Consider the following 57,671-nt stretch of genomic DNA (forward strand, 5'->3'; position numbering starts at 1 on the left):
AAGCGGCTGATCCGCAAGCGGGTCGGTGCCCCGGTCGCCGCCCAGTGCTACCTCGACAACTCCCCGCCGCCCCCGCCCCGCGAGGCCGTCGCCCCGGCCGGCATCCGCGACCGCGGCGCCGGCCGCCCGACCAAGCGCGACCGCCGCGAGATGGATCGGCTGCGCAACCTGGACGGCCTGAGCAGCGCCCGGAGAGACGCCGAGACCAGGCCCTGACCTCGCCCCGTCGGGCCATTCCCGTCGGGCCGCTCCCGTCGGGCCGCTCCCGTGGGGCCGCTCCCGTGGGGCTGCCCCGGGCCTCGCCACCGGACTGCTACCTCCCTCGCACGGGAACCGCCCCCACCCACGTCCCGTCGTCGGTGAGATACCGGTCCACCGCGAGTCCCGCCTCCCCCAGCGCCTCCTCGAACTGTTCCCTGGTCAGTGGCCGGGCGCGGAAGGTCTGCGTCCAGACCGCGTCCGGGAACTCGTACTCCGCGCGGACCGCGTTGACGCCGTCGCCCACCGGCTCCGCCGACACGATCCGGACGGTGAAGCCGCTGGGGTCCACCCGCTCACGCGGCAGGTTCGTGTGGTAGCCCGCCCCCTCCCGCTGGATCAGTACCAAGCCGTCCTCCGCGACATGCCGGGCGCAGGTGCGCAGCAGCCCCCGTCTCACCTCGTCGTCCCCGGCGTGCACGAGGAACGACGCCAGCATCACGACGTCGAAGCTCTCGCCGAGGTCGAGGTCCTCGATCGGGCCGCATATGGTCCGTGCCCCGCGCACGTGCTCCAGCATCTCGGCGGACTCGTCCACCGCGGTGACGGTGAACCCCCGCTCCAGCAGTGGGTGGGTCATGCGCCCCACCCCACAGCCCAGCTCCAGGATCCGCGCGCCCCCGGGCGCGGCGGCGGCGACGATGTCCGGCTCGGCTCCGGCGGGCAGCCGCGAATACAGCTCGACCGCACAGCCGTCCGGGGTGATGGCTCCGGGCCCCGTCCCCTGGTGGCCCTCTCGCATTTTCAGCTCCATGCCAGTCCAACGGCCCGCCCCCGCACACCCGTTCCCACTCGATAGGGGTTCACCCGACCGAGTGAACGCGCCCGGTCGCGAGGTTCCTGGTTTTCCGGCACGGGCTGCCGGAGTACGTTCGTAGGAGGAGTGGTGAAGCGATGCGTACGGGCAGTGAACCGGCAACCGCGCGCAGTGCGCTGCGAGCGCGGTTCTGGCTGAGCCTGTGGGGGCTGGTCTGGGCGGTCTTCGGCACGGCCGCCTTCGCGCTCACCGGGCGGTTCGGGTGGGCGCTCGCCTGCGGAGTGCTGTGGCTCGTCGTCACGGTCGACCTGACCGTGATCCTCCGGCACCTCCGTCAGGGCCCGCACTACCAGCCCGGCCGGGACATCCCGCCGTACCTGCCCCCGAGGGGCCCAACGCGCCCGGGGCACCCGGGGCACCGACAGCTCTGAAGCGCCGGCCGTCAGGAGTCGAACCGCGCCTGCTGCAGATACTCCGGTTTCGGGTCCAGAGCCGCCGCCAGCCGGAAGTGGCGCCGCGCCTGGTCGGGACAGCCCCGGCGCTCGTAGGTGCGGGCGAGCGCGAAGTGGGCGAAGGCGTTGTCCGGCTCACGCTCCAGGACGATGGTGAACTCCAGCTCGGCCGGTCGCAGTTGCGCCGCCGCGAAGAAGGCACGCGCGCGCAGGAGCCGCGCGGCGGTGCTCTCCGGATGCGCGCCGATGACCGCGTCGAGCAGCTTCACCGCGCCCCGCGGGTCCCGCGCCGCGAGCAGATGCTCGGCGGCACGGAAGTCGATGACATCCGTCTCCGGAGTACGTCCGGTCGATCCGCTGGTCTCGGGCACGGCAGAGTCCTTCCCTCACTGGAAGGGATCAACGCCCGCGCGGGGGCCGCTATTCCGTGTGCGCTCTGCGCACCAGTTCGACCCAGACCTCTTCCACCCGGCGCCGCAGTTCCGCCAGCGGCACGTCGTTGTCGACGATCACGTCCGCGATCTCCCGGCGCTGCTCTCGCGTCGCCTGGGCGGCCATGCGGGCGCGCGCGTCCTGCTCGGTCATGCCGCGCAGCCGGACCAGCCGGTCGAGCTGGGTGGCGGGGTCGGCGTCCACGACGACCACGAGGTCGTACAGCGGCGCCAGGCCGTTCTCCGTGAGCAGGGGAACGTCGTGGACGACGACGGCGTCCTCGGCGGCGGCCTCCTCGAGGGCTCGGGAGCGCTCGCCGACCAGGGGGTGCACGATCGAGTTCAGGACGGCCAGCTTCTCCGGGTCTGCGAACACGATCGAGCCCAGTTTCGGCCGGTCCAGGCCGCCGTCCTCGGCGAGGACCTCCTCGCCGAAGGACTCGACGACCGCGGCGAGCCCGGACGTGCCCGGCGCGACGACCTCGCGTGCGATCCGGTCCGCGTCGATCAGTACGGCGCCGTGCTCGACGAGCAGCCGCGACACCTCGCTCTTGCCGACGCCGATCCCGCCGGTCAGGCCCACGGACAGCATGACCGCGCCTCCACCTCAACACTCCCGCTACGGCGGGGACGACTTGCCGACTCCGACACCGCCGGTCAGGCCCACCGGATCACCCCCGCACGGCGGGGACGGGTGGGGTCACGGCCGTCCGCCAGGCTACCGGATCAGCCCTCGCCCTCCCGCTCGGCCAGGAACCGTTCGAACTCGCGGCCGATCTCGTCCGCCGAGGGGATCTCGACGGGCTCGGCGAGCATGTTGCCCCGGGTCTCGGCGCCCGCGGCCGCGTCGTACTGGTGCTCAAGGCCCTGGATGAGGGCGGTGAGTTCCTCGTCGCCCTCCTGGATCTGCCGGTCGATCTCCGTCTGGGTGCGGTGGGCGTCCGTGCGCAGGGAGTGCGCGATGCCCGGCAGCACCAGACCGGTCGCCGCGGTGATCGCCTCCAGGACGGTCAGCGCCGCGTCCGGGTACGGGGAGCGGGCGATGTAGTGCGGGACGTGCGCGGCGACGCCGAGCGCGTCGTGGCCGGCCTGCATCAGCCGGTACTCGACCAGCGCCTCCGCGCTGCCGGGGACCTGCGCCTCCTCGAAGGGGCTGCCTCGGCCCGGTACGAGGTCGGTGCGGCTGCCGTGCGGAGTGATGCCGACGGGGCGGGTGTGCGGAACACCCATGGGGATGCCGTGGAAGCTCACCGCCAGGCGGACGCCCAGCCGCTCCACGATCTGCTCGACGGCGGCGGCGAAACGCTCCCACTCGACGTCCGGCTCGGGGCCCGACAGCAGCAGGAACGGTGCCCCGGTGGCGTCCTGGACGAGCCGCACCTCAATGGTGGGCTCCTCGTAGTCCGTCCAGGTGTCCCGCTTGAAGGTCAGCAGCGGCCGACGCGCCCGGTAGTCGACGAGCCGGTCGTGGTCGAAGCGGGCGACGACCTGGTGGGGCAGCGAGTCGAGCACCTGGTCGACGATCTGGTCGCCGGTATCGCCGGCGTCGATGTATCCGTCGAAGTGGTACAGCATGACCAGTCCGGCCGACTCCTGGGCGAGTGCCATGTCGACGACGGCCAGGCCCTTCGGCTCCCATGCGTACAAATCCTGTGGATCAAGCACAGTGACCGCTCCCCTCCTCGTGTTCGTACGTCATAACGCCCTTACGGGGTGGGGCATTCCCCGGAGAACGCCGACCGGAAAACACCGACCGGAAAACGCTGAGGGGCCGCACCTCGAAAGGTACGGCCCCTCAGTCACGGTCAACCGCTATGCCTCAGCGGCCGGGGTTCAGCTCTGGCCGCCGGCCAGCTTCTCGCGCAGCGCGGCCAGCGCCTCGTCCGACGCCAGGGCGCCGGAGTTGTCGCCGCCCTCGGAGGAGTACGAGCCTCCGCCGCCGCCACTGCCGCCACCGCTGCTGGACGCGGCCGGAGCCGCACCCGCGGTGTCGACACCCTCGGCAGCGGCCTTCTCGTCCGCCTCGCGGGACTTGATGACCTGAGCCTGGTGCTGCTCGAAGCGGGTCTGCGCCTCGGCGTACTGGGTCTCCCACACCTCGCGCTGGGTCTCGTAGCCCTCGAGCCAGTCGTTGGTCTCGGGGTCGAAGCCCTCGGGGTAGATGTAGTTGCCCTGGTCGTCGTAGGACGCGGCCATGCCGTACAGGGTCGGGTCGAACTCGACCACAGACGGGTCGGCACCGAAGGCCTCGTTGGCCTGCTTCAGCGAGAGGCTGATGCGGCGGCGCTCGAGGTCGATGTCGATGACCTTGACGAAGATCTCGTCGTTGACCTGGACGACCTGCTCCGGGATCTCCACGTGGCGCTCGGCCAGCTCGGAGATGTGGACCAGACCCTCGATGCCCTCGTCCACGCGGACGAACGCACCGAACGGCACCAGCTTCGTGACCTTGCCGGGCACGACCTGGCCGATCTGGTGGGTCCGGGCGAACTGCTGCCACGGGTCTTCCTGGGTCGCCTTCAGCGACAGGGAGACACGCTCGCGGTCCATGTCCACGTCGAGAACCTCGACGGTGACCTCCTGGCCGACCTCGACAACCTCGGAGGGGTGGTCGATGTGCTTCCAGGACAGCTCGGAGACGTGGACCAGACCGTCGACGCCACCCAGGTCCACGAAGGCACCGAAGTTGACGATCGAGGAGACGACGCCGGAACGGACCTGACCCTTCTGGAGGGTGGTGAGGAACGTCTGGCGGACCTCGGACTGGGTCTGCTCCAGCCAGGCACGGCGGGACAGGACCACGTTGTTGCGGTTCTTGTCCAGCTCGATGATCTTCGCCTCGAGCTCCTTGCCCACGTAGGGCTGGAGGTCGCGAACGCGGCGCATCTCGACCAGGGAGGCCGGGAGGAAGCCACGGAGGCCGATGTCGAGGATGAGACCACCCTTGACGACCTCGATGACGGTACCGGTGACGATGCCGTCCTCTTCCTTGATCTTCTCGATGGTGCCCCAGGCTCGCTCGTACTGGGCGCGCTTCTTCGAGAGGATCAGGCGGCCTTCCTTGTCCTCCTTCTGGAGAACAAGGGCCTCGATCTCGTCACCGACGGCGACGACCTCATTGGGGTCGACGTCGTGCTTGATCGAGAGTTCGCGGCTCGGGATGACACCTTCGGTCTTGTAACCGATGTCGAGCAGGACCTCGTCCCGGTCGACCTTCACGATGACGCCGTCGACGATGTCGCCGTCGTTGAAGTACTTGATCGTCTCGTCGATCGCGGCGAGGAAGGCTTCCTCGTTACCGATGTCGTTGACCGCAACCTGCGGGGTGGTGGCGGTGGTCTCGGTGCTGCTCGTCATGTGGGAAAGGGCTCCGGTACGGACATTGAAGTCGTAGGTACTGCTTACGCCGGGAGCCCGTTTCGCTCTGAAGAAGCCGGACAGCTTAGGAAGCGTCACCGAAACCAGGGGTGACACCTCGAGAACCGAGGGGACATACAACAGATGCGAGCGCGACCTGCTACGTCTGAGGTGCGCAGGCCCGCAGCGCAACTTGTAGCATACGGGGGCAGCCGGGCAGGGTCAATGCGCGAAGCCGCACACCCGGGGCAGATCGTCGCATACCCGGCACAAATGCCGTCTCCCGAGGCCACGTGGCCCACCGGACACCCCGTACGTGACACGGGGCAGGCGGCACGGAAGAGCCCGCAGACTAGTACGAGGGAGCCGGTCATCCAAGAGCCCGTAACGTCCGAGGCCGCATCCGGGGCCGCATCCGGGGCCGAAGGGGCCGAACCCGAGGCCACCCGGCGTGCCGCCGGTGTCACGGAGAGTTCCCGCGCCAACCGCGGCTGGTGGGACCGGAACGCGGACGAGTACCAGACCGATCACGGCACCTTCCTCGGCGACGACCGCTTCGTGTGGTGTCCCGAGGGCCTGGACGAGGTGGAGGCCGAGCTGCTCGGTCCGCCGGAGGACCTGAAGGGCAGGGACGTCCTGGAGATCGGGGCCGGCGCGGCCCAGTGCTCGCGCTGGCTGACCGCCCAGGGTGCCCGGCCGGTCGCCCTGGACCTCTCCCACCGCCAGCTCCAGCACGCCCTGCGCATCGGCGGCTCGTTCCCGCTGGTCTGCGCCGACGCGACGGTGCTGCCCTTCGCGGACGGTTCGTTCGACCTGGCGTGCTCGGCGTACGGGGCGCTGCCCTTCGTGGCCGACCCGCGGCTGGTGCTGCGGGAGGTGCGCCGGGTGCTGCGGCCCGGCGGCCGCTTCGTCTTCTCGGTCACGCACCCGCTGCGCTGGGCCTTCCCGGACGAGCCGGGCCCCGAGGGACTGTCGGCGACCGCTTCCTACTTCGACCGCACGCCCTACGTCGAGCAGGACGACGACGGCCACGCGGTCTACGTCGAGCACCACAGGACGCTCGGTGACCGGGTGCGGGACGTGGCGACGTCGGGGTTCCGGCTGGTGGACCTCGTCGAGCCGGAGTGGCCGGACTGGAACACCTCCGAGTGGGGCGGCTGGTCGCCGCTGCGCGGGCGGCTGATCCCGGGAACGGCGATCTTCGTGTGCGAGCGCGACTGAAGCCATCCCCAGCCATCCCCGCACCCGCGGTACGGGTGCACGCGCGCGTGCGAGGCCGTTTCCCCGGCGTACGACACTGGGGGCGTGATCCGTTACGACGCCCTGGACGCGCTGCCCGTACGCGGTGCCCTGCCCGCGCTGCACGACGCCCTGGAGGGGCACGGCACTGCGGTGCTGGTCGCGCCGCCCGGCACCGGCAAGACGACGCTGGTGCCGCTCGCGCTGGCCGGGCTGCTGGGTGAGGGTCCCGCGCGGCGCGTGGTGGTGGCCGAGCCGCGGCGGATCGCGGCGCGGGCGGCGGCCCGGCGCATGGCGTGGCTGCTGGGCGAGAAGCCCGGCGCGAGTGTCGGGTACACCGTGCGCGGCGAGCGGGTCGTCGGGCGCCACGCGCGCGTGGAGGTCGTCACGACGGGTGTGCTGTTGCAGCGGCTCCAGCGGGACCAGGAGCTGACGGGCGTCGACGTGGTGGTGCTCGACGAGTGCCACGAGCGTCATCTGGACGCGGACACGACGGCGGCGTTCCTCTGGGACGTGCGGCAGGCCCTGCGGCCGGAGCTGCGGCTGGTGGCCGCGTCGGCCACGACCGACGCGGAGGGCTGGGCCCGGCTGCTGGGCGGGGCGCCGGTCGTCGAGGCGCGGGGCGTGTCGTACCCCGTGGAGGTCGTGTGGGCGCCACCGGGGCGTCCGGTGCGGCCGCCGCACGGGATGCGGGTGGATCCGGCGCTGCTCTCGCACGTGGCGTCGGTGGTGCGGCGGGCACTGACCGAGCGGGACGGGGACGTGCTGTGTTTCCTGCCCGGGGTCGGGGAGATCTCCCGCGTCGCCGGGCAGTTGGGCGCTCGCGCGGACGTGGACGTGCTCCAGGTGCACGGGCGGGCGCCGGCGGCCGTGCAGGACGCGGTGCTGGCGCCGGGGACTCGGCGCCGGGTGATGCTGGCGACCTCGGTGGCCGAGTCGTCGCTGACCGTTCCGGGCGTGCGGGTGGTCGTGGACGCGGGGCTGGCGCGGGAGCCGCGGGTGGACCACGCGCGCGGGCTGAGCGCGCTGACGACCGTACGGGCCTCGCGGGCCTCGGCGGGGCAGCGGGCGGGCCGCGCCGGGCGTGAGGCGCCGGGGGTGGTGTACCGCTGCTGGGCGGAAGCGGAGGACGCCCGTCTGCCGCGCTTCCCGGCACCGGAGATCAAGGTGGCCGACCTGACGGCGTTCGCGCTGCAGGCGGCCTGCTGGGGCGATCCGGACGCGTCCGGTCTCGCGCTGCTCGATCCGCCGCCGGGAGGGGCGATGGCGGCCGCCCGGTCGGTGCTGACGGCGGTCGGCGCGGTGGACTCCGCCGGCCGGGCCACCGAGCGCGGGGTACGCATGGCCCGCCTCGGCCTGCACCCCCGCTTGGGCCGGGCACTCCTGGACGCGGAGGAACTGGGCGCCGGCGTGTCACCGACGACCGGCGACTCCGGGGGCGGCCGTGGCTCGGACGTGGTGGCGGAGGTGGTGGCGGAGGTGGTGGGGCTGCTGAGTGAGGAGGCGCCGCGGGAGTACGGGGACGATCTGGTGTCCGTGCTGCGGGCCGCCCGGCGGGGCCGGGACGCCTACGGGACGCGGTGGCGGACCGAGGTGCGGCGGCTGCGGGCCGCCGTGGAGCGCGGGAGCGGCGGGCGGGCGGGGGTGGCCACCGAGGACACGCTTGCCGGGCTGGTGGCCGCTCTGGCGTTTCCCGAGCGCGTGGCCAGGAAGGACGGCGGTTCGTATCTGATGGTCTCCGGCACCCGCGCCGAACTGCCGGAGGCGTCGGCGATGCGCGGAGCACCGTGGATCGCCGTCGCCGTGGCCGACCGCCCCGTGGGCAAGGGGCACGCGCGTGTGCAGCTCGGCGCGGTCGTCGACGAGGGGACGGCCCGGCTCGCGGCGGGGGCGCTGCTGACGGAGCGGGACGAGGTGCACTGGGCCGACGGTGACGTGGTCGCCCGGCGTGTCGAACGGCTCGGAGCCGTGGAACTGGCGGTGCGGCCCCTGACGAAAGCCGACCCCGCTCTCGTACGGAGCGCACTGCTGGAAGGGCTGCGGCGGGAGGGGCTCGGGTTGCTGCGCCGGCCGGCCGAGGCGGACGTACTGCGCGGGCGGCTGGCGTTCTTGCGCCGGCATCTCGGTGAGCCTTGGCCGGACGTTTGCGACGACGCGCTGCTCGCGCGCGTGGACGAATGGCTGGAGCCCGAGCTGAGCCGGGCCCGGCGGCGGGCCGACCTGGGCCGGATCGACGCCGGGGAGGCGTTGAAGCGGCTGCTGCCCTGGGCCTCCGGGGAGGCGGCACGGCTCGACGAGCTGGCCCCCGAGCGGATCGCGGTCCCCAGTGGGTCCAGGATCCGGATCGACTACGCCGACCCGGAACAGCCGGTTCTCGCGGTGAAGTTGCAGGAGATGTTCGGGCTCCAGCGGTCCCCGGAGATCGCCGGGGTGCCGCTCCTCGTCCATCTGCTCTCCCCCGCCGGCCGTCCCGCCGCGGTCACCGCCGACCTGGCCTCGTTCTGGAAGGACGGCTACAACGGCGTACGGGCGGAGCTGCGCGGCCGGTATCCGAAGCATCCGTGGCCCGAGGACCCGGCCACGGCGGAGCCGACGCGGTACACGAAGGCGCGGCTCGGGAAGTGACGGCCGCCCGGCGGGGCATGGGGCGCCCCGCCGGGCGGGACGGCGCCTACGCCTCCGGTTCGGTCGACGGCCCGGTGGACGGCTCGGAGGAAGGGCTCTCGGACGGCTCGGTGGACGGGTCGGTGGACGGGTCCGGTGTCGGTTCGGTCTTGGCCGCCACCGTCAGGGTGACGTCGAGCGCGGCGCCGCCCGCCGTGGTGAGACGGAGGATGTACGTGCCCTCGGTGTCGTCGGCGTACAGCTCCGGCAGCTTCAGCCGGCCGTTGGCGTCGGTCTTCAGGCCGGTCAGCGTACGCACGGCCTTTTTGTCGGCGTCCTTGAAGTAGGGGCCCTTGTCGTTCTCGGTCGGGTCGAGATCCGACTTGATGAGCGTGGCGGTGACGGCGACCTTGTCCGCGGCGGCGCCCTTGTGGGTGGCCTTCACCTCGACCCGGTCGGCGAACGTGCCACCGGGCGTGCACGTCAGGTCGGTCTCGCCGGTGCGGGTGAGGGCGTCGGCGACGCGCTCGGTGACGGTGGCCTTGTAGTCGAGGCCCGCGACGGTACGGCCGATCACGGTGGCCCGGACGGTGAACTCACCGGTCTTCTCGCCCGCCACCAGCGCGGGCGCGACGGCCACTCCGGAGGCGTTGGTGGTCGCCACGGCGACCTTGTCGCCGCCGGGGAAGGTGGCGTCCGTGTCGCCCAGGACGGTGAAGCGGACGCGCACCTTGCCGACGGCCTCTCCGGTCTTGGTCTCGGCGCGGGTGCTGATCTTCTTTGCGAACGTGTCGCCCGCGATCGCGGTGAACCCGGTGGTGCCGGCGTTCTCCAGGTGGTGGACCGTGTCGGTGGGAGTGGGCGTCTCCGTCGGAGGCTCCGGATCCGGTTCCGGCTCCGGGTCCGTCGGAGGCTTGGTGCTCGGGGAGCCGGGGCTGGTGGAGCTGCCCGGGTCCGACGGCTTGCCCGGACTCGGGCTGGGCGACGCCGTGCCGGGGGTCTGGGTCGTGCCGCCGGCGCCCGTCCGGCCCGGTGAGGGGTCGGCGCCGGAGCCGAACGTGTCGTCGCTGCGGCCGACCGGGAGGCTGCCGGTGCCGTCCGGGATCTCGTGGGTGCCCTTGCGGTAGTGCTCCAGCCACGACAGGACCGTGTACAGGTAGTCCTGCGAGTTGTTGTAGCTGAGGATCGCGCTCTCGAGGTCGTCCTGGTCGGACAGGTCCCAGCCGTAGCGGCACAGGTAGTGGCCGGCGGCGAGCGCGGCGTCGTAGACGTTGTTCGGGTCTTCCTTGCCGTCGCCGTTGCCGTCGCGGCCCGCCCACGCCCAGGTGGAGGGGATGAACTGCATGGGACCGACGGCGTTGTCGTAGCTGCTGTTGCCGTCGTAGACGCCGTTGTCGGTGTCCTTGATGAGCGCGAAGCCGTTGCCGTCGAGCTGCGGGCCGATGATGCGGCCGATGGTCGTGCCGCCGGCGTCGACGCGGCCGCCGCGGGCCTGACCCGACTCCACCTTGCCGATGGCGGCGAGCAGTTGCCACGGCAGATTGCAGCCGGGCTTGGACTGGCGCAGCTCCGACTCGGCCTTCTTGTAGGCGTCGAGGACGGTCGCGGGCACGCCCGACTCGGACGAGCTCGGGGAGGAGGGGGTGCCGGTGGTCGGGGCGGGGCTCGGGCTGTCGAGCGGCGGCAGGTCGGTGTAGTACGGCGAGTTGCCGGTGGCGCTGTCCGCGGAGGGCGTGTCGGACGTCGGCGCGTTGTCGGCGGTGGTCTGTCTGCCGTTGCCGTCGGCCGTCACGTCGGGGGCCTGGGACGCGGACAGGGCCGCGACCGCGACCGCCGCCACGGTGGTGGTGACCGCCGCCTTGCGGAGCCTCCTGTCGAAATGCGCCGCCATAGAGTGAACCCCTCCCGTGGACGCTCGCGCGTCCTTCTCCGTACGTCTTCGGCTGCCGTACTCGCCCGTCGTGCCCGTCGCGCCCGCTGTGCGCGCTGTGCTCGACCTGTTGTGACGATCGGTTCGCGCCGACGGTTGCACCACAACTTTCCGAGCACGGTGTTCGTCTGTTCGACCAGTACGGTGCCGCAGGCGACCCTACGACAACTTGCTTTGCACGGGCACCCGTTCGTGCCCGATATTCACCAGTTGGCCATATGCGGAGTTCTGTTGCCGTTCACCCCGGTACGCCGTGGGGGTCAGGGTGTGGCGCCCGGCCCCGGTCCCCACCAGCCCGTGCGGCGCCGGTACGGAACCGGGCCGCCGGGTCGCGCGCCGAGGGTGTCGGCGGTCGCGACGAACACGGTGAAGGTGTGGGCGGGCCGTGCCCGCGGCAGCAGGGTGAGGGCCAGCGCGAGGTAGCCGCGGGCCAGGTCGGCCCACAGGCGCCACGCGGGTGTCTCGCGCGGGGCGGCGGTCGCCGGGGCCCGATGGGCGAGTCTGCGGCGGAGGTCCGTCGCGGTGCGGCGGAGGACCGTCGCGACGGTGGTGGGGATGCGGCCGGTACTTGCGCCCGGCGCGAAGACCGGGACCGGGAGGAGTGGCACGCGGGCGGGTCCGTCTGTGCTTGCCCGTGCCGGTGTCGTCCGGTGGTGGAGCATGCGTATACCCATGCCCGCATCCTCGGGGGAGACGGGGACGCGGGCGTTTCCGCGGGGGCCACCGGAGTGACGGGGACACTCGCCGCCCGTTCCACGCCCGTCCCCGCACAGCCGACCACCGGCGACCGGCCGAGGCTAGTGCGCTGCCGACTCCCAGTCCCGGCCGGCGCCCACCGAGACGCCCAGGGGGACGCTGAGCCGCACCGCGTTCGCCATTTCGCGGCGGACGAGCTCCTCCGCGGCCGCGCGCTCGCCGGGGGCGATCTCCAGGACGATTTCGTCGTGGACCTGAAGCAGCATGCGGGACTTGAGGTCCGCCTCGCGCAGCGCCTTGTCGACGTTGAGCATGGCGATCTTGACGATGTCGGCCGCCGTGCCCTGGATCGGCGCGTTCAGGGCCATGCGCTCGGCCGCCTCGCGTCGCTGGCGGTTGTCGCTGTTGAGGTCGGGCAGGTAGCGGCGGCGGCCGAAGAGCGTCGCCGTGTAACCCGTGGCCCGTGCCTCCTCGACGACCCGGCGCAGGTAGTCCCGTACGCCGCCGAAGCGCTCGAAGTAGGCGTCCATCAGTCCGCGGGCCTCGGCCGCCTCGATGTTGAGCTGCTGGGACAGGCCGAAGGCCGACAGGCCGTACGCCAGGCCGTAGGACATGGCCTTGATCTTGCGGCGCATCTCCGCGTCGACCGCGGACTGCTCGACGGAGAAGACCTGTGCGGCGGCGGTGGTGTGCAGGTCCTCGCCGGAGGTGAACGCCTCGGTCAGGCCCGCGTCCTCGGAGAGGTGGGCCATCACGCGCAGCTCGATCTGGCTGTAGTCGGCCGTCATCAGGGACTCGAAGCCCTCGCCGACGACGAAGCCGCGGCGGATCGCGCGGCCCTCGTCGGTGCGGACCGGGATGTTCTGCAGATTCGGGTCCGTGGAGGAGAGGCGGCCGGTCGCGGCGACCGTCTGGTTGAACGTGGTGTGGATGCGGCCGTCCGCGGCGATCGTCTTGATCAGGCCCTCCACCGTGACGCGGAGCTTGGCCTGCTCGCGGTGGCGGAGCATGATCACCGGCAGTTCGTTGTCCGTCTGGGCCGCGAGCCAGGCCAGGGCGTCGGCGTCGGTGGTGAAGCCGGTCTTGGTCTTCTTGGTCTTGGGGAGGTTCAGCTCGCCGAAGAGGACTTCCTGGAGCTGCTTGGGCGAGCCCAGGTTGAACTCGCGTCCGGCCGCCGCGTGCGCCTCCTTCACCGCCTGCTGGACGGCGCCCGCGAACATCTGCTCCATGGCCTCCAGATGGGCCCGGTCGGCCGCGATGCCGTGCCGCTCCATGCGGGCGAGCAGCGCGGACGTGGGCAGTTCCATGTCGCGCAGCAGGTCCGCGGCGCCGACGTCCGTCAGACGGCCCTCGAAGACCTCGCCCAGGTCGAGGATCGCGCGGGCCTGCACCATCAGCACCTCGGCCTCGGCACCCTCGTCCGCGCCGAACGCGAGCTGCCCGTCGGCCGCGGCGGCGGGGGCCAGCTCGCGGTGCAGGTACTCCAGGGACAGCGCGTCCAGGTCGAAGGAGCGACGGCCCGGCTTGACCAGGTAGGCGGCGAGCGCGGTGTCCATGCCGACGCCTGCGACACTCCAGCCGTGCTCCGCGAAGACGCGCATCGCGCCCTTGGCGTTGTGGAAGACCTTCGGCCGGTCCGGGTCCAAGAGCCAGGTCCGCAGCGCCGTCTCGTCGGCCTCGTCGGTCTCCGTCGGGTCGAACCAGGCGGCCGTCCCGTCGGACGCGGCGAGCGCGACCTCGGCGACCGAGCCGGTGCCCAGCGCCCAGGTGTCGACCGTGGCCACACCGAGCGGCTGCGCCCCGTGCTCGGTGAGCCAGCCGGCCAGCTCACCCGTGCCGAGCACGGTGCCGTCCAGCTCCACGCCATCCGACACCACCGGGGTGACCTCGGCCTCCTCGGCGCCCGGGTCGACGGCGTAGAGCCGCTCGCGCAGGGAGGGGTTGCGGATTTCCAGGGTGTCCAGGATCACCGCGACGCCCTTGCGGTCGTACGCCGTCCGCTCCAGGTCGGTGACCGCCCTCGGCAGCTCGACGCGCCGCTCCAGCTCGGTGAGCCGGCGGTTGAGCTGGACGGACTCCAGGTGGTCGCGCAGATTCTGCCCGGCCTTGCCCTTGACCTCGTCGACACGCTCGACCAGGTCGGCGAACGACCCGAACTGGTTGATCCACTTCGCGGCCGTCTTCTCGCCGACGCCCGGGATGCCCGGCAGGTTGTCGGACGGGTCGCCGCGCAACGCCGCGAAGTCGGGGTACTGGGCGGGCGTCAGCCCGTACTTCTCGAAGACCTTCTCCGGTGTGAAACGGGTCAGCTCCGAGACACCCTTGGTCGGATACAGGACCGTGGTGTGCTCGCTGACCAACTGGAAGGAGTCCCGGTCACCGGTGACGATCAGCACGTCGAAGCCCTCGGCCTCGGCCTCGGTGGCGAGCGTGGCGATGACATCGTCCGCCTCGAAACCCTCGACGGCGAAACGGGGGACGTGCATGGAGTCGAGCAGCTCGCCGATCAGCTCCACCTGCCCCTTGAACTCGTCCGGAGTCTTGGAGCGGTTCGCCTTGTACTCGGTGAACTCCTGGGACCGCCAGGTCTTGCGGGAGACGTCGAACGCCACCGCGAAGTGCGTGGGCGCCTCGTCACGCAGGGTGTTGGCCAGCATCGACGCGAAGCCGTAGATCGCGTTGGTCGGCTGGCCGGTCGCGGTCGTGAAGTTCTCCGCGGGCAGCGCGAAGAACGCGCGGTACGCCAGCGAATGCCCGTCCATGAGCATCAGCCGCGGTCGGGCGCCGGAGGTGCTGTCGGTCTTCTTCGATGCTGTCTTCGCCACAACCCCGATCCTGCCACGTGCCACTGACAGTCGGCCCCCCTCGCCCTCCCGGGCCGGGCGCGCGGCGGCATCGCCGCAGGTTCCGCAAGCTTTGCTCACCATCTCCGCCCCGCCCGGCCCGCCTCGGTGTCGGCGGGGCGTGCGAGGATCGGAGACATACCTCACACGTGTAGGCGAAGGAGCGCGCGATGGCCACCAAGCCGCCCAAGGGTGATCCGGTTCAGGACGCGCCGCAGGTCTCGGAGCCCCAGCACGCGGCGGCGGGCATCCCGGCGATCGGCCACACCCTGCGCATGGCGCAGCGGCAGATGGGCGTGAAGCGGACCGCGCTGACGCTGCTGAGCGTCAACCAGAAGGACGGCTTCGACTGCCCGGGCTGCGCCTGGCCGGAGGGGGACCACCGGCACAAGGCGGAGTTCTGCGAGAACGGCGCGAAGGCCGTGGCCGAGGAGGCCACCCTGCGCCGCGTCACCCCGGAGTTCTTCGCCGCGCACTCCGTGGCCGACCTCGCGACCCGCAGCGGCTACTGGCTGGGCCAGCAGGGCCGGCTGACGCACCCGGTGTACCTCCCGGAGGGCGGCGAGCACTACGAGCCGGTCACCTGGGAGCGCGCCTTCGACATCGTCGCTCAGGAGATCGCCGCACTGGACTCGCCGGACGAGTCGGTCTTCTACACCTCGGGGCGCACCAGCAACGAGGCGGCGTTCCTCTACCAGCTCTTCGCACGCGAGCTGGGCACGAACAACCTGCCGGACTGCTCCAACATGTGCCACGAGTCGTCCGGTTCGGCCCTGTCCGAGACCATCGGCGTCGGCAAGGGCAGCGTCCTGCTGGAGGACCTGTACAAGTCCGATCTGATCATCGTGGCCGGCCAGAACCCGGGCACCAACCACCCGCGGATGCTCTCCGCCCTGGAGAAGGCCAAGGCGAACGGCGCGAAGATCATCAGCGTCAATCCGCTGCCCGAGGCCGGCCTGGAGCGCTTCAAGAACCCGCAGACCCCCAAGGGGCTCACCGCGGGCGCCGCGCTCACCGACCTGTTCCTGCAGATCCGCCTCGGCGGCGACCAGGCCCTGTTCCGGCTCCTGAACAAGCTGATCCTCGACACCGAGGGCGCCGTCGACGAAACCTTCGTCGCGGAACACACCCACGGCTACGAGAAGTTCACCGAGGCCGCCCGAGCCGCCGACTGGGACGAGACCCTCGCGGCGACCGGCCTCACGCGCGCGGAGATCGGGGAAGCGCTGCGCATGGTGCTGGCCTCGAAGCGCACCATCGTGTGCTGGGCGATGGGCCTCACGCAGCACAAGCACTCGGTGCCCACCATCCGCGAGGTGGTGAACTTCCTGCTGCTGCGCGGCAACATCGGCCGCCCGGGCGCGGGCGTCTGCCCGGTGCGCGGCCACTCCAACGTGCAGGGCGACCGCACGATGGGCATCTTCGAGCGGCCCGCGCCCGCGTTCCTGGACGCCCTGGAGAAGGAGTTCGGCTTCGCCCCGCCGCGCGAGCACGGCTACGACGTCGTACGCGCCATCCGCGCGCTGCGCGACGGCGAGGCGAAGGTCTTCTTCGCCATGGGCGGCAACTTCGTCTCCGCGTCCCCCGACACGGAGGTCACGGAGGCCGCCATGCGCCGCGCACGGCTCACCGTGCACGTGTCGACGAAGCTGAACCGCTCGCACGCGGTCACCGGCGCGCGGGCACTGATCCTGCCGACACTGGGCCGCACCGAACGGGACGTACAGGGTGGCGGCGAGCAGTTCGTCACCGTCGAGGACTCCATGGGCATGGTGCACGCCTCCCGGGGCCGGCTGGAGCCCGCCAGCGGGCAACTGCTGTCCGAGCCGGCGATCGTGTGCCGGCTGGCGCGCCGGGTGCTCGGCGAGGACAGCCGCACGCCGTGGGAGGGGTTCGAGAAGGACTACGCGACGATCCGCGACCGCATCGGGCGGGTCGTCCCCGGCTTCGAGGACTTCAACGCGCGCGTGGCGCACCCCGGAGGCTTCGCCCTCCCCCACGCCCCGCGCGACGAGCGCCGCTTCCCGACCGCCACCGGCAAGGCCAACTTCACCGCCGCGCCGGTCGAGTACCCCGAGCTGCCCGAGGGGCGGCTGCTGCTCCAGACGCTGCGCTCGCACGACCAGTACAACACCACGATCTACGGCCTGGACGACCGCTACCGGGGGATCAGGAACGGCCGCCGCGTCGTCCTGGTCAACCCGGAGGACGCCCGCAGGCTGGACGTCGCGGACGGCGCGTACGTCGACCTCGTCGGCGAGTGGAAGGACGGGGTGGAGCGGCGGGCGCCCGGTTTCCGCGTCGTGCACTACCCGACGGCCCGTGGCTGCGCGGCGGCGTACTACCCGGAGACCAACGTCCTGGTGCCGCTGGACGCCACCGCGGACACCAGCAACACCCCGGCCAGCAAGTCCGTGGTCGTCCGTCTGGAACAATCGGCGACCGACTGAGCGTTTGCTCAGCGGAGCCGCCGGCCGGTCGCAGCGACCGGCCGGCGGACCGGACAGACGTCGGAAGAAGAAACGGAGCCGGCCCATGGGCGAGCAGCAGCAGGTGCAGTTCCCGCAGGAGGTCGTCGACGAGTACGCCGCGCTCGGCGTCGACCTCGTGGCGATGTTCTCGGCCGGGCACCTGGGGACGCGCATGGGCGTCCAGATCGTCGAGGCGTCGGCCGACCGGGTCGTCGGCACCATGCCGGTGGAGGGCAACACCCAGCCCTACGGTCTGCTGCACGGCGGTGCGTCGGCCGTACTGGCCGAGACGCTCGGGTCGGTCGGCTCGATGCTGCACGGCGGCAGTTCCAAGATCGCCGTCGGTGTCGACCTGAACTGCACCCACCACCGCGGGGCCCGCTCCGGCCTGGTCACTGGGGTGGCCACGCCGGTGCACCGGGGCCGGTCGACGGCGACGTACGAGATCGTGATCAGCGACGAGCAGGACCGCCGGGTGTGCACCGCCCGCCTGACCTGCCTGCTGCGGGACGTGAACCCCGGCGACGGAGCGCGGGCGGGCACGGCGGGCTGAGCGCACCACCCCGGGGTCGACCACGGAGTCCCCCACCCCGTCCGGGCGGTGCTCGGCCCCGCCCCACGGCACCCGGCCAGGCCATTGCTCCCGGCCCTCCGGCGCCATAGCTTCAAGGCATGGGACGGGGAGGGGCCCTCCGGCCGGGGGCCGTGGTGCCGGCGCTGCTGATCGCCGTCGCGGCCGTCGGCTGCGCGAACCCGGGTGACGGGCCGGGCGACGGGCCGGGCGGCTCCGGTGCCGCGCCCACCGCGGCCGCTTCGTCCGCGACCGCTTCGTCCGCTGCGCCGCGGCCCATGTCCCGCGCGGAGTCGTGCGAGAGCGCCGTCGGGTACTGGGCGCGCGAGATGCTGGACGGCCACGAGCCCTACGGCGACTATCAGTCGATGGGGCTGTCCAACCGGCAGTACGACGTCCTGCGGGAGGTTCTGGCCACGGCGCGGGCCACGAGGCGGGACCAGGGCGTCCGGCCCGCCAGAGAGCTGATGACACGCCGGATACGGCAGGCGTGTGCCGAGGCGTACCGCGACGGCGGTCCGAGCGACGGCCCGTGGCAGTGATGAGCGGCGTCGGACCCGTCGAGCCGGGCGAGGACACCCGCGCCCGGGACACCCCGCGGCCCCGGCCGCGTCGGCCTCTGGCCCGGCGCTACGACCGTCACCGCCGGACCGTCCTCGCGTCCACCGCGGCCCTCGTCGTGCTGGCGGGCGGCGGCTACCTGTACGCGAGCCGGCCGAAACCGCCGCCCGCTCCCCCGCCGCCCTATCCGTCCCAGGCGGTCGACCTCGCCTACGTGTCCCCCGTGGCCGGTTCGCCCGGGGCCCCGGCCGGCGGCTTCCGCTTCGCGGTGCTGCTGAGCGTGCGGTCCGGCCCGCCCGTCACCCTGACGCGGCTGGCCCAGCCCTACGACGGCCTGTCGGTGACGTCGTCCCCCGCGGCACCTTTCCAGACAAAATCGCATTCCTCCCGCAAGATCGTCGTCACGCTCCGGGTGACGGAATGTGAAAAAGCGCCCCGGAATCCCGGACTCCCTTTCTTGGATGTAACGCTGCGTAATGCGCGCGCAATACAAGCGCACAGTTTCATCCTGGGGACGCGCTATGCGCAGGACCTCTCCCAGGCCCTTGAGGTCGCCTGCAGCAACGATTCAGGGTAATCACCAAAACGCCCCAGACGCCTGAACACCGGGCATCGGTCCTGCAGGTTCTCAACATGTGGACAGGGCGAATCGGCCTGAATTCTGCCCTTCTTCCCACCCAGTACCGCTCTGTATTACCCGGTGTCATAACAAGAGAGTCACAGCATCACTCAGACTCTCCTCCACCTTCCCCACACCCGCTTAGAGTCACGGCCAGTCACCGCGCCGTCGGATTGTCATTTCGGCCCAGCGCTCGACTCGACCGCCTCCACGGGGAAGCGGCCGTGCCAGGGAAAGGACTGATCGTGCGTCAACGTTCGCTCATCGCCATCACCGCCGCTCTGGCGGCGGGAGCGCTCACCCTCACCGCCTGCGGCTCGCGCGACGACGACGGCGGGTCGGACTCCGGCAACGGCGGCGGTGGCACCACCGTCGTCATCGGTGTCGACGCCCCGCTGACCGGCGACCTGTCCGCAATGGGCCTCGGCATCAAGAACTCGGCGGAGCTCGCGACAAAGATCGCCAACGAAGAGAAGTACGTCGACGGCATCAACTTCAAGATCGAGGCCCTGGACGACCAGATCCAGCCCTCCGTCGGCCAGCAGAACGCCACCCAGTTCGTCGCCGACGACAAGGTCCTCGGCGTCGTGGGCCCGCTGAACTCCTCGGTCGGCGAGGCCATGCAGAAGGTGCTCGACACCGCCAAACTGGTGCAGGTCTCCCCGGCGAACACCGGCCCCGGGCTCACCCAGGGACCGGACTGGCGCACCAAGAAGGTCCGCCAGTTCGACTCGTACTTCCGTACCGCGACCACCGACGCCGTCCAGGGCCCGTTCGCCGCGCAGTACGTCTACAACGACTTCAAGAAGCGCAAGGTCTTCGTCATCGACGACAAGAAGACCTACGGCGCCGGCCTCGCCGCGACCTTCACCACCGAGTTCAAGAAGCTCGGCGGCAAGGTGGTCGGCACCGAGCACATCAACCCGGACACCAAGGACTACTCCGCGGTCGCCACCAAGGTGAAGAACTCCGGTGCCGACGTCGTCTACTACGGCGGCGAATACCCGCAGGCCGGCCCGCTCAGCAAGCAGATCAAGGCCACCGGCGCCAAGATCCCCCTGGTCGGCGGCGACGGCATCAAGAGCGCCGACTTCATCAAGCTCGCCGGCTCCTCGGCCGTCGGCGACCTCGCCACCTCCGTCGGTGCGCCCGTGGACACCCTGCCGTCCGCCAAGGAGTTCGTCGCGAACTACAAGGAGGCGGGCTACAAGGAGCCCTTCGAGGCCTACGGCGGCTACTCCTACGACTCCGCCTGGGCGATCATCGAGGCCGTCAAGACCGTCGTCGAGAAGAACGACGGAAAGCTCCCCGACGACGCCCGCGCCAAGATCACCGCGGCCATGCAGAACGTCTCGTTCGACGGCGTGACCGGCAAGGTCTCCTTCGACGAATTCGGTGACACCACCAACAAGCAGCTCACCGTCTACTCCGTCAAGGACGGCGCCTGGAGCCCCGTCAAGTCCGGCACCTACACCGGCTGACCCACCGGCACGACACCCGCACCACCGAAGAGCCGCGCGGGGCGCTGTTCCACAGGCGCCCCGCGCGGACTCGCATCCGGCCACATCCGGCCCACATCCGTCGAACGTCCGAAAGTCTCGGAGGACATGCGGTGAACGAACTGCCGCAGCAGCTGGTCAACGGCCTGCTACTGGGATCCATGTACGGGCTGATCGCCATCGGCTACACAATGGTCTACGGCATTGTCCAGCTCATCAACTTCGCCCACGGCGAGATCTTCATGACCGGCGCCTTCGGCGCACTCACGGTCTATGTCTACATCCTGCCCGACGGCACCTCCATGCTGCTCGCGCTGCCCCTGATGATCATCGGCGCAATGGCCGTCTCCATGGCGGTCGCGGTAGGGGCGGAACGGTTCGCCTACCGCCCGCTGCGCGGCGCCCCACGCCTCGCCCCCCTGATCACAGCCATCGGCCTCTCCCTCGCCCTCCAGCAGGCGGTCTGGGCCCTGTACCCCGACGCCAGGTCGGCCCGCACCTTCCCGCAGATCGACGGCGGCCCCTTCCACATCGGCGACGTGACCATCCAGACCGGCGACATCTTCCTGTTCAGCGCCGCCCCCATCAGCATGGCGATCCTCGCCTACTTCGTGATGCGCACCCGCACCGGCCGCGGCATGCAGGCCACCGCCCAGGACCCGGACACCGCCAAACTCATGGGTGTCAACACCGACCGCATCATCGTCATCGCATTCGCCCTCGGCGCCGCCTTCGCCGCCATCGGCGGTGTCGCCTACGGCCTCAAGTACGGCCAGATCAACTTCAAGATGGGCTTCATCCTCGGACTCAAAGCATTCACCGCGGCCGTCCTCGGCGGGATCGGCAACATCTACGGCGCCATGATCGGCGGCATCACCCTCGGAGTCGCCGAGACCCTGGCCACCGCCTACATCGCCGACGTACCCGGCCTGGACAAGTTCGGCAGCCAGTCCTGGGCCGACGTCTGGGCCTTCATCCTCCTCATCCTCGTGCTGCTGTTCAGGCCACAGGGCCTGCTCGGCGAACGCGTTGCGGACAGGGCGTGACACCGATGACCACACAGACCACCGCGCCGAAGAACACCGGCACCCCCGCCACAGGCGACACCTCCGGCCTCATCGGCATACCCCCGCACCTCGGCCGCGCCCTCGCCACCGGCGGCGGCGTCCTCACCGTCCTCTCCACGTTCCTCGCCTGGACCTGGACCGCCGAGTTCCCCGGCGACCTCACCGTCTACGGCTACCCGGGCGGCCTGCAAGTCCTCGTCCTCATCGGCGGAGCCCTCACCACCCTGTTCGGCCTCGCCTCGTACGGCGTACGCGGACTGCGGTGGCTCACCCCCGCAGGCGCCGACGGCGCGCTCAAATTCGCCGCCCTCGCCGCGTTCGCCACCACCTGGTACACGGCCCTCGCGATCACCACCCAACTCGGCGGCCTCGTCAATCTCGAACCAGGCGGTTTCATCGCGGCGGCCGTCAGCCTCCTGGCACTCCTGGGCTCACTCGCCCTGCCGTTCGAACGCCCCGAGCCCGACCCCATCGACCCGGAAGACACCCGCTGGGAACACACCAAACACCGCTGGGCCCACCGTCGACAGACACTGAAGGCGGCCTACGCCTCCGGCAGCCCCCGCCCCGTGCCCGCCCTGCCCGCGTACGCCGAGATCCTCATCATCGTCGCGATCCTCGCCCTGGGCCTGACCGTCTTCACCTACGGCATCGGCACCGAGTACGACGAACTCTTCGTCGGCTTCCTGATCACCGCCGGCCTCGGCTTCGCCACACTCAACAAGGCCGGCCTGATCAGCCAGGCCACCCAGATCACCGCACGCCACCAGAACATCACCACCTGCGGCGCGTTCATCGCCGCGGCCCTGTTCCCGTTCACCCAGTCCAACGACCAGTACGCCACCCTCGGCGTCTACATCCTCATCTTCGCCACCGTCGCCCTCGGCCTGAACATCGTCGTCGGCCTCGCCGGCCTGCTCGACCTCGGCTACGTCGCCTTCCTCGGCGTCGGCGCCTACGCCGCCGCCCTGGTCTCCGGATCGCAGAGCTCCCCGTTCGGCGTGCACTTCCCCTTCTGGGCCGCCGTCCTCGTCGGCGCCGCCGCCTCCCTGGTGTTCGGCATCCTCATCGGCGCCCCAACCCTGCGACTGCGCGGCGACTACCTGGCCATCGTCACCCTCGGCTTCGGTGAGATCTTCCGGATAGCCGCGCAGAACCTCGACGGCACCTCGGGCCCGGACGTCACCAACGGCTCCAACGGCATCTCGTCCATCCCCGACCTCAACGTCCTCGGCTTCGACCTCGGAGTCGCGCACGACATCGGCGGCTTCACCCTCGGCCGGTTCGCCAACTACTTCCTGCTGATGCTCGTCATCACGGCCGTCGTCGTCCTCGTCTTCCAACGCAGCGGCGACTCCCGCATCGGCCGCGCCTGGGTCGCCATCCGCGAGGACGAGACCGCCGCGCTCGCCATGGGCATCAACGGCTTCCGCGTCAAGCTCATCGCGTTCGCCGTCGGCGCCTCGCTCGCCGGACTCGCCGGCACCGTCCAGGCACACGTCACCTACACCGTGACCCCCGAGCAGTACCTCTTCGCCGGCACCACCCCGCCCAACTCCGCCTTCCTGCTCGCCGCGGTCGTCCTCGGCGGCATGGGCACCATCGCCGGACCGCTCATCGGCGCCTCGCTGCTGTTCCTGATTCCCAACAAACTCCAGTTCCTCGACGACTACCAGCTCCTCGCCTTCGGACTCGCGCTCGTCCTGCTGATGCGCTTCCGCCCGGAGGGCCTCATCGCCAACCGGCGCCGCAAGCTGGAATTCCACGAAGAGGCCGACGCGCCCACAGTCCTGAGCAAGACAGGGGCCTGACCACCATGACCACCGACACCACCACCAAGGACACCGCACCGGGCGCCCCCACCCCCGGCACCACCATGCTCGACGCACGCGGTGTCACCATGCGCTTCGGCGGACTCACCGCCGTCAACGGCGTCGACCTCACCGTCAACAGCGGCGAGATCGTCGGCCTCATCGGCCCCAACGGCGCCGGCAAGACCACCTTCTTCAACTGCCTCACCGGTCTCTACATACCGACCGAGGGCGAAGTCCGCTTCAAGGGCCAGATCCTGCCGGCCAAATCCTTCAAAGTGACCGCCGCCGGCATCGCCCGCACCTTCCAGAACATCCGACTGTTCGCCAACATGACGGTCCTCGAGAACGTCCTCGTCGGCCGCCACACCCGAACCAAGGAAGGCTTCTGGTCGGCCGTCCTACGCGGTCCCGGCTTCCACCGCGCGGAGAAGGCCTCCCGGGAACGCGCCATGGAACTCCTGGAGTTCGTCGGCCTGGCCGCCAAAGCCGAACACCTCGCACGCAACCTGCCCTACGGCGAGCAGCGCAAGCTCGAAATCGCCCGCGCGCTGGCCAGCGAACCGGGACTGCTCCTCCTGGACGAACCGACCGCCGGCATGAACCCGCAAGAGACCCGGGCCACCGAAGAACTGGTCTTCGCCATCCGCGACAAGGGCATCGCCGTCCTCGTCATCGAGCACGACATGCGCTTCATCTTCAACCTCTGCGACCGCGTCGCCGTCCTCGTCCAGGGCGAGAAACTCGTCGAGGGCGACAGCGCCACAGTGCAGGGCGACGAACGCGTCGTCGCCGCCTACCTCGGCGAACCCCTCGCCAACGACCCCGGCGCAGCGGAAGCCGCCGAGGTGGAGGCCGCCGAAGCCGCCCAGGCCGACACCACCAAGGACACCGCGGCCGGCAAGGAGAACGACCGATGACCGCACTGCTCGAGGTCGAGGACCTCCGCGTCGCCTACGGCAAGATCGAGGCCGTCAAAGGCATCACCTTCAAGGTGGACGCCGGTGAAGTCGTCACCCTCATCGGCACCAACGGCGCCGGCAAGACCACGACCCTGCGCACCCTGTCGGGCCTGCTGAAACCGGTCGGCGGCCAGATCAAGTTCGGCGGCAAATCCCTCAAGAAGGTCCCCGCCCACCAGATCGTCTCCCTGGGACTCGCCCACTCACCCGAGGGACGGCACATCTTCCCCCGCATGACCATCGGCGACAACCTCCGCCTCGGCGCCTTCCTGCGCAACGACAGACAGGGCATCGAAAAGGACATCCAGCGCGCCTACGAGCTCTTCCCGATCCTCGGCGAACGCAGCAAGCAGGCCGCGGGCACCCTGTCCGGCGGTGAACAGCAGATGCTCGCCATGGGCCGTGCCCTGATGTCCCGGCCCAAGCTCCTCATGCTCGACGAGCCCTCCATGGGCCTCTCCCCGATCATGATGCAGAAGATCATGTCGACGATCGCCGAGCTGAAGTCCGAGGGCACCACCATCCTGCTCGTCGAACAGAACGCCCAGGCCGCCCTCTCCCTGGCCGACCACGGCCACGTCATGGAGGTCGGCAACATCGTCCTGTCCGGCAGCGGCCAGGACCTCCTCCACGACGAGTCGGTCCGCAAGGCCTACCTCGGCGAGGACTGACACCCGCCCCGGGCAGACCGTACGACGAAGGCCCGCGCCCCCACACCGGGGACGCGGGCCTTCGTCGCATCATGTTTCAGCCCTTCGACGCCTTCTTCTCCTCGGCGTCCTGGATGACCGCCTCCGCCACCTGCTGCATCGACATCCGCCGGTCCATCGAGGTCTTCTGGATCCACCGGAACGCGGCCGGCTCGGACAGACCGTACTCCGTCTGCAGCACCGACTTGGCGCGGTCCACCAGCTTGCGAGTCTCCAGGCGGAGGCTGAGGTCGGCGACCTCCTGCTCCAGCGCCTTCAACTCCGTGAACCGCGAGACGGCCATCTCGATCGCCGGAACGACGTCGCTCTTGCTGAACGGCTTCACGAGGTACGCCATGGCACCGGCGTCCCGGGCCCGCTCCACCAGGTCGCGCTGCGAGAACGCCGTCAGCATCAGCACCGGCGCGATGCTCTCCTCGGCGATCTTCTCGGCCGCCGAGATGCCGTCCATCTTGGGCATCTTCACATCGAGGATCACCAGGTCGGGCTTGTGCTCCCGGGCCAGCTCCACGGCCTGCTCCCCGTCAGCGGCCTCGCCGACGACGGAGTACCCCTCCTCCTCCAGCATCTCTTTGAGATCCAGCCGAATGAGCGCCTCGTCCTCCGCGATGACGACACGGGTCGTCAGCGGAGGAACGTGCGACTGGTCGTCGTCGGTCACGTCGGCGGGCTGGGGCGACTCGGGGGCGGTCACGTGAGCTCCTCGTTCGGGGCAGGGATACTGCTGACAAGAGCCTACCTAGCTGCGGTATGGTGGACGGGCAGCGGGTCGGGCGAAATCTTCGATTCGCAGGAGCTCCGGTAGTCCAATCGGTAGAGACGATACCCTCAAAAGGTATTCAGTGTGGGTTCGAATCCCACCCGGGGCACTTTTCCTCAGAATCGAAGGTTACAACTGGAAGCGGATGTACACGTTCTCGTGAACATCCGCTTTTCGTCGTGTGTCGTCACAGCCATTGCCACAGAGTGGCCGCATGTACGACACCAGCACACGCAAGCGGGCACTGGCACTGGTGGCACAAGGACGGAGCCTGAACTCCGTCAGCAAAGAGACCGGCATATCTCGCGCCGCCATCCGCTCGTGGCAGACGCGTATCGAGCCTCTGCCACGCATGCGGCAAACCTTCTGCCCGCTGTGCGGTCCGACGGCCGATCCGCCTGCAGACCGGGGGGCATACGCCTACCTGCTTGGCCTCTATCTCGGTGACGGCTGCATCAGCCCTGGCATGCGGTCGGGCTACTTCCTCCGGATCGCGTGCGCCGATGCATGGCCCGGCCTCATCGATGCGTGCGTTGCCGCTATCAAGGCCGTAAATCCCAGCGGGAAGGCGAGCCGAGTGCATGCCGTCGGCTACACCTCCGCGGTCGGCTACAGCGGACACTGGCCCTGCTTCTTTCCTCAGCATGGCCCCGGCAAGAAGCACGATCGCCGGATCGCTCTCGAGCCCTGGCAACAGGCCATCGTCGACGTTCACCCCTGGGAGTTCATCCGGGGCCTGATCCACTCGGATGGCTGCCGTATCACCAACTGGACCACGAAGACCGTCGGCGGGGTGCGTAAGCGATACGAGTACCCGCGGTACTTCTTCACCAACGTCTCGGCCGATATCCGCCGCCTGTTCACGGACACCCTCGACAACCTCGGCATCGAGTGGACGCACTGCACACGGCACGGCAACGCGTACAACATCTCCGTAGCCCGCAAAGCCTCCGTAGCCCTCATGGACGTCCACGTCGGCCCCAAGTACTGACGGCCGGTCTACTTGGGACTGTCGTCCTCCCCGATGTGGTGCACCCGGACCAGGTTCGTCGTGCCCGACACGCCGGGCGGTGAGCCGGCCGTGATGACCACGACGTCGCCCTTCTCGCAGCGTCCGTACCGGGTGAGCAGCTCGTCCACCTGGTCGACCATCGCGTCGGTGGAGTCCACGTGCGGGCCGAGGAAGGTCTCCACGCCCCACGTCAGGCTCAACTGGGAACGCGTCGCGGGCTCGGGGGTGAAGGCCAGCAGCGGAATGGGTGAGCGGTAGCGGGAGAGGCGGCGGACGGTGTCGCCGGACTGGGTGAAGGCCACCAGGAACTTCGCGCCGAGGAAGTCACCCATCTCGGCCGCCGCGCGGGCGACCGCGCCGCCCTGGGTGCGGGGCTTGTTGCGCTCGGTCAGCGGGGGCAGCCCCTTGGCGAGGATGTCCTCCTCCGCGGCTTCGACGATGCGGGCCATCGTGCGCACGGTGTCGGTCGCGTGCTTGCCGACGCTGGTCTCGCCGGAGAGCATGACGGCGTCCGTGCCGTCGATGACGGCGTTGGCGACGTCGGAGGCCTCCGCGCGGGTCGGCCGGGCGTTGTCGATCATCGAGTCGAGCATCTGGGTGGCGACGATGACCGGTTTCGCGTTGCGCTTCGCCAGCTTGACCGCGCGTTTTTGGACGATCGGTACCTGTTCGAGGGGCATCTCGACGCCGAGGTCGCCCCGGGCGACCATGATGCCGTCGAAGGCGGCGACGATGTCCTCGATGTTCTCCACCGCCTGCGGCTTCTCGACCTTGGCGATGACGGGGAGGCGACGGCCCTCCTCGTCCATGATGCGGTGGACGTCGAGGATGTCGCGTCCGCTGCGCACGAAGGACAGCGCGATGACGTCGAAGCCGTTGCGCAGGGCCCAGCGCAGGTCGTCCTCGTCCTTCTTGGACAGGGCGGGTACGGACACGGCGACGCCGGGCAGGTTGAGGCCCTTGTGGTCGGAGACCATGCCGCCCTCGATGACCGTGGTGCGGACGTGGGGGCCGTCGACGCCGGTCACCTCGAGGCAGACCTTGCCGTCGTCGACGAGGACGCGTTCGCCGGGGGTGACGTCGGCGGCGAGGCCGGCGTAGGTGGTGCCGCAGGTGTGGCGGTCGCCTGCTACGCCTTCCTCGACGGTGATGGTGAAGGTGTCGTCGCGTTCAAGGAGTACGGGGCCTTCGGTGAAGTGGCCGAGGCGGATCTTCGGACCCTGAAGGTCGGCGAGGGTGCCGACACTGCGGCCGGTCTCGTCGGACGCCTTCCGGACACGGTGGTAGCGCTCTTCGTGTTCGGCGTGGGTGCCGTGGCTGAAATTGAAGCGGGCGATGTCCATTCCGGCGTCGACCAGGTCTTTGATCTGGTCGTACGAGTCGGTGGCGGGCCCAAGGGTACAGACGATCTTTGCTCGGCGCATGAGTCGAGCCTATGACTTACCGGCCGGTAGCGAATTGGCCACGTATGACCACTCAACAACCTTTGAGTAAAGGGCTATTGACAAGTGTTGAATTGTGCGGCCGGTCGCTCTGATGAGCGTTCGATTTAGCCGCCACCTCTTGACAGGCGCCATGTTCAGGACAGAATCTACGCGCGTTGCCCCTGTCTGCACGGCCCACCGAGGAGAGTCAGCCATGCCGTTGAACCGCCGGAAGTTCCTGAGCAGGTCCGCCGTGACGGGGGCGGGGGTCGCACTGGCCGGCGCGGCGGCGGCTCCGGCGGCCGAGGCGGCGGCCCCCACGCGCAAGGCGCCCAGGGGGCACAGGGGGCACAGGAAGCCCAAGCGGTACTCGCTGACCGTGCTCGGCACCACCGACCTGCACGGGCACGTCTTCAACTGGGACTACTACAAGGACGCCGAGTACACGGACGCCGCGGGCAACGCCCAGGGTCTCGCGCGGATCTCCACGCTGGTGAACCAGGTCCGCGAGGAGAAGGGCTGCCACAACACGCTGCTTCTTGACGCGGGCGACACCATCCAGGGGACCCCGTTGACGTACTACTACGCGAAGGTGGATCCGATCACCGCCGAGGGCGGTCCGGTGCATCCGATGGCGCAGGCCATGAATACCATCGGCTATGACGCGGTGGCGCTCGGAAACCACGAGTTCAATTACGGCATCGAGACGCTGCGCAGGTTCGAGGAGCAGTGCGATTTCCCGTTGCTCGGCGCGAACGCGGTCGACGCGAAGACCCTGAGGCCCGCGTTCCCGCCGTACTTCATGAAGACGTTCCGGGTGAAGGGCGCGCCGCCGGTGAAGGTGGCGGTGCTGGGGCTGACCAACCCGGGCATCGCGATCTGGGACAAGGCGTACGTGCAGGGGAAGCTGGCCTTTCCGGGGCTGGAGGAGCAGGCGGCGAAGTGGGTGCCGAAGCTGCGTTCGATGGGTGCGGACGTGGTGGTCGTGTCGGCGCACTCGGGTTCGTCGGGCACTTCGTCCTACGGTGACCAGGTTCCGTATGTGGAGAACGCGGCGGCCAATGTGGCGAGGCTGGTGCCGGGTGTCGACGCGATCCTTGTCGGGCACGCGCACGAGGAGATCGCGGAGCTGAAGGTCGTCAACGAGGAGACGGGGAGGACGGTCGTGCTCTCGGAGCCGCTGTGCTTCGCCGAGCGGCTCACCCTGTTCGACTTCGAGCTGGTCTTCGAGCGGGGCCGCTGGCGCGTGGAGTCGGTGAAGGCGTCGTTGCGCGACTCCGGGTCGGTCGCCGACGACCCGCGGATTACCCGGCTGCTGACGGACGAGCACGAGAAGGTGGTGGCGTACGTCAATCAGGTTGTCGGGAGCGCGACCGAGACGCTGACGACGGTCGAGGCGCGGTACAAGGACGCGCCGATCATCGATCTGATCACCAAGGTGCAGGAGGACGTGGTCAGGGAGGCGCTGGCGGGCACGGCGTACGCGTCGCTGCCGGTCCTGGCGCAGGCGTCGCCGTTCTCGCGGACTTCGGAGATTCCGGCCGGTGACGTGACGATCCGGGACCTGTCGAGCCTGTACGTGTACGACAACACGCTGGTCGCCAAGTTGATGACGGGCGCGCAGGTCCGGGCGTATCTGGAGTATTCGGCGGAGTACTACGTGCGGACGGCCGCCGGTGCGCCGGTGGATGTGGACAGGCTGACGAACGCGAACGGCCGTCCGGACTACAACTATGACTATGTGTCGGGTCTGAAGTACGAGATCGATGTCGCGCGGGCGGCCGGCTCGCGGATCAGGAACCTGACCCGTGACGGTGCTCCGCTGGACGATGCCGCAAAGTTCGTGCTGGCTGTGAACAACTATCGGGCCAACGGTGGTGGTGCCTTCCCGCATGTGGCGTCGGCCAGGGAGCTGTGGTCGGAGTCGACGGAGATCCGTACGCGGATCGCGGAGTGGGCGACCGAGAAGGGTGTGCTGGATCCGAAGGACTTCGCGTCGGTGGACTGGTCGCTGACGCGTGACGGTACGCCGGTGTTCTGAGCGGCCGTCCGGGGCGCGGTCCGCTCGTCCCCTCGTCGTTGGGCAGCCTCAGATTCCGTCCACCAGGGGGGTGAGCGTCCGGTGGTGGCGCGCGGACGGGATCTGGGGCTGCCCGTTTTGCAGGCCGAAGGTGGTGAAGGCGGTGCGGCCCGGCAGGGGGTACGGCTGCTGCGCCGTCAGGTCGTTGAGGATGGTGGCGCTGCGCCAGGCGGCGAGGCCCAGGTCGGGCGCGCCGACCCCGTGGGTGTGTGTCTCGGCGTTCTGGACGTAGACGGAGCCGGTGACGGAGGGGTCGAGGACGAGGCGGAAGCGGTCGTCGATGCGGGGGCGTTCACGGCTGTCGCGTCGCATGTAGGGGTCGAGGCCGGCCAGGACGCGGCCGAGGGGGCGTTCGCGGTAGCCGGTGGCGAGGACGACGGCGTCGGTGGTGAGGCGGGTGCGGGTCTTCTGCTGGGCGTGTTCCAGGTGGAGTTCGACTCTGGTGGTCGCGATGCGTCCGGCGGTGCGGACGTGGACGCCGGGGGTGAGGGTGGTGTCGGGCCAGCCGCCGTCGAGGGTGCGGCGGTACAGCTCGTCGTGGATGGCGGTGGTGGTGTCGGTGTCGATGCCCTTGTGGAGCTGCCACTGGGCGGCGACGAGGCGGTCGCGGACCGGTTCGGCCAAGCCGTGGAAGTAGCGGGTGTAGTCGGGGGTGAAGTGTTCGAGGCCGAGCCTGGAGTACTCCATGGGTGCGAAGGCTTCGGTGCGGCCGAGCCAGTGCAGTTTCTCGCGGCCGGCGGGCCGGTGGCGGAGGAGGTCGAGGAAGGTCTCCGCGCCGGACTGGCCGGTGCCGATGACGGTGACGTGTCCGGCGGTGAGGAGGGTGTCGCGGTGGGCGAGGTAGTCGGCGGCGTGGATGACGGGGACGGTGGGGTCGTCGACGAGGGGGCGCAGCGGGTCGGGGATGTGGGGTTCGGTGCCGACGCCGAGGACGACGTTCCTGGTGTGGGTGCGGCCGAGGGCCTCGGCTTCTCCGTCGGCGTCGAGTTGGGTGTAGTCGACTTCGAAGAGGGCGCGTTCGGGGTTCCAGCGGACGGCGTCGACCTGGTGGTGGAAGCGGAGGGAGGGCAGGTTGTCGGCGACCCAGCGGCAGTAGGCGTCGTATTCGGTGCGTTCGATGTGGAAGCGTTCGGCGAAGTAGAAGGGGAAGAGTCGTTCTCTGGCCCTGAGGTGGTTGAGGAAGGTCCAGGGGCTGGCCGGGTCGGCGAGGGTGACGAGGTCGGCGAGGAAGGGCACTTGGACGCGTGCGCCGTCGATGAGCAGGCCGGGGTGCCAGTGGAAGGCGGGGCGCTGGTCGTAGAAGACGGCGTCGAGGCCGGTGAGGGGGTCGGCGAGGGCTGCGAGGGAGAGGTTGAAGGGGCCGATGCCGATGCCGACGAGGTCGCGGGGGGCGTCGGGTGTGGGGTGTTGGGCGGTGTTCATCGGGGGGTGTGTCCTTCCAGGGAGCTTTGTACGAGGGTGAGGAGTTCGGCGAGGTCGTCGGGGTGGGTGTGGGGGTTGAGGAGCGTTGTCTTGAGCCAGAGCCGGCCGTCGGCGCGGGCCCGGCCGAGGACGGCGTGTCCGGTGGTGAGGAGGGTGCGGCGTACGGCGGCGACGGTGGCGTCGGTGGCGTGGGTGGGCCGGAACAGGACGGTGCTGGTGGTGGGCGGGGTGTGCAGGTCGAAGTCCGGGTGGGCCTCGACCAGGCCGGCGAAATCCTGGGCGAGGGTGCAGACGGCGTCGACGAGGGCGCCGAGTCCCGCGCGGCCCAGGGTTTTGAGGGTGACGGCGGTCTTGAGGATGTCGGGGCGGCGGCTGGTGCGCGGGGAGCGTGCGAGGAGGTCGGGGAGGCCGGCGTCGGTGTCGTCGTCGGGGTTGAGGTAGTCGGCGCGGTGGTGGAGTGCGGCGAGGTCGTCGGTGTCGGTGACGGTGAGGAGGCCGGCGGGGATCGGTTGCCAGCCGAGTTTGTGCAGGTCGAGGGCGACGGTGTGGGCGGCTTGCAGTCCTGCCAGTTTGGGGCGGTGCCGGTCGCTGAACAGGAGGCCGGCTCCGTAGGCGGCGTCGATGTGGAGGCGGGCGTCGTGTGCGGTGCAGCGGTCGGCGATCTCGGGCAGGGGGTCGATGAGCCCGGCGTCGGTGGTGCCGGCGGTGGCGGCGACGAGGTGTGGTCCGGGGACTTGGGTGAGGGCCTCGTCGAGGGCGGCGGGGTCGAGGGTGCCGGCGGGGGCGGGGACGACGACGGGTTCGGGCAGTCCGAGCAGCCAGGCGGCGCGGGGCAGCGAGTGGTGGGCGTTGGCTCCGTGGACCAGTCGCAGGCCGGCGCCGTGTGTTTCGCGGGCGAGCAGGACGGCGAGTTGGTTGGACTCGGTGCCGCCGGTGGTGACGAGGGCGTCGGTGGCGCCGGTCTCGTGGGCGAGGGCGCGGGTGACGAGGGCTTCGAGGGCGGAGGCGGCGGGGGCCTGGTCCCAGGAGTCGAGGGAGGGGTTGAGGATGCTCGCGGCGAGGTCGGCGGCGGCTGCGACGGCGAGGGGCGGGGCGTGGAGGTGGGCGGCGCACAGGGGGAGGGCGGGGTCGGCGGCGCCCTCGGCGAGGGCGGTGACCAGGGTGCGGAGCGCCTCGGGGTCGCCGCGGTGGGGGAGGATCTCCCCGGCGGCGTCCGCTATCCGGGCGGCGACGGCGTCGGGGCCGCCGGCGGGCAGCGGGCCGCCGCGTGCGGCCGTGCCGGTGCGCAGGGCGTCGAGCACGGTGTCGAGGAGGGGCCGCAGGGCGTCGGGGCCGTGCGGGCCCGAGGCGAGGGGCGGCATGCCCATGGGCTGTCCTCCGGGCGCGGGGACTGGGGTTCCAGCTTGTACGCGGATGTGCGCGTACGCCCGGACAGCTCAGTGATCACAACCCGAAAGAGGTATCCGCGCGGCCGGTTCCCTGCTTCCCGGTGGCCCCGTTTCCCCCGGAAACGCGGAACCGGCCGCGAACGGTCAGCCGGAACCGGCCGCGTACGGGTTCAGTCCGTGTTCGCCTCCCGTACCCGCAGGGCGCGGGCCAGGTCGTCGAGCTGGTCGGCGAGTTTGCGGCGCAGGGCGGGGATCGGGGCGGCGTCGTTCAGGCACTCCTGGCCCAGGCGCAGGTTGTCGGCGTCGATGGCGTGGCCGGGGAAGGCCCAGCGGCCGGCGGCGTCGGCGATGGCGGGGCCGCGGCGGGCGGCGAGGGCGACGGCCGCGGTGTAGTAGCGCGGTACGTAGTCGCGTACGAGGTCGGTCTGTTCGGGCTGCCAGAAGCCCTGGGCGGTGGCGGTGAACAGGTAGTTGGAGAGGTCGTCGGAGACGAACATGGCCTCCCAGGCGCGGCTTTTGGCCTCGGCGTCGGGCAGCGCGGCGCGGCAGCGGGCGGCGCCTTCCTGGCCGGTGGCGCTCGGGTCGCGTTGGAGTTCGGCGGCGATGGCGGTCTCGTCGGTGGCGCCGAGGACGGCGAGCCGGGTGAGGATGCGCCAGCGCAGTTCCGGGTCGAGTTCGGGGCCGCCGGGCACGGTGCCGTCGGTGAGCCAGGCGGCGATGGTGTCGGGGTGGGCGGCGGTGGCGATGCGGTGGCGTACGGCGATCAGGCGCAGCCCGGGGTGGTCGCCGTCCTCGGTGCGGCGGATGAGGTCGCGGCACAGCTCGGCCAGGGTGGTCAGGGCGGCGGGCCGCTCCTGGGGGGTGACGTAGCGGTCGGCGACCTGGCCTGCGGCGAAGGCGAGGACGCCGTCGACGAGCGCGAGGTCGGTCTCGTACGGGAGGTGGGCGCGGGCGATGTCCAGGTAGGTGCCGGCGGGGAGTTCACCGTCGCGGACGGCGTCCCTGAGGGCGTTCCAGACGACGGCCCGGGTGAGCGGGTCGGGCAGGCCGGACAGGCCGGCGCGGATCGTCCGGAAGGACTCGGCGTCGAAGCGGATCTTGGCGTAGCTCAGGTCGCCGTCGTTGAGGACGACGAGGGCGGGGAGCTTGCCGATGGGCCGGGGTTCGGCCTGGGGCACGTCGATGTCGAGGCGTTCGCGCGGGGTGAGGCTGCCCTCGCCGGCGGGGTCCTGGTCGTAGAGGCCCACGGCGATGCGGTGGGGTCGTTCGCCGGTGCGGGTGACGGTGAGTGCGCGGCTGCCGTTGTCGCCGGTGACGCGCGGGGTGAGGGTGTCTACGCCGGTGGTGCGCAGCCAGGCGTCGGCCCAGGCGTGGACGTCGCGGTCGGTGGCGGCGGCGAGGGAGTCGATGAAGTCGGCGAGGGAGGCGTTGGCGAACTTGTGCCGGTCGAAGTGGATGTTGATGCCGGCCAGGAAGTCCTTCTCGCCGAGCCAGGCGACGAGTTGGCGCAGGGCGGAGGCGCCCTTGGCGTAGGAGATGCCGTCGAAGTTGAGGAGGGCGGAGGCGGTGTCCTGGACGTTCTCGGGGGCGACGGGGTGGGTGGAGGGGCGTTGGTCGGCGTCGTATCCCCAGGCTTTGCGGGTGACGCCGAAGTCGGTCCAGGTGTCGGTGAAGCGGGTGGCCTCGGCGGTGGTCTGGTAGCCCATGTACTCGGCGAAGGACTCGTTCAGCCAGATGTCGTCCCACCAGCGCAGGGTGACGAGGTCGCCGAACCACATGTGGGCCATCTCGTGGGCGATGACCATGGCGCGGGTCTGCCGCTGGGTCTCGGTGACGGCGGAGCGGAAGACGAAGTCGTCGCGGAAGGTGACCAGGCCGGGGTTCTCCATGGCGCCGGCGTTGAACTCGGGGACGAACGCCTGGTCGTAGGAGTCGAAGGGGTAGGGCTCGGTGAACTTCTCGTGGTAGCGGTCGAAGCAGCCGCGGGTGACCTCGATGAGTTCGTCGGCGTCGGCGTCCAGGTGGGGGGCGAGCGAGCGGCGGCAGTGGATGCCGAAGGGCAGGCCGCGGTGTTCGGTGCGTACGGAGTGCCAGGGTCCGGCGGCGACGGCGACGAGGTAGGTGGAGATCAGCGGGGTGGTGGCGGCCTTCCAGTGGCCGTCGCCGGTGTGTTCGGTGATTCCGTTGGCGAGGACGGTCCAGCCTTCGGGTGCGGTGACGGTGAGGTCGAAGACGGCCTTGAGGTCGGGCTGGTCGAAGGCGGCGTACACGCGCTGCACGTCGTCGAGGAAGAGCTGGGTGTAGGCGTAGGTCTCGCCGTCGGCGGGGTCGGTGAAGCGGTGCATGCCCTCGCCGGTGCTGGAGTAGCGCATGGCGGCGTCGACGTGCAGTTCGTGCTCGCCGGGGGTGAGTCCCTTCAGCGCCAGCCGGTTCTCGTCGAGGGCGGCCGGGTCCAGGGGGTGTCCGTCCAGGGTGACGGTGCGCAGTTCGGCGGGCTTGACCTCGACGAAGGTGTCCGTGGAGTCCGCGTTGTCCGTGGTGACCGTGTCGCCGCGGACGGTGAACCGGATGACGGTACGGGAGTCGAAGGTCTCGTCCCCACGGGTGAGATCGAGGTCGATCGCGTAGTGGTGGACGTCGAGGAGCCGGGAACGGGTCTGCGCTTCGTCGCGCGTCAGTACGGACATGCACGACATGCTGCCTGATGCGGTGGGCAGCGCACAGAGGCGGTTCGGTACGCGGAGTATGTCCGGTCCGCCGCGCCGCCCGCCGTGCGCCCCCGGGTGTGCGCCCCGTGGGCGGGGGCGCACCCCGCGTCAGTCGGCGGCCGGGGCCGGACCGCTGCCGCTGCCCTTGCCGCTGCTGCCGTTGCCGTTGCCGTTGCCGTTGCCGTTGCTCTCCGCGATGCGCTCGTGGTGGTGGATCACCTCGGCGATGATGAAGTTGAGGAACTTCTCGGCGAACGCCGGGTCGAGCTTGGCGCTCTCGGCGAGGGCGCGCAGCCGGTCGATCTGCTGGGCCTCGCGGGCCGGATCGGCGGGCGGCAACCGGTGGCGGGCCTTGAGGTGGCCGACCTGCTGGGTGCACTTGAAGCGTTCGGCGAGCATGTGGAGGACGGCCGCGTCGATGTTGTCGATGCTGTTCCGCAGTTGGGCCAGCTCCTCGCGGACGGCGGGGTCGACGGCACCGGTACCGGTGTTGCTGGTGGTCATGGGCGCACACCCTACGGGCGGGGCCCCGGCTGTCGCAGACCGTCTCAGGCGCTGAACGCCCTACAGTCCTCGTAGAGTGGGACACAGGGTTCAGGCGTCTTGGGGGTCGGGCGTGGCGAACGGCGGACCGGTCGAGCACGGGTTCCCGCACCTGGAGACGGTGCGGGAGGCCGTCACGGCGCTGTACCGGCGCCTGTCGTACGACACCGTGCAGACGTTCTCGGCCAGTGTGGCTCCGGTCGACGTGGCGTTCTGCGACACCGACGACCTGTATCTGGGCGCGCAGCGGGTGGCCCACGAGCTGGTGCGGCACTACCGGCTGCCCGATGCCCGCATGATCGTCTCCTTCCGCGAGATGACCCACGCGGCGAGCGTGGAGCTCACGGCGGGCCCGGAGTACTTCATCGAGCTGAACGACCGTTTCCGCACCCATCGGCGGGACATCGGCGCGGCCCTGGCGCACGAGGTGATGCACGTCTACCTGCACCGCCTCGACCTGTCGTTCCCCGGCACCCGGGACAACGAGATCCTCACCGACACGGCGACGACGTACCTGGGCGCCGGCTGGCTGCTGCTCGACGCCTTCCGGGAGGACTCGGCGTCCTCGCAGAAGCTGGGATATCTGACGCCGGAGGAGTTCGGTTACGTCCTGGCCAAGCGGGCGCTGGTGTTCGGCGAGGACCCGTCGGTGTGGTTCACGAGTCCGCAGGCGTACACGGCGTACGGCAAGGGCATGGCCCGGGCCCGCCGGGACGAGCAGCAGCCGCCGCTCACCGCGGCCGGCTGGGCGGGCCGCCGCCGCTACGCCCGGGACCGCCGGCACGCCCAGGACCCGCTCGCCGCGGGCGCGGCGGCGGACGGCCCTTACTCCTTCACCGCGCAGGCGTCCGGGCAGCTCCGGGTGGCGTTCCCCTGCCCGACCTGCCACCAGCGGATCAGGGTGCCGGTGCGGGGACGGGTCCGGGCGCGGTGCGGGCTGTGCCGCACGGTCCTGGAGTGCGACACGTGATGCGGCGCGCGGGGCGCGGGGGCACTGCTTCAATGCGCCTATGACACAGGCCATCGAAGAACCCTGGGGCATCAGCGTGTTCGGCTCGGCCACGGTGCGGTCCGAACCGGGACTCGCGCGGGTGCAGCCGGCGGTGGACGTGCTGGAATCGTCGCCGGAACTGGCTTTCCGGAAGGCCGGTGAGGCCGTGGCCCGGCTGCGGGCGGTCCTGCGCCGACGCGGCGTGCCGGACGTCGCGGTCTCGGGCTCCCGACTCAGTCTCAGCTCGGAGTACGACGGTCACGGCGGTGGCCGGACGCTGCTCGGGTACCGGTGCCAGGCCTCGTACGCGGTGGAGACGGAGGCGCTGGACGACCTCGAGCGGCTGATCGTGGACGTGGTCGACGCGGGGGCACACCGGATCGACAGCGTCGAGTTCGACGTGCGCGACCGGCCGGCGCTGCTCGACGAGGCGCGGCGCAGGGCCGTGGCCGCGGCCCGCCGCAAGGCCCAGGTGTACGCGGAGGCGGCGGACGCGCGGCTGGGACCGGTGCTGCACATCCAGGACGTGGAGTCCCAGCCCTTCGCCGCGTTCCGCGCCACGGGCGGCGGCGGCCCGTCCGGCGCCCTGGCTCCGGACGCGGTGGAGGTGACCGCCGGGGTCCTGCTGGGCTTCTCGCTGCGGCATTGAGGGACTGCGGCACTGACCGGCGCGGCCCGGTCGGCTACGGCCGCACGATGCCCTGCGCGCGTGCGGCCACCAGCCACTTGGGGAACTCGCCGACCAACTGGTCGTACAGCTCGGCGTCGGTCACCTTGCGCGGGTCGCGGCCCGCGTGGAAGAACCCGGCGTTGTCGACGACCCGCTTGTCGGGCACCGCGAGTTCGTCGAGCTTGCGCAGGTACTCGAACTGGCGACTGCCGGGGTCGCCGAAGCCGACGAACTGCCAGAACAGCGGCAGCGGCGCCGCCTTGCACAGGTACCGCTCCGCGGCGAGCCGGTTGATCGGGCCGCCGTCGGTCTGGAAGACGACCAGGGCGGGGTGGCGGGAGCCGCTGTCCAGGTAGTGGTCGATGACGGCGTCCATGGCCAGGTGGTAGCTGGTCTTGCCCATGTGGCCGAGGCCGGCCACGATCCGCTCGATGCGCCCCTGGTGGTCGGCGAGCGCGATCTCGGTGACGGCGTCGACGTCCGTGGAGAAGAACACCACCGGCACGGTGCCGTCGTCGTCGAGGTGCGCGGACAGTCCGAGCACCCGGTCGGCGAGCGCCTGCACGCTGCCGTCCTTGTAGTACGGCTTCATCGAGCCGGAGTAGTCGACGACGAGGTAGACCGCCGCCCGGGTCCCCTCCATCCCGTGCTTCGTCAGGGACACTCCGGCGCTCTTGTACAGATCGACCAGCGCGGGCGCCGTTTCCTGCACCTTGGTGAGACTGATCGCGGCCATGCGGACTCCCCCGTCACCCCGTACGTACGGCATCTGGGTGCCGAGGTTACGGCACGGTGCACCCCGCCTCTCGGTACACCCTTCGGCATTCGCTATTTTGTTCGCCGCCGTCCCCACCGGCTCACCGTCCCCCCTCCCCCGTCCCGAGGAGCCGGCCGTGGATTCCGAGTCCACCGTCACCACGTGCTACCGCCATCCCGCGGTGGAGTGCCACGTGCGCTGCACCCGCTGCGAGCGGTACATCTGTCCGGACTGCATGCGCGAGGCGCCGGTCGGCCACCAGTGCCCCGAGTGCGTGAAGGAGGGTGCGCGGTCGGTCCGGCAGGCCCGGACCATCGTCGGCGGCCGGGTCTCGACGACGCCCGTGGTGACGTACGTACTGATCGGGCTCAACGTCCTCGCGTACCTGGCGGAGGTGGTGCGGCCGGAGATCGTGGACCGGTTCTCCATGGTCGGTGCGCGGCTGGTCGGCCCGGACGGCGGCCACTACGTCTACGAGGGCGCGTACTTCGGCGGCTTCCACGCGGAAGGGGTCGTGGCCGGCGAGTGGGAACGGATGATCACCGGTGCCTTCCTCCATCTGGAGCCCACCGAGGGCACGTTCGGGATCCTCCACATCGTGATGAACATGGTCGCACTGTGGCAGCTCGGGCGCGTGGTGGAACCGATGCTGGGCCGTGTCCGCCACGCCGTGCTCTACTTGCTGTCGGCGCTCGGTGGTTCGGTCCTCGAACTGCTGCTCGCCGACCCCGCTCAGCCCTCGGTCGGCGCGTCCGGCGCGATCTTCGGGCTGGGGGCCGCGTACTACGTCCTGGCCCGCCGGATCGGCGCCGACATGGCCTCCGTGAACCGCTTCATGGCGTTCCTGCTGCTGTGGCTGCTGCTCTCCGCCGGGCTCACGTCCTGGCAGGGCCACCTCGGCGGGCTGCTGACGGGCGGCGCGCTGGCCCTCGCGTACGCGCCCCGGGACGGGCGCCGGGTGGCGGTGCAGGTGGCCGCCTGCGTGGGGCTGGTGCTGCTGCTCGCGGTGACGGCGGTGGCCAGGGTGACGGAACTGACAGGCGGAGGTGTCCCCCAGTGAAGCGTGCCGGTGTGCTGTTCCTCGCGGCCGTTCCCGTGATCGCCACGGGCCTGTACTTCGTCGTGCCGGGCGACTCGGCGGACCCGGCCGACACCCCGGCCGCCGCGTCCTCGTCGTCCGCGGCCACCACCCGGGCGACGCGTGAGGACGCCAAGGACCGGGCGGAGGAGGAGCGGGAGGCGGACGACGCGCTGATCGCCGACCTGCCGCCGGGGCTCGCCGCACCCGCGAAGAAGGAGCTGGCCCAGCAGCTCGTGTCCAGCGCCGAGAACTCGACCACCGAGTGGCGCACCGCCTACGGCGCCGTCGAGGACGTCGGGGACGGCGACGGGTACACCGCGGGCATCATCGGTTTCTGCACCGGCACCCACGACCTGCTCGCCCTGGTCGAGCGCTACACCGAGGCCCACCCCGACAACGGCCTGGCCGAGTACCTGCCCGCCCTGCGCGAGGTCGACGGCACCGACTCGCACGAGGGCCTGGACCCGGGCTTCACGGCGGCCTGGCGGGCGGAGGCGAAGGTCCCGGCGTTCCGCGAGGCCCAGGAGGAGGAGCGCGACCGGGTCTACTTCGAGCCGGCGGTCCGCCTCGCCAAGCTGGACGGCCTTGGCACGCTCGGCCAGTTCGTCTACTACGACGCGATGGTCTTCCACGGCCCCGACACGGACGCCGGGGGCTTCTACGGGCTGCGCGAACAGGCCCTGAGCGAGGCGAAGACACCGGGCCAGGGCGGCTCGGAGAAGGCCTACCTGGACACGTTCCTGGACATCCGCGAGCGGGCCATGCAGGCCAAGCGCCCGGGCATCGACACCTCCCGCGTCGACACCGCCCAGCGCCGGTTCCTGAAGGCCGGGAACATGGAGCTGGCGACGCCGCTGGTGTGGGAGGTGTACGGGGACACCTACAAGGTGCCCTGAGCGTGCGACGGCGCCTGCCCCTTTGTCCGGTCGGGGACAGGGCAGGCGCCATCAGTGTTCCGCACGCCATTGTGCGGGACGATCTTCGGTTGTTCCGTCCGTCAGACCGCGAGGGCGCGGTCGGTCGGGCGGATCGGGGCCGGCAGTTCGCTGGCTCCGGTCAGGAAGCGGTCGGCGCCGCTCGCGGCCGAGCGGCCCTCGGCGATCGCCCAGACGATGAGCGACTGGCCGCGGCCGGCGTCACCGGCGACGAACACACCCGGCACGTTGGTCTGGAAGTCGGCGTCCCGGGCGATGTTACCGCGTGCGTCGAGCTCCAGCGCGAACTGGTCGACCAGACCGTTCTCCCGGTCCGTGCCGGTGAAGCCCATGGCGAGGGTGACAAGCTGGGCCGGGATCTTGCGCTCGGTGCCCGGCTTCGGGGTGAGCTTCCCGTCGGTGAACTCGACCTCGCTCATGTGCAGCCACTGGACGTTGCCGTCCTCGTCGCCCTCGAAGTGGGTGGTGGAGACGGCGTAGACCCGCTCGCCGCCCTCCTCGTGGGCGCTCGTGACCTTGTAGAGCATCGGGAAGGTCGGCCACGGCTGCGCGAGAGGGTTCCGCTCCTCGCCCGGCCGGGGCATGATCTCCAACTGGGTGACGGAGGCCGCGCCCTGGCGGTGGGCGGTGCCCACGCAGTCGGCGCCGGTGTCGCCGCCGCCGATGACGACGACGTGCTTGCCCTCGGCCGAGATGGGGGGCGCCACGTAGTCGCCCTCCTGGACCTTGTTGGCCAGCGGCAGGTACTCCATGGCCTGGTGGATGCCGTTCAGCTCACGGCCGGGGACCGGCAGGTCGCGGGAGGTGGTGGACCCGGCGGCGATGACGACGGCGTCGTACCGCTTCTTCAGGTCGGTGGCCTTGAGGTCGCGGCCGATCTCGACACCGGTGCGGAAGCGGGTGCCCTCCGCGCGCATCTGCTCTATGCGGCGGTTGATGTGCCGCTTCTCCATCTTGAACTCGGGGATGCCGTAGCGCAGGAGGCCTCCGACGCGGTCCGCGCGCTCGTAGACGGCGACGGTGTGGCCGGCCCGGGTGAGCTGCTGGGCGGCGGCGAGACCCGCCGGGCCCGAGCCGATGACGGCGACGGTCTTGCCGGACAGGCGCTCCGGGATCTGCGGGGCGACGTCCCCGGTCTCCCACGCCTTGTCGATGATGGAGACCTCGACGTTCTTGATGGTGACCGGCGGCTGGTTGATGCCGAGCACGCACGCCGACTCGCACGGGGCCGGGCACAGGCGGCCGGTGAACTCCGGGAAGTTGTTGGTGGCGTGCAGGCGCTCCTGCGCGGCCGACCAGTCCTCGCGGTAGGCGTAGTCGTTCCACTCGGGGATCAGGTTCCCGAGCGGGCAGCCGTTGTGGCAGAACGGGATGCCGCAGTCCATGCAGCGGCTGGCCTGCTTGCTGATGATCGGCAGCAGGGAGCCGGGGACGTAGACCTCGTTCCAGTCCTTGACGCGCTCGCCGACGGGGCGGGTCCTGGCGACCTCGCGTCCGTGGTTCAGAAAGCCCTTGGGATCAGCCATTGGTCGCCGCCTCCATCATCTTCTCGGTGGTCTCGGTCTCGGAGAGACCGGCCCGCTCGGCGGCGTCCTTGGCGGCGAGCACTGCCTTGTACGTACTGGGGATGATCTTGCTGAAGCGCTCCACGGCGACGGTCCAGTCGGCGAGCAGCTTGCCGGCGACCGTGGACCCGGTCTCCTCGGCGTGGCGGCGCACGACGTCGTGCAGCCAGTCCTTGTCGGAGTCGTCCAGTGCCTGGACGGCGTCCACGTTGCCGGCGTTGACGTTGGCGCGGTCGAGGTCGACGACGTAGGCGATGCCGCCGGACATGCCGGCCGCGAAGTTGCGCCCGGTCTCGCCGAGGACGACCGCGTGGCCGCCGGTCATGTACTCGCAGCCGTGGTCGCCGACGCCCTCGGAGACGACGAGCGCGCCGGAGTTGCGGACGCAGAAGCGCTCGCCGACCTTGCCGCGCAGGAACATCTCGCCGCCGGTGGCGCCGTAGCCGATGGTGTTGCCGGCGATGGTGGAGTACTCGGCGAGGTGGTCGGCGCCCCGGTCGGGGCGGACGATCACCCGGCCGCCGGAGAGGCCCTTGCCGACGTAGTCGTTGGCGTCGCCCTCCAGGCGCAGCGTGATGCCGCGCGGGACGAAGGCGCCGAAGGACTGGCCGGCCGAGCCGGTGAAGGTGATGTCGACGGTGTCGTCGGGCAGACCGCCGCCGCCGAACTTCTTGGTGATCTCGTGGCCGAGCATGGTGCCGACGGTGCGGTTGATGTTGCGGATCGCGACCTGGGCGCGCACCGGCGCGGCCTCGGTGGCGTCCGAGGCGGCCAGGGCGTCGGAGGCGAGCTTGATCAACTGGTTGTCGAGCGCCTTCTCCAGGCCGTGGTCCTGGCCGACGGCCTGGTGGCGCACCGCGCCCTCGGCCAGCGCGGGCACGTGGAACAGTGGCGCCAGGTCGAGGCCCTGGGCCTTCCAGTGGTCGACGGCGCGGGTCACGTCGAGGGTCTCGGCGTGGCCGACGGCCTCCTCGATGGAGCGGTAGCCCAGCTCGGCGAGGATCTCGCGGACCTCTTCGGCGATGAAGCGGAAGAAGTTCACGATGTACTCGGCCTTGCCGGCGAACCGGTCACGCAGGACCGGGTTCTGGGTGGCGATGCCGACGGGGCAGGTGTCGAGGTGGCAGACGCGCATCATGACGCAGCCGGAGACGACGAGCGGCGCGGTGGCGAAGCCGAACTCCTCGGCGCCGAGCAGTGCGGCGACGACGACGTCGCGGCCGGTCTTGAGCTGGCCGTCGGTCTGGACGACGATCCGGTCGCGCAGGCCGTTGAGCAGCAGGGTCTGCTGGGTCTCGGCGAGGCCCAGTTCCCAGGGGCCGCCCGCGTGCTTCAGGCTCGTCAGAGGAGAAGCACCCGTGCCGCCGTCGTGCCCGGAGATGAGGACCACGTCCGCGTGCGCCTTGGACACGCCCGCGGCGACCGTGCCGACGCCGACCTCGGAGACCAGCTTGACGTGAATCCGCGCCTGCGGGTTCGCGTTCTTCAGGTCGTGGATGAGCTGGGCCAGGTCCTCGATGGAGTAGATGTCGTGGTGCGGCGGCGGGGAGATCAGGCCGACGCCGGGGGTGGAGTGCCGGGTCTTGGCGACCCAGGGGTACACCTTGTGGCCGGGCAGTTGGCCGCCCTCGCCGGGCTTGGCGCCCTGGGCCATCTTGATCTGGATGTCGTCCGCGTTGACCAGGTACTCGGAGGTGACGCCGAAGCGGCCGGAGGCGACCTGCTTGATCGAGGAGCGGCGCGCCGGGTCGTACAGGCGCTCGGGGTCCTCGCCGCCCTCACCGGTGTTGGACTTGCCGCCAAGCTGGTTCATGGCGATGGCGAGGGTCTCGTGCGCCTCCTGGGAGATGGAGCCGTACGACATGGCGCCGGTGGAGAAGCGCTTGACGATCTCGGAGACGGGTTCGACCTCGTCTACGGGGATCGGCCGGCGGCCCTCGGTACCGGTCTTGAAGCCGAAGAGGCCGCGCAGCGTCATCAGCCGCTCGGACTGCTCGTTCACGCGCTCGGTGTACTTCTTGAAGGTCTCGTACGTGCCGGAGCGCGTGGAGTGCTGGAGGCGGAAGACCGTCTCCGGGTCGAACAGGTGCGGCTCGCCCTCGCGGCGCCACTGGTACTCGCCGCCGATCTCCAGGGCGCGGTGGGCGGGCGCGATGCCGCTGGCCGGGTACGCCTTGGCGTGGCGGGCGGCGACCTCCTTGGCGACGACGTCGATGCCGACGCCGCCGATCTTGGTGGCTGTGCCGTTGAAGTACTTGGCGACGAAGGCCTCGTCGAGTCCGACGGCCTCGAAGACCTGGGCGCCGCGGTAGGAGGCGACGGTGGAGATGCCCATCTTGGACATGACCTTGAGGACGCCCTTGCCGAGGGCGTAGATCAGGTTGCGGATGGCCTGCTCGGGCTCGTCGTCGACGGCCTGGAGGAAGGTGCCGGCGCGGACCAGGTCCTCGACGGACTCCATCGCCAGGTACGGGTTGACGGCGGCGGCGCCGAAGCCGATGAGCAGGGCGACGTGGTGGACCTCGCGGACGTCGCCGGCCTCGACCAGCAGGCCCACCTCGGTGCGCTGCTTGGTGCGGATCAGGTGGTGGTGGACGGCCGCGGTGAGCAGCAGTGACGGGATCGGCGCGTGTTCGGCGTCCGAGTGGCGGTCGGACAGGACGATGAGCCGGGCGCCGTTCTCGATGGCGGCGTCGGCCTCGGCGCAGATCTCCTCTATGCGCGCGGCCAGCGCGTCGCCGCCGCCGTGCACCCGGTAGAGACCGGAGAGGGTCGCGGCCTTGAAGCCGGGCATGTCGCCGTCGGCGTTGATGTGGATGAGCTTGGCCAGCTCGTCGTTGTCGATCACCGGGAAGGGCAGCAGGACGCTGCGGCAGGAGGCGGCCGTGGGGTCCAGCAGGTTGCCCTGGGGGCCAAGGGAGCTGCGCAGGGAGGTGACCAGTTCCTCGCGGATGGCGTCCAGCGGCGGGTTGGTGACCTGCGCGAAGAGCTGGGTGAAGTAGTCGAAGAGCAGCCGGGGGCGCTCGGAGAGCGCGGCGATCGGCGAGTCGGTGCCCATGGAGCCGATCGGCTCGGCACCGGCCTTGGCCATCGGCGCGAGCAGGACGCGCAGCTCCTCCTCGGTGTACCCGAAGGTCTGCTGGCGGCGGGTGACCGAGGCGTGGGTGTGGACGATGTGCTCGCGCTCGGGCAGGTCGGACAGCTCGATCTCGCCGGCCTCGATCCACTCGGCGTAGGGCTGCTCGGCGGCGAGCTGGGCCTTGATCTCGTCGTCCTCGATGATGCGGTGCTCGGCGGTGTCCACGAGGAACATGCGGCCGGGCTGGAGGCGGCCCTTGCGGACGACCTTGGCGGGGTCGATGTCGAGGACGCCGACCTCGGAGCCGAGGACGACGAGGCCGTCGTCGGTGACCCAGTAGCGGCCGGGGCGCAGACCGTTGCGGTCGAGGACCGCGCCGACCTGGGTGCCGTCGGTGAAGGTGACGCAGGCGGGGCCGTCCCAGGGTTCCATCATCGTGGAGTGGAACTGGTAGAAGGCGCGCCGGTCCGGCTCCATGGAGGCGTGGTTCTCCCACGCCTCCGGGATCATCATCAGCACGGAGTGCGGCAGCGAACGCCCGCCGAGGTGGAGCAGCTCGAGCACCTCGTCGAAGGAGGCGGAGTCCGAGGCGTCCGGCGTACAGACCGGGAAGATCCGCTCCAGGTCCGCGGAGGACCCGCTGTGCCCATGGTCGGCAGAGCCGAACAGGCCTGAGGCGAGCTGGGACTCGCGGGCGCGCATCCAGTTGCGGTTGCCCTTGACCGTGTTGATCTCGCCGTTGTGCGCGACGAAGCGGTACGGGTGGGCGAGCGGCCAGCTCGGGAAGGTGTTGGTGGAGAAGCGGGAGTGCACGAGCGCGATCGCGGAGGCGAAGCGGCGGTCGGACAGGTCCGGGAAGAACGGCTCTAGCTGGCCGGTGGTCAGCATGCCCTTGTAGACGATGGTCCGCGCGGACAGCGACGGGAAGTAGACGCCGGCCTCGCGCTCGGCGCGCTTGCGCAGTGCGAAGGCGTGGCGGTCGAGGGCGATGCCCCGGGAGGCGCCGTCGCTCACGAAGATCTGGCGGAAGACCGGCATGGTCGAGCGTGCGGTGGCGCCCAGCAGTTGCGGGGCGACCGGGACCTCGCGCCAGCCGAGGACGGTGAGGCCCTCCTCGGTCGCGATGGTCTCGATCCGCGAGACGGCGTCCTCGGTGCCGTTGGTGCCGTCGGTGCCGTCGGGCGGCAGGAAGGCGATGCCGACGGCGTACGCCCCGGCCTCGGGCAGTTCGAATCCGGCCACCTCGCGGAAGAAGGCGTCCGGCACCTGGGAGAGGATGCCCGCGCCGTCGCCCGAGTCGGGCTCGGAGCCGGTGGCGCCACGGTGCTCGAGGTTGCGCAGCACGGTGAGTGCCTGGTCGACCAGGGTGTGGGACGCCTCGCCGGTAAGAGTGGCGACGAAACCGACGCCGCAGGCGTCGTGCTCGTTGCGGGGGTCGTACATACCCTGAGCAGCAGGGCGAGCATCCATGAAGGACCAGTTCTGGCCATTCGCGGAGTGCTGGGACGGCTGGCGCGGCGTACGCATCGGCTCTCCCGTCGTCGTCATCTGGCATGTGCAAAGTGCCGAGGGACGACGTTGGCCCTCTGCGTGGGTGCAAAATTTGGTGCAGGTTACATGATGGATTGGTTCTCGGTAAACGGGACAATCCATTCCAACATGCGGACACCGAGGGTTGCGGCGGGGGTACCGCGCCCGGCGGTGGAAGCTATGGAGACCGAAGCGAACAGATCGATGTCCGTCGGCCCGAGGGCGCGGAGGGAGCGTCGTCGCCCACTCCGCGGATGCGCGTCAGGCCTCATTGCCCACAGCGCTTACGGCTCATGCCCGGAGATTGCGTACTCGAAACCAGCGAGTAACGGCTACCTATGCGACCCCTCGCATAAGTTCGAGCCGGGTTATCCTACGGCCGTTCCGAACAGGCTGCCCAGGACGTACGTCACACCGGCCGCCGCGCCACCGAGGGCGAGCTGCCGCAGGCCGCTGTACCACCAGCTACGGGCCGTCACCTTGGCGACGATCGCGCCGCACAGGAACAGTCCGGCCAGCGCGAGCAGCACCGCGGGCCACAGCGCACCGGCGCCGAGCAGGAACGGCAGGACGGGGAGCAGGGCGCCCAGCGCGAAGGACCCGAACGAGGAGACGGCCGCGACCATCGGCGACGGCAGGTCGGAGGGGTCGATGCCCAGTTCCTCCCGGGCGTGTATCTCCAGCGCCTGCTCGGGGTCACTGGAGAGCTGGCGGGCCACCTCGCGCGCGAGCTTCGGCTCGACGCCCCGCGCCTCGTAGAGCGCGGCCAGCTCGGCCTCCTCGTCCGCCGGGTGCTTTCTCAGCTCGCGGCGCTCCACGTCCAGCTCGGCCTCGACCAGCTCGCGCTGCGAGGCGACGGAGGTGTACTCGCCTGCGGCCATGGAGAAGGCGCCGGCGGTCAGACCGGCCAGGCCGCTCAGCACGACGGTCTGCTGGCTGGCCGCGCCGGCGACACCGGTCATCAGGGCGAGGTTGGAGACAAGGCCGTCCATCGCGCCGAAGACGGCGGGGCGCAGCCAGCCGCCGTTCACGTCGCGGTGCGTGTGGTTGTCGCGGTGCGCCTCGTGCAGCGGCGCCTCGGTTTCGATGATGGCCACGCGGGTCCCCCTGGAAGCTAGTTTAGACTCGTTCTATCTCTCGACAACAACCAATCTACGCCGATCATTTCCGTCCCGCCAGCAAGGAAAGGCTGGGCTTACCTGCGGTTTTGCCGTCGAGCGCTCATCCGTGATCATGGCTGCACATATGTCGACCGGGTGACGCTGAGCCCGGTGAGGCTGCGGTGCGCACCACACCGGGGACAGATGGGCAAAGGGAGAGGAGCGGCCGCATGGCATCCACCGCCTGCATTCCCCCGGTTCCCGCGCCCCAAGGCGCCGTCGGGCTCCGCGACCGGGCCCGGGGCGCGTTGCTCGGACTGGCCGTCGGGGACGCCCTCGGGGCACCGGCCGAGAACATGAAGCCCTCCGAGATCCGCGCCCGCTGGGGCCGCATCACGGGATACGTGGCCGAGAACCCGGCCGGTACGGACGACACGGAGTACGCGATCTTCTCGGGCCTGCTGCTGGCGCGGTACGGCTCCGCGCTCACCCCGGTCGACGTGGAGACGGCCTGGCACGAGTGGATCGCGGACCGGGAGGAGGGCCCGTTCCGGGGAGCGGGCTTCAGCGAACGCGGCACCCTGGAGAACCTGCGCCGGGGACTGGCCGCCCCCATCTCCGCCCAGCACCGCCACGCCTGGAGCGACGGGCTGGCCATGCGGGCCGCGCCCCACGGCGTGTTCGCGGCGGGCCGGCCCGCAGAGGCGGCCCGGCTGGTGGCGATCGACGGCTCGGTCAGCCACGAGGGCGAGGGCATCTACGGCGGCCAGGCGGTGGCGGCGGGTGTCGCAGCGGCGATGACCGGGGCGCCGGCGGTCGTGGTCGTGGCCTCCGCCCTGGCCGTCGTACCGGACGACTCCTGGACCGCCCGCTGTCTGCGCCGCGCGATGACGGCGGCCCACCGCGGCGAACGCGCGGTGCGCTCCGCGGTGGTCATCGGCGGCTACCCGTGGACCGACCTGGCCCCCGAGGCGGTCGCCCTCGCCTTCGGCGCGTACGCGGCGGCCGACGGCGACTTCACGGACGCCGTGCTCACGGCCGTCAACATGGGCCGCGACGCCGACACCACGGCCGCGGTGGCCGGCGCCCTGGCCGGGGCGACCCGGGGTGTCGACGCCATCCCCGCCGAGTGGGCCGCCGCCATCGGCCCCGCCCGCGGCACCTGCCTCCCGACGATGGCCGGCCACCACGTGCGGGAGGTGGCGGACCTGCTGACCCACGCGGCGAGGGGAGTGCCGCACGGTCCGGAGGGCGAGCCTCGGGGGCCGGAGAGCGCGCCGCGAGGGCCGGAGGGGGCGCTGCCCCGGAGCCCGTACCCACCCGTCCCGGACATCGGCACGGCGGCGGAGGTGTCGTCGTGAGCAGGGTCCGTCCCGTCGCCGGGCCAACGGCCGCCACCATGGCGTACGTCGAGACGCCCGATGCGCCGGAGGGGGCCGACCCGACCGGGAGCGGACACCGACCAGAGCCCGAGCCGGAGACGGCCGAGCCGGGAACCGGGCCGGGGACGGCCGAGCCGGGGTCCGGGCCGGGGACGGCCGAGCCGGGGTCCGGGCCGGGGGCCGCCGGGCCAGGGAGCGAGCCACAGACCGCCGGACCAGGGACGGAACCGGGGACCACCGGACCAGGAACCAAGCCACAGACCGCCAGGCCAGGGACGGAGCCGGGGACCACCGGGCCAGGGACGGAGCCGGGGACCGCCAGGCCGGGAGCCGAGCCGCGGACCGCCATGCCGGGAACCAAGCCGGGGACCACCGGGCCGGCGACCAGGCCACAGACCACCGAGCCCGGAACCAACCCACAGACGACCATGCCGGGAACCAAGCCGCGGACCGCCGGGCCCGGAACCAACCCACAGACCGCCGGGCCCGGAACCGAGCCGGGGGCGGTCATGGCGGGAACCGAGCCGCGGGCCGCCGGGCCGGGGACCGAGTCGGGGGCGGTCGGGCCGGGGACCGAGTCGGGGGCGGTCGGGTCGGATGGTGGGGTGCCGTTGCCCGAGCGGATCGAGGGGCTTCTCCTCGGTCTCGCCGCGGGGGACGCCGCCGGCTGGCCCGCCGCCCGGCACCGGGCCGCCCGGATGCCGCAGTGGACCCGTCGGCTCACCCGCGAGCTGGACACCTTCGCCGAGCAGAACGCGACCACCACCCTCCCCGTCCCCATCGCCCTGAACCAGCCCCCGGAACCGCTGCGCCTCGGTCCCTCGGACGACGCCGAGTGGGCGGCGTTCGCGGCGGAGGCGGTGCTGCGGGCCGGGGACGACAGCGCGCTCGGGGACCTGAGCCGGGACCGCCGGATGCGGGCGGCGATCGACCTGACTTGGAACGCCGTCGCCAGCGAGGTCGCCGCGGCGTCCGAACGTGCCCCCGAGGTCGAGTCGGCGGTCCTGCCGCTGCGCGCCCGTATCTCGGTACGGGCCGGACTCGGCAACCTCGCCGCCGGCCTGCGCCCGCCCGCCACCGGGCACGACAACCCGCACTACTTCGACGACGCCGCCTGCGTCCGGGCCTGCGTCCTCGCCGTCGTCCATCCCGGCGCCCCGCGGCTCGCCGCCGACCTCGCCGAGTTCGACGCCCGCTACACCCAGGACGGCGACGGAGTGCACGGCGCCCGGGCGATGGCGGCGGCACTGGCGTGCGCCCTGGACGGCGCCGACGTCCACGCCTGCGTGTCGGCCGCGCTCGCCGAGCTCCCCGAGGCGACCGAGATCGGCCGCAACGCCCGCCAGGCACTGGCCCTCGCGGCGGACGCCGAGAGCACCTTCGCCCTCGTCCCGCTCCTCGAGCACCGGATCGTCGACCACGTGTACAGCTACGGCATCGCCGCCGCCGAGACCGTCCCGGTCGCCCTCGCCCTGGCAACCGCCGCCCGGGGCCGCATCGCGGAGGCGGTACCGGCGGCGGCCTGTCTGTCCAGGGTCGCGGACTCCGCCCCCGCGCTCGCGGGCGCCCTCACCGGCGCGCTGGGCGGCGGCGCGGCGGTCCCCGCGTCCTGGCGGGACGCCTGCCGCGTCCTGCCCGGCTGCGTACTGCCCCGGCTCACCGGCACCGACCTGGTCGAACTCGCCGGTCTCCTGCACGCCCGGCATCCGTCCCGACCGGAAGACCGACCGGATGCCCCACCAGCAGCCCGACCAGAAGCCCGACCCGAGGGACGACCAGAAGGACGAGACACCCCATGACACCCATCACCGCGGAAGCCGGCACGGCGAGCCTGGACGAGCGCGTCACCGGCGCCCTCGTCGGCGCTGCCGTCGGCGACGCGCTCGGCGGACCGGTCGAGGGCTACTCCCCCGAGCAGATCCTCGAACGCCACGGCGGCCGGATCCACGGCATCGTCGGCCCCTGGAACGGCGACGCCTGGCGCACCGCCCGCCCCGTCGCGCCGTACCACAAGGGCGACGGCCACGTCACCGACGACACCCTGATGACCCACGCACTGGTCCGGGTCTACGCCACGGTCCGCGACCACCTCGACGCGTACGCGGTCGCCGAGCACCTGGTCCCGGACCTGATCACGCACCCGCGCTGGATCCCCGAGCTGGAGGCCGAGGCACTCCCGCTCCAGCGGATCTTCCTGGCGGAGAAATGGCTGGTGGCGCGGATCCACTACGGCCACGTCGACCCGCGCGAGGCCGGCACCGGCAACATCGTCAACTGCGGTGCCGCGATGTACATGGCCCCGGTCGGCCTGGTCAACGCGGCCCACCCCTCGGCCGCCTACGCCGAGGCCCTGGACGTCGCGGGCGCGCACCAGTCGTCGTACGGGCGTGAGGCGGCCGGTGTCTTCGCGGCGGCGGTCGCCGCGGCGTGCGCCCCTGGGGCGACACCGGAGTCGGTGGTGGCGGCCGCGCTGTCCCTGGCCAAGGACGGCACCCGCGCGGCGATCGAGGCGGTCTGCGACGTGGCCGCGCGCCACTCGGACTTCGAGTCGGCGCTCGCACCGCTGAGGGAAGCGGTCACCCCGTACGACACGGTGGGACCCGACTACCGGGCGCCCTCCCTTGCCGCCCGCCGCCCGTCCCGGCTGCACGCGATCGAGGAGCTGCCCGTCGCGCTCGGCATGCTGCTCGTCTCCGGCGGCGACTTCCGGCACGCGGTCCTCGGCGCGGTCAACTACGGCCGGGACTGCGACTCCATCGCCACGATGGCGGGCGCGCTGGCCGGGGCGCTGGGCTCGCCGGTGCCGGAAGACTGGGCCAAGACGGTCGCGGAGGCGAGCCGCCTGGACCTGTGGCAGCCGGCGACGACGCTCACCGAGGTCGCGCGGGAGGTCTTCGAGCGGGACGTCAGGCGGCGCCGCGCCCACGAGCGGGCGTTCGCCGCGATCGGAGGCCCGGGATGCTCCGACTGACCTGGGCGCAGCCCGAGGACCTGATCGGGCACGAGCTGCGCCAGGCGGCCCAGGACGGCCGCGACGCGTCGGCGGTCGCGGCCCGCTGGCGGGCGGCGGGCGGCCGCGAGGCCCCCGCCCGGGCCGGCGCCTCCCCGCAGCCGGCCTCCCCTCATCTGCGCCTGCTGGCGGAGGACCTGCTGGACGAACTGGCCGCGCTGCCGAGCCCCTTGGCGGACGCGGAGCCGACGGACCTGGCGGACATCAGGAGGCTGTGCCCCGACTGGCCGGTGGCGGCGCCGCCACCGGCAGCGGGCCCGGCAGCGGGTCCGGCGGCGCTCCAGGACCCGGCCCTCCCGCTGCGCCTGGAGGCCGCCTGGCTGGGCCGGGCCGTCGGCTGCCTCCTCGGCAAACCCGTCGAGAAGCTCCCCCTCACCGGCATCCGACGCCTCGCCCGGGCCGCCGGCAACTGGCCGCCGACCACGTACTTCACCGCCCGGGGCCTGCCCCGCGACCTGCTCGCCGCCCACCCCTGGAACCGCCGCTCCGCTCCGACCTCCCTCGCCGAGAACATCGACGGCATGCCGGAGGACGACGACCTCAACTACCCCCTCCTGGGCCTTCTGCTGCTCCAGCGTCACGGCAGGGACTTCACCACCGCCGACGTGGCGCGCGTCTGGCTCGACGAACTCCCGGCCGGCCGCACCTTCACCGCCGAACGCCTCGCCTACCGCAACCTCCTCAGCGGCCTCGAACCCCCGTACACCGCCCGCCACCGCAACCCCTTCCGCGAGTGGATCGGCGCCCTGATCCGCGCCGACGTGCACGGCTGGACCAACCCCGGCGACCCGGCCGCCGCCGCCGGGCAGGCGCACCGCGACGCGACCCTCACGCACACCGCGGGCGGCGTCCAGGCGGCGATGTTCGCGGCGGCCGTCATCGCCACCGCCGCCGGCGGCGGACACGACGTCCACGCCTGTCTGCGGGCCGGCCTCGCGGTCGTACCGCCCGGCTCGCGCCTCGCCCGGGCCGTCCGCCACGCCGTACGGCTGGCCGGCGCGCACCCCGACTTCGACACGGTCGTGGACGAACTCCACGCCGTCCACTCCCCCGCCCACCACTGGGTGCACGCCGTCCCCAACACCGCCCTGATCGCCGCCGCGCTCACCCACGCGGACGGCGACTTCACCGGCTCGGTCTCCCGTGCCGTGTCGGGCGGCTGGGACACCGACTCCAACGGCGCCACCGCCGGCTGCGTCGCCGGCCTGCTCGCCGGTTCCCCCGCCGCCCTGCCCGAGCACTGGACGGCGCCGCTGAAGAACCGCCTGGCCACCTCCGTCGGCGGCTTCGACGGGACCGGCTTCGACACCCTCGCCCACCTCACCCACCGGGAGGCCACCCGCCCATGCCCCAGTCCGACGTGACCGCCTCCACCTCCGCCTCCGCCGCCTCCGCGGCTTCCGCCCCCGCACCCACCCCCGCCCCGCTGGCCGGCCTGCGCGTCCTCGACCTCGCCACCCTCTTCGCGGGACCGCTCGCCGCCACCATGCTCGGCGACTTCGGCGCCGAGGTGATCAAGGTCGAGCACCCCACCCGGCCCGATCCCTCCCGGGGACACGGCCCGTCGAAGGACGGCGTGGGCCTGTGGTGGAAGTTGCTGGGCCGCAACAAGCACACGATCACCCTGGACCTGTCCAAGCCCGCAGGTCGCACCACCCTGCTCCGTCTCGCCGCGACGGCGGACGTCGTCGTCGAGAACTTCCGCCCGGGCACCCTGGAGAAGTGGGACCTGGGCTGGGACGAGCTGTCCGCCGTCAACCCGCGCCTGGTCCTCACCCGGGTCACCGGCTTCGGCCAGTTCGGCCCGTACGCGCGCCGCCCCGGCTTCGGCACCCTCGCCGAGGCCATGAGCGGCTTCGCCGCGATGACCGGCGAACCGGACGCGCCCCCGACGCTGCCGCCGTTCGGCCTCGCCGACTCGATCGCCGCGCTGGCGACGGCGTACGCCGTGATGACGGCGCTGGCCGCCCGGGAGCGCACCGGCGAGGGCCAGGTCGTCGACATGGCGATCATCGAGCCGATCCTGACCGTCCTCGGCCCGCAGCCCACCTGGTACGACCAGCTCGGCCACGTCCAGCCGCGCACCGGCAACCGCTCCCAGAACAACGCCCCGCGCAACACCTACCGCACCGCCGACGGCGACTGGGTCGCCGTGTCCACCTCGGCGCAGTCGGTCGCCGAGCGCGTGATGCGCCTGGTGGGCCGCCCGGAGCTGATCGACGAACCCTGGTTCGCGACGGGCGGCGACCGGGCCCGGCACGCCGACGTGCTGGACACGGCGGTCGGCGACTGGATCGCCCGGCACACCCGCGCCGACGTGCTCACCGCCTTCGAGAAGGCCGAGGCGGCGGTCGCTCCGGTCCAGGACGTGCGGGACGTGATGAGCGACCCGCAGTACCAGGCCCTCGACACCGTCACCACCGTCGACGATCCCGAGCTGGGCCCGCTGCGCATGCAGAACGTCCTCTTCCGGCTCTCCGCGACCCCGGGGGCGATCCGCTGGGCGGGCCGCCCGCACGGCGCGGACACCGAGGAGGTACTGACCGGGCTTGGGCTCACCCCGGCGGACGTGAAGGAGCTGCGCGAGGAGGGCGTCGTATGAACGCGCCCCCGCTGACCTGGTTGTACGCGCCCGGGGACCGGCCCCGGGTGGTCGCCAAGGCGCTGGCCGCCGGTGCCGACGTGGTGGTGGTCGACCTGGAGGACGCGGTCGCCGCCGACCGCAAGGAGTACGCCCGCGACGCCACCGCCGAGCTGCTCACCGAGCCGCAGCCGGTGCCGGTGCACGTCCGCGTCAACGCCCTGGACGGGCCGTTCGCCGCCGGGGACCTGGCGGCGCTGGCCGCGCTGCCGGGACTGTCCGGGCTGCGGCTGCCCAAGGTGACCTCCCCGGAGCAGGTGACCGGCGTCGCCGCGACCACCGGCGGGCCACCGCTGTACGCCCTGCTGGAGACGGCCCTCGGGGTGGAGCGGGCGTACCGGATCGCCGCCGCCCACCCGTCGCTGCGCGGCATCGCCCTCGGCGAGGCGGATCTCCGTGCCGACCTGGGGGTACGTGGGGACACCGGCCTGGACTGGTCGCGCTCGCGGGTGGTCGTGGCCGCGCGGGCGGCGGGTCTTGCGCCGCCGTCGCAGACGGTGCATCCGGACACGCGGGACCTGGAGGGTCTGGCCGCGTCCTGCGCGCACGGCCGTGCCCTGGGCTTCCTCGGGCGGGCGGCGATCCACCCCCGCCAGTTGCCGATCATCGAGCGGGCGTATCTGCCGACCGAACGGGAGCTGGAGGAGGCGGAGACGATCGTCAAGGCGGCGACGGTCCAGCCGGGCGCGCAGGCGCTGCCGGACGGCCGGTTCATCGACGCGGCGGTTGTGGCGACGGCCCGGCGCACCCTGTCCCTGGCCCGGCGGCCCGCCCTGTCCTGACCGGAGTGTCCCGGCACACGCCGAGGGCGCCCGGGGAAGTCCCGGGCGCCCTCGGCGGCGTATACGGCGGGCCGTCAGCCCTTCTTGGCGGTGTCGGCCCCGTCCTTCACGGTCTCGGAGCTCCTGGCGTCGTCCTTCGCGTCGTCTTTCGCGTCGTCGGCCTCGTCCGCGGGCTCGGATTCTTCTGCGCGTCCGGCCGCGTCCCCGCCGTCGGACTCCTTCGCGTGCCCGGCATCGTCCGCGTCGTCGGCTTCCTTCGCGTCGTCGGCTCCGGTGTCCGCGGGGTCCGCCTCCGCGTCCGCCTTCGCGGCGTCCCCGGCGTCGCCGTCGGACGGCTCCGCGCCCCGCTCGACCACGGCCTCCCGGCCCGGCCGCATCCGCGCCGAGAGCACGATGTACAGCACGGCGAGCAGGAACACGAACAGCGCGGTCCAGTTGTTCAGCCTGAGGCCCAGGATGTGGTGGGCGTCGTCGACGCGCAGGTACTCGATCCAGAACCGGCCCGCGCAGTACGCGGCGACGTACAGCGCGAAGGCCCGCCCGTGGCCGAGCTTGAAGCGGCGGTCGGCCCAGATGACGAGGAAGGCGACGCCGACGCACCACAGCGACTCGTACAGGAACGTCGGGTGGTAGGTGCCCGGCACCCGTCCGTCGGCCGTCGAGGTGATCTCGAGGGCCCACGGCAGGTCGGTCGCCTTGCCGTACAGCTCCTGGTTGAACCAGTTGCCCCAGCGGCCGATGGCCTGCGCGAGGGCGATGCCGGGGGCGACGGCGTCGGCGTACGCCGGCATCGGGACGCCCATGCGGCGGGCGCCGATCCAGGCGCCCACCGCGCCGAACGCGATCGCGCCCCAGATGCCGAGGCCGCCCTCCCAGATCTTGAAGGCGTCGACCCAGTCACGGCCCTCGCTGAAGTAGAGCTGGTAGTCCGTGATCACGTGGTAGAGGCGTCCGCCGACCAGACCGAAGGGAACGGCCCAGACCGCGATGTCGGCCACTGTGCCGGACCGCCCGCCCCGGGCGACCCAGCGCTTGTTGCCGAGCCAGACGGCAACGAAGACGCCGATGATGATGCAGAACGCGTAGCCGCGCAGCGGGATGGGACCGAGGTGCAGCACCCCGCGCGACGGGCTGGGAATGAAGGCAAGTTCCATGGCAGGGTCGACGCTACCGTGTCGGACGGGACGCGCGGCGGGCAGCCCGGCTACGGGTCCGTAACGAGCGGGCGCGCTACTTGTTGGCCTCCTCCACCATCTGCTTGAACTTGGCCGGTGTCATCGAGCGGTCCTGGTAGATGTTCTTGCCGTCCAGGAGCACCGTCGGCGTGCCGCTGAAGCCGCCGTCCTGGAAGGCCTTGTTGGACTTCTCCACCCAACTGTTGTGCTTGCCGTTCTTCACGCACTCCTGGAAGAGGGTGGTGTCGAGGCCGTCGACCTCGCCCGCCAGGTCGAGCAGCTTGTTCTCGTCGGCGAAGGCGTCGTCGGTCTCGGACGGCTGGTTGTCGTACAGCACGTCGTGGTAAGGGGTGAACTTTCCGGCGTCCTGGGCGCAGGCCGCGGCATTGGCGGCCTTGCGGGAGCCGGTGCCGCCCATGTTGCCGTCGATGATCGTGGCCAGGTGGTATTCCACCTTGAGCTTTCCGGCGTCGGTCAGCTCGTGGACGGTGTCGCGGTACGCCAGCTCGAAGGCCTTGCAGGCCGGGCAGCGGAAGTCCTCCCAGATGGTGAGCGTGGACTTGGCGCTCTCCTTGCCGACGGGGATCGCGAGGCCGTCCTTGCCCTGCGCGCCGGAGGGCGCCACGATCGGCCCGGCGGACTCGCTGCCGTCGTCCTTGCCCGCGTTCGCGGCGACCACGCCGATCACCGCCGCGAGCCCCAGGACGCAGACCACGCTCGCGCCGACGATCAGCGCGCGGCGGCGCTTGTCCCTGGACTTCTGCTTCTCGCGCTCGGCTGCCAGCTTCTCGCGGGCGC

Annotated in this window: 45 protein-coding genes and 1 tRNA gene (2 of these 46 running past the window's edge); 26 read left to right on the top strand and 20 right to left on the bottom strand. The window is 71.4% G+C overall.

Annotation, left to right across the window (positions count from 1 at the left end):
- On the top strand, positions 1–216 hold the final stretch of the coding sequence (locus tag KUM40_RS35450) for an RNA-binding S4 domain-containing protein (RefSeq protein ID WP_217170418.1). 327 nt of this gene lie to the left of the window's left edge; 216 of the gene's 543 nt are visible here — the last part of the coding sequence; the start codon falls outside the window, past its left edge; the stop codon is at positions 214–216.
- A gap of 97 nt (positions 217–313) precedes the next feature.
- Here KUM40_RS35450 and KUM40_RS35455 read toward each other — a convergent pair whose 3' ends face one another.
- Entirely contained in the window at positions 314–1,012 is a 699-nt protein-coding gene (locus KUM40_RS35455; protein WP_217170419.1) for a bifunctional 2-polyprenyl-6-hydroxyphenol methylase/3-demethylubiquinol 3-O-methyltransferase UbiG, read from the bottom strand.
- Between the two features lie 140 nt (positions 1,013–1,152).
- On the opposite strand from KUM40_RS35455, the gene KUM40_RS35460 reads away from it, so the two are divergent.
- Positions 1,153–1,446 (top strand): DUF6343 family protein, encoded by a 294-nt coding sequence (locus KUM40_RS35460; protein ID WP_217170420.1) that lies wholly within the window; start codon positions 1,153–1,155, stop codon positions 1,444–1,446.
- A gap of 11 nt (positions 1,447–1,457) precedes the next feature.
- On the opposite strand, the gene KUM40_RS35465 is transcribed toward KUM40_RS35460, so the two are convergent.
- From KUM40_RS35465 to rpsA, 4 genes are all read right to left on the bottom strand, one after another.
- Positions 1,458–1,838 (bottom strand): tetratricopeptide repeat protein, encoded by a 381-nt coding sequence (locus KUM40_RS35465; protein WP_217170421.1) that lies wholly within the window; start codon positions 1,836–1,838, stop codon positions 1,458–1,460.
- A 49-nt stretch (positions 1,839–1,887) separates the two neighbouring features.
- Positions 1,888–2,490: a dephospho-CoA kinase gene (gene coaE / locus KUM40_RS35470; RefSeq protein ID WP_217170422.1), complete on the bottom strand. Its 603-nt coding sequence runs from the start codon at positions 2,488–2,490 to the stop codon at positions 1,888–1,890.
- 134 nt (positions 2,491–2,624) lie between these two features.
- Positions 2,625–3,563, bottom strand: coding sequence for a PAC2 family protein (locus tag KUM40_RS35475; protein WP_217170423.1), 939 nt, complete (start codon positions 3,561–3,563; stop codon positions 2,625–2,627).
- 168 nt (positions 3,564–3,731) lie between these two features.
- Positions 3,732–5,255: a 30S ribosomal protein S1 gene (gene rpsA / locus KUM40_RS35480; protein WP_217170424.1), complete on the bottom strand. Its 1,524-nt coding sequence runs from the start codon at positions 5,253–5,255 to the stop codon at positions 3,732–3,734.
- A gap of 273 nt (positions 5,256–5,528) precedes the next feature.
- Between rpsA and KUM40_RS35485 the strand changes: the two genes are divergently transcribed.
- Both KUM40_RS35485 and hrpB read left to right on the top strand, forming a co-directional pair.
- A complete protein-coding gene (locus tag KUM40_RS35485; protein ID WP_217170425.1) occupies positions 5,529–6,476 on the top strand; it encodes a class I SAM-dependent methyltransferase in 948 nt (315 codons plus the stop codon).
- Positions 6,477–6,560: 84 nt separating this feature from the next.
- Positions 6,561–9,119 (top strand): ATP-dependent helicase HrpB, encoded by a 2,559-nt coding sequence (gene hrpB / locus KUM40_RS35490; RefSeq protein ID WP_217170426.1) that lies wholly within the window; start codon positions 6,561–6,563, stop codon positions 9,117–9,119.
- 46 nt (positions 9,120–9,165) lie between these two features.
- On the opposite strand, the gene KUM40_RS35495 is transcribed toward hrpB, so the two are convergent.
- From KUM40_RS35495 to polA, 3 genes are all read right to left on the bottom strand, one after another.
- Positions 9,166–10,989 (bottom strand): lytic transglycosylase domain-containing protein, encoded by a 1,824-nt coding sequence (locus KUM40_RS35495; RefSeq protein ID WP_217170427.1) that lies wholly within the window; start codon positions 10,987–10,989, stop codon positions 9,166–9,168.
- 299 nt (positions 10,990–11,288) lie between these two features.
- The gene (locus KUM40_RS35500) at positions 11,289–11,636 is read right to left on the bottom strand and encodes a hypothetical protein (protein ID WP_374227449.1); all 348 of its coding nucleotides are present in this window, start codon (positions 11,634–11,636) and stop codon (positions 11,289–11,291) included.
- A gap of 189 nt (positions 11,637–11,825) precedes the next feature.
- A complete protein-coding gene (polA, locus tag KUM40_RS35505; protein ID WP_217170429.1) occupies positions 11,826–14,549 on the bottom strand; it encodes a DNA polymerase I in 2,724 nt (907 codons plus the stop codon).
- A 188-nt stretch (positions 14,550–14,737) separates the two neighbouring features.
- On the opposite strand from polA, the gene KUM40_RS35510 reads away from it, so the two are divergent.
- The 9 genes from KUM40_RS35510 to KUM40_RS35550 all read left to right on the top strand — a co-directional run bounded on the left by KUM40_RS35510 (position 14,738) and on the right by KUM40_RS35550 (position 24,799).
- The gene (locus tag KUM40_RS35510; protein WP_217170430.1) at positions 14,738–17,017 is read left to right on the top strand and encodes an FdhF/YdeP family oxidoreductase; all 2,280 of its coding nucleotides are present in this window, start codon (positions 14,738–14,740) and stop codon (positions 17,015–17,017) included.
- A gap of 85 nt (positions 17,018–17,102) precedes the next feature.
- A complete protein-coding gene (locus KUM40_RS35515) occupies positions 17,103–17,591 on the top strand; it encodes a PaaI family thioesterase (RefSeq protein ID WP_217170431.1) in 489 nt (162 codons plus the stop codon).
- Between the two features lie 119 nt (positions 17,592–17,710).
- Complete coding sequence (locus tag KUM40_RS35520; protein WP_217170432.1) at positions 17,711–18,151, top strand: hypothetical protein; 441 nt, start codon at positions 17,711–17,713, stop codon at positions 18,149–18,151.
- Entirely contained in the window at positions 18,151–18,747 is a 597-nt protein-coding gene (locus KUM40_RS35525) for a Tat pathway signal sequence domain protein (RefSeq protein ID WP_217170509.1), read from the top strand. The genes KUM40_RS35520 and KUM40_RS35525 overlap by 1 nt, the downstream gene beginning before the upstream one ends.
- A 287-nt stretch (positions 18,748–19,034) precedes the next feature.
- Positions 19,035–20,270 (top strand): branched-chain amino acid ABC transporter substrate-binding protein, encoded by a 1,236-nt coding sequence (locus tag KUM40_RS35530; RefSeq protein ID WP_217170433.1) that lies wholly within the window; start codon positions 19,035–19,037, stop codon positions 20,268–20,270.
- A 131-nt stretch (positions 20,271–20,401) separates the two neighbouring features.
- Positions 20,402–21,334: a branched-chain amino acid ABC transporter permease gene (locus KUM40_RS35535; RefSeq protein ID WP_217170434.1), complete on the top strand. Its 933-nt coding sequence runs from the start codon at positions 20,402–20,404 to the stop codon at positions 21,332–21,334.
- 5 nt (positions 21,335–21,339) lie between these two features.
- Positions 21,340–23,166, top strand: coding sequence for a branched-chain amino acid ABC transporter permease (locus KUM40_RS35540; RefSeq protein ID WP_217170435.1), 1,827 nt, complete (start codon positions 21,340–21,342; stop codon positions 23,164–23,166).
- Positions 23,167–23,171: 5 nt separating this feature from the next.
- A complete protein-coding gene (locus KUM40_RS35545; protein ID WP_217170436.1) occupies positions 23,172–24,086 on the top strand; it encodes an ABC transporter ATP-binding protein in 915 nt (304 codons plus the stop codon).
- Positions 24,083–24,799, top strand: coding sequence for an ABC transporter ATP-binding protein (locus KUM40_RS35550; RefSeq protein ID WP_217170437.1), 717 nt, complete (start codon positions 24,083–24,085; stop codon positions 24,797–24,799). The genes KUM40_RS35545 and KUM40_RS35550 overlap by 4 nt, the downstream gene beginning before the upstream one ends.
- Positions 24,800–24,875: 76 nt before the next feature.
- Here KUM40_RS35550 and KUM40_RS35555 read toward each other — a convergent pair whose 3' ends face one another.
- The gene (locus KUM40_RS35555) at positions 24,876–25,532 is read right to left on the bottom strand and encodes an ANTAR domain-containing response regulator (RefSeq protein WP_217170438.1); all 657 of its coding nucleotides are present in this window, start codon (positions 25,530–25,532) and stop codon (positions 24,876–24,878) included.
- A 101-nt stretch (positions 25,533–25,633) separates the two neighbouring features.
- Here KUM40_RS35555 and KUM40_RS35560 point away from each other — a divergent pair.
- A tRNA-Leu gene (locus KUM40_RS35560) sits at positions 25,634–25,707 on the top strand.
- A gap of 105 nt (positions 25,708–25,812) precedes the next feature.
- Complete coding sequence (locus tag KUM40_RS35565; protein WP_217170439.1) at positions 25,813–26,589, top strand: helix-turn-helix domain-containing protein; 777 nt, start codon at positions 25,813–25,815, stop codon at positions 26,587–26,589.
- A gap of 8 nt (positions 26,590–26,597) precedes the next feature.
- Here KUM40_RS35565 and pyk read toward each other — a convergent pair whose 3' ends face one another.
- Entirely contained in the window at positions 26,598–28,034 is a 1,437-nt protein-coding gene (pyk, locus tag KUM40_RS35570; protein ID WP_217170440.1) for a pyruvate kinase, read from the bottom strand.
- Positions 28,035–28,248: 214 nt separating this feature from the next.
- On the opposite strand from pyk, the gene KUM40_RS35575 reads away from it, so the two are divergent.
- Positions 28,249–30,075 (top strand): bifunctional UDP-sugar hydrolase/5'-nucleotidase, encoded by a 1,827-nt coding sequence (locus KUM40_RS35575; RefSeq protein WP_217170441.1) that lies wholly within the window; start codon positions 28,249–28,251, stop codon positions 30,073–30,075.
- 48 nt (positions 30,076–30,123) lie between these two features.
- Here KUM40_RS35575 and KUM40_RS35580 read toward each other — a convergent pair whose 3' ends face one another.
- The 4 genes from KUM40_RS35580 to KUM40_RS35595 all read right to left on the bottom strand — a co-directional run bounded on the left by KUM40_RS35580 (position 30,124) and on the right by KUM40_RS35595 (position 36,136).
- Complete coding sequence (locus tag KUM40_RS35580; protein WP_217170442.1) at positions 30,124–31,536, bottom strand: lysine N(6)-hydroxylase/L-ornithine N(5)-oxygenase family protein; 1,413 nt, start codon at positions 31,534–31,536, stop codon at positions 30,124–30,126.
- Positions 31,533–32,903, bottom strand: a complete 1,371-nt coding sequence (locus tag KUM40_RS35585; RefSeq protein ID WP_217170443.1) for an aminotransferase class V-fold PLP-dependent enzyme — start codon at positions 32,901–32,903, stop codon at positions 31,533–31,535. Before KUM40_RS35585 ends, KUM40_RS35580 begins: the two co-directional genes overlap by 4 nt.
- A gap of 191 nt (positions 32,904–33,094) precedes the next feature.
- Positions 33,095–35,611, bottom strand: coding sequence for an aminopeptidase N (gene pepN / locus KUM40_RS35590; protein WP_217170444.1), 2,517 nt, complete (start codon positions 35,609–35,611; stop codon positions 33,095–33,097).
- 129 nt (positions 35,612–35,740) lie between these two features.
- Entirely contained in the window at positions 35,741–36,136 is a 396-nt protein-coding gene (locus tag KUM40_RS35595; RefSeq protein ID WP_217170445.1) for a chorismate mutase, read from the bottom strand.
- Between the two features lie 112 nt (positions 36,137–36,248).
- Here KUM40_RS35595 and KUM40_RS35600 point away from each other — a divergent pair, with 112 nt between their 5' ends.
- Together KUM40_RS35600 and KUM40_RS35605 are read left to right on the top strand one after the other, a co-directional pair.
- Positions 36,249–37,145 carry a hypothetical protein gene (locus KUM40_RS35600; RefSeq protein WP_217170446.1) on the top strand — a complete coding sequence of 299 codons (897 nt, stop codon included), beginning with the start codon at positions 36,249–36,251 and terminating at the stop codon, positions 37,143–37,145.
- 40 nt (positions 37,146–37,185) lie between these two features.
- Entirely contained in the window at positions 37,186–37,815 is a 630-nt protein-coding gene (locus KUM40_RS35605; protein WP_217170447.1) for an SIMPL domain-containing protein, read from the top strand.
- A gap of 34 nt (positions 37,816–37,849) precedes the next feature.
- Here the strand turns inward: KUM40_RS35605 and KUM40_RS35610 are convergent, their stop codons facing one another.
- Positions 37,850–38,572 carry a VWA domain-containing protein gene (locus KUM40_RS35610; RefSeq protein ID WP_217170448.1) on the bottom strand — a complete coding sequence of 241 codons (723 nt, stop codon included), beginning with the start codon at positions 38,570–38,572 and terminating at the stop codon, positions 37,850–37,852.
- Between the two features lie 157 nt (positions 38,573–38,729).
- Here KUM40_RS35610 and KUM40_RS35615 point away from each other — a divergent pair, with 157 nt between their 5' ends.
- Both KUM40_RS35615 and KUM40_RS35620 read left to right on the top strand, forming a co-directional pair.
- The gene (locus KUM40_RS35615; protein ID WP_217170449.1) at positions 38,730–39,653 is read left to right on the top strand and encodes a rhomboid family intramembrane serine protease; all 924 of its coding nucleotides are present in this window, start codon (positions 38,730–38,732) and stop codon (positions 39,651–39,653) included.
- A complete protein-coding gene (locus KUM40_RS35620) occupies positions 39,650–40,570 on the top strand; it encodes a chitosanase (RefSeq protein WP_308401306.1) in 921 nt (306 codons plus the stop codon). The genes KUM40_RS35615 and KUM40_RS35620 overlap by 4 nt, the downstream gene beginning before the upstream one ends.
- Positions 40,571–40,671: 101 nt before the next feature.
- Here the strand turns inward: KUM40_RS35620 and KUM40_RS35625 are convergent, their stop codons facing one another.
- The 3 genes from KUM40_RS35625 to KUM40_RS35635 form a co-directional block, all read right to left on the bottom strand.
- Complete coding sequence (locus KUM40_RS35625) at positions 40,672–42,135, bottom strand: glutamate synthase subunit beta (RefSeq protein WP_217170450.1); 1,464 nt, start codon at positions 42,133–42,135, stop codon at positions 40,672–40,674.
- Positions 42,128–46,780: a glutamate synthase large subunit gene (gene gltB, locus KUM40_RS35630; protein WP_217170511.1), complete on the bottom strand. Its 4,653-nt coding sequence runs from the start codon at positions 46,778–46,780 to the stop codon at positions 42,128–42,130. Before gltB ends, KUM40_RS35625 begins: the two co-directional genes overlap by 8 nt.
- Positions 46,781–47,151: 371 nt before the next feature.
- Positions 47,152–47,880 (bottom strand): VIT1/CCC1 transporter family protein, encoded by a 729-nt coding sequence (locus tag KUM40_RS35635; protein ID WP_217170451.1) that lies wholly within the window; start codon positions 47,878–47,880, stop codon positions 47,152–47,154.
- Positions 47,881–48,113: 233 nt separating this feature from the next.
- Here KUM40_RS35635 and KUM40_RS35640 point away from each other — a divergent pair, with 233 nt between their 5' ends.
- From KUM40_RS35640 to KUM40_RS35665, 6 genes are all read left to right on the top strand, one after another.
- Complete coding sequence (locus KUM40_RS35640; protein WP_217170452.1) at positions 48,114–49,244, top strand: ADP-ribosylglycohydrolase family protein; 1,131 nt, start codon at positions 48,114–48,116, stop codon at positions 49,242–49,244.
- 449 nt (positions 49,245–49,693) lie between these two features.
- Positions 49,694–51,064 (top strand): ADP-ribosylglycohydrolase family protein, encoded by a 1,371-nt coding sequence (locus KUM40_RS35645; RefSeq protein ID WP_374227450.1) that lies wholly within the window; start codon positions 49,694–49,696, stop codon positions 51,062–51,064.
- On the top strand, positions 51,061–52,236 hold the full coding sequence (locus KUM40_RS35650; RefSeq protein ID WP_217170453.1) for an ADP-ribosylglycohydrolase family protein: 1,176 nt from the start codon (positions 51,061–51,063) through the stop codon (positions 52,234–52,236). Before KUM40_RS35645 ends, KUM40_RS35650 begins: the two co-directional genes overlap by 4 nt.
- On the top strand, positions 52,224–53,639 hold the full coding sequence (locus tag KUM40_RS35655; protein WP_217170454.1) for an ADP-ribosylglycohydrolase family protein: 1,416 nt from the start codon (positions 52,224–52,226) through the stop codon (positions 53,637–53,639). The genes KUM40_RS35650 and KUM40_RS35655 overlap by 13 nt, the downstream gene beginning before the upstream one ends.
- Positions 53,621–54,877 (top strand): CaiB/BaiF CoA-transferase family protein, encoded by a 1,257-nt coding sequence (locus tag KUM40_RS35660; RefSeq protein WP_217170455.1) that lies wholly within the window; start codon positions 53,621–53,623, stop codon positions 54,875–54,877. Before KUM40_RS35655 ends, KUM40_RS35660 begins: the two co-directional genes overlap by 19 nt.
- Complete coding sequence (locus tag KUM40_RS35665) at positions 54,874–55,698, top strand: CoA ester lyase (RefSeq protein ID WP_217170456.1); 825 nt, start codon at positions 54,874–54,876, stop codon at positions 55,696–55,698. Before KUM40_RS35660 ends, KUM40_RS35665 begins: the two co-directional genes overlap by 4 nt.
- Before the next feature lie 74 nt (positions 55,699–55,772).
- Here KUM40_RS35665 and lgt read toward each other — a convergent pair whose 3' ends face one another.
- Both lgt and KUM40_RS35675 read right to left on the bottom strand, forming a co-directional pair.
- Positions 55,773–56,852, bottom strand: coding sequence for a prolipoprotein diacylglyceryl transferase (gene lgt / locus KUM40_RS35670; RefSeq protein WP_217170457.1), 1,080 nt, complete (start codon positions 56,850–56,852; stop codon positions 55,773–55,775).
- 76 nt (positions 56,853–56,928) lie between these two features.
- Positions 56,929–57,671: the 3' portion of a thioredoxin domain-containing protein gene (locus tag KUM40_RS35675; protein WP_217170458.1), read on the bottom strand. 31 nt of this gene lie beyond the right edge of the window; only the last 743 of its 774 coding nucleotides appear in the window; its start codon lies off the right edge, out of view — the gene reads right to left on this strand; it ends in the stop codon at positions 56,929–56,931.

The organism is Streptomyces sp. AC512_CC834 (genome assembly GCF_019049325.1).
Taxonomy (GTDB): domain Bacteria; phylum Actinomycetota; class Actinomycetes; order Streptomycetales; family Streptomycetaceae; genus Streptomyces.

Coding starts and splice junctions, on each gene's coding strand:
- KUM40_RS35495 (WP_217170427.1), bottom strand. CDS start 10,989: ATGGCGGCGCATTTCGACAGGAGGCTCCGCAAGGCGGCGGTCACCACC.
- KUM40_RS35540 (WP_217170435.1), top strand. CDS start 21,340: ATGACCACACAGACCACCGCGCCGAAGAACACCGGCACCCCCGCCACA.
- KUM40_RS35605 (WP_217170447.1), top strand. CDS start 37,186: ATGACACAGGCCATCGAAGAACCCTGGGGCATCAGCGTGTTCGGCTCG.
- KUM40_RS35650 (WP_217170453.1), top strand. CDS start 51,061: ATGACACCCATCACCGCGGAAGCCGGCACGGCGAGCCTGGACGAGCGC.
- KUM40_RS35455 (WP_217170419.1), bottom strand. CDS start 1,012: ATGGAGCTGAAAATGCGAGAGGGCCACCAGGGGACGGGGCCCGGAGCC.
- KUM40_RS35625 (WP_217170450.1), bottom strand. CDS start 42,135: ATGGCTGATCCCAAGGGCTTTCTGAACCACGGACGCGAGGTCGCCAGG.
- KUM40_RS35665 (WP_217170456.1), top strand. CDS start 54,874: ATGAACGCGCCCCCGCTGACCTGGTTGTACGCGCCCGGGGACCGGCCC.
- KUM40_RS35485 (WP_217170425.1), top strand. CDS start 5,529: ATGCCGTCTCCCGAGGCCACGTGGCCCACCGGACACCCCGTACGTGAC.
- pepN (WP_217170444.1), bottom strand. CDS start 35,611: ATGTCCGTACTGACGCGCGACGAAGCGCAGACCCGTTCCCGGCTCCTC.
- gltB (WP_217170511.1), bottom strand. CDS start 46,780: ATGCGTACGCCGCGCCAGCCGTCCCAGCACTCCGCGAATGGCCAGAAC.
- KUM40_RS35565 (WP_217170439.1), top strand. CDS start 25,813: ATGTACGACACCAGCACACGCAAGCGGGCACTGGCACTGGTGGCACAA.
- KUM40_RS35545 (WP_217170436.1), top strand. CDS start 23,172: ATGACCACCGACACCACCACCAAGGACACCGCACCGGGCGCCCCCACC.
- rpsA (WP_217170424.1), bottom strand. CDS start 5,255: ATGACGAGCAGCACCGAGACCACCGCCACCACCCCGCAGGTTGCGGTC.
- KUM40_RS35460 (WP_217170420.1), top strand. CDS start 1,153: ATGCGTACGGGCAGTGAACCGGCAACCGCGCGCAGTGCGCTGCGAGCG.
- KUM40_RS35660 (WP_217170455.1), top strand. CDS start 53,621: ATGCCCCAGTCCGACGTGACCGCCTCCACCTCCGCCTCCGCCGCCTCC.
- lgt (WP_217170457.1), bottom strand. CDS start 56,852: ATGGAACTTGCCTTCATTCCCAGCCCGTCGCGCGGGGTGCTGCACCTC.
- KUM40_RS35595 (WP_217170445.1), bottom strand. CDS start 36,136: ATGACCACCAGCAACACCGGTACCGGTGCCGTCGACCCCGCCGTCCGC.
- KUM40_RS35525 (WP_217170509.1), top strand. CDS start 18,151: ATGAGCGGCGTCGGACCCGTCGAGCCGGGCGAGGACACCCGCGCCCGG.
- KUM40_RS35520 (WP_217170432.1), top strand. CDS start 17,711: ATGGGACGGGGAGGGGCCCTCCGGCCGGGGGCCGTGGTGCCGGCGCTG.
- KUM40_RS35515 (WP_217170431.1), top strand. CDS start 17,103: ATGGGCGAGCAGCAGCAGGTGCAGTTCCCGCAGGAGGTCGTCGACGAG.
- KUM40_RS35610 (WP_217170448.1), bottom strand. CDS start 38,572: ATGGCCGCGATCAGTCTCACCAAGGTGCAGGAAACGGCGCCCGCGCTG.
- KUM40_RS35510 (WP_217170430.1), top strand. CDS start 14,738: ATGGCCACCAAGCCGCCCAAGGGTGATCCGGTTCAGGACGCGCCGCAG.
- KUM40_RS35575 (WP_217170441.1), top strand. CDS start 28,249: ATGCCGTTGAACCGCCGGAAGTTCCTGAGCAGGTCCGCCGTGACGGGG.
- KUM40_RS35640 (WP_217170452.1), top strand. CDS start 48,114: ATGGCATCCACCGCCTGCATTCCCCCGGTTCCCGCGCCCCAAGGCGCC.
- coaE (WP_217170422.1), bottom strand. CDS start 2,490: ATGCTGTCCGTGGGCCTGACCGGCGGGATCGGCGTCGGCAAGAGCGAG.
- KUM40_RS35655 (WP_217170454.1), top strand. CDS start 52,224: ATGCTCCGACTGACCTGGGCGCAGCCCGAGGACCTGATCGGGCACGAG.
- KUM40_RS35580 (WP_217170442.1), bottom strand. CDS start 31,536: ATGAACACCGCCCAACACCCCACACCCGACGCCCCCCGCGACCTCGTC.
- KUM40_RS35585 (WP_217170443.1), bottom strand. CDS start 32,903: ATGGGCATGCCGCCCCTCGCCTCGGGCCCGCACGGCCCCGACGCCCTG.
- KUM40_RS35645 (WP_374227450.1), top strand. CDS start 49,694: ATGCCGGGAACCAAGCCGCGGACCGCCGGGCCCGGAACCAACCCACAG.
- pyk (WP_217170440.1), bottom strand. CDS start 28,034: ATGCGCCGAGCAAAGATCGTCTGTACCCTTGGGCCCGCCACCGACTCG.
- KUM40_RS35550 (WP_217170437.1), top strand. CDS start 24,083: ATGACCGCACTGCTCGAGGTCGAGGACCTCCGCGTCGCCTACGGCAAG.